The organism is Bacillus halotolerans, from assembly GCF_004006435.1.
Classification (GTDB): Bacteria; Bacillota; Bacilli; order Bacillales; family Bacillaceae; genus Bacillus; species Bacillus halotolerans.
This window is the reverse complement of the sequence record NZ_CP029364.1, coordinates 4,061,796-4,119,466: the sequence shown is the minus strand read 5'-3', so window position 1 is coordinate 4,119,466 and position 57,671 is coordinate 4,061,796. Positions and strand designations below refer to the sequence as shown.

Sequence of the window (57,671 nt, the reverse complement as noted above, 5' to 3'; positions counted from 1 at the left end):
ACGCAGCAGAAGCGCCAGCAGTTCCTTATCCATTTTCAAATAACGCCGCACTGTCTTATCAAATTGCAGCGGGTGTTTCGTTTTCCGCAGATACACCAATAATACGATAAAGGTCACAATTGTAGAAATAACGGTTGCGTAAGCAGAGCCGTAAATGCCCAGCTTCGGCAAGCCGAACATGCCGAGAATGAAGATCGGTAAAAGTGCTATATTGATGACTGTGCTTACTATCAATGTATAAAACGGTGTCTTAGAATCTCCTGTCCCCCGCAAGAATGTGGTATAAGCAAAATATAAAAACATAAACGGCATTGCGCAAAATAAGATACGCGCATAGCTGACACTGACATGAATTACATTTTCCGGCGTTCCCATGAGACGCAGAATATCTAAGGTGAATATACTGCCGATCACAGCTAACACAATTCCTAATAAAAAGGTGAATGTCAGCGTTGTTCCGACAACGGCCTTTAACCGTTCCTCATTTTTTGCCCCGTAGGCTTGCCCGATAAGAATGGAACTGCCGGAACCGATGCCGATCGTAAATGAAATGAGAAGAAAAAACAGCGGGAAAAAGGATGAGACAGCTGCAAGCGCATCTACGCCAAGCCATCTGCCCACAGCGACCATCCCAACTAATTGGCCTACTGATTGCAGCACATTGCTCAGAAGGAGCGGCACTAAAAATAGTGACATTGACCGCCAAACAGATGGATTGCTCTTCTTCTTAGATACGGGATTTTCTTGTAATGTTTCCATATGAATGACTCCTTTATTTAAACTCGTTTCACTAACGTGCTCCCGTTTCTTTTGAAATGAACACGACATGCAACATGTAACTATTCACCACAGTACTTATAAAACCCTTCCCGATTCTCCTATTTTTACACATTTTTCAATCTGCAAGAATAAACTAGCGCGATACAGCATAGTCTTTTGGTGAGATGAAAGAATAAAAAATAATTTATGCAAAAGTATTGTAATCTAAACGTAACTATTGTAACATTTGTAACATAAGAGAAAGAGATTTTAAAGGAGAGAGCCACATTGAAAAAATATCTTCTATTTCTAACCACTATTGCACTTATTCTGTCATTAAACACAAATGCATTTGCGAAAAACACATCCGGGGATTTATCACAAAAACAAGCATTGCAGCTGGCACTAACAGCAAGAGAGCATTTTTGGAATACAATGAGCGGGCACAATCCAAAAGTGAAAAAAGCAGTTTGCCCATCAGGCACATTCGAGCATCAAAATCTTCAGTACGTATACATGTGCAGTGACCTTGACACAAAAGAAAAAGCTGTGAATTACTTAACACCTATTTTCTCAAAAACAGCGATTGAAAAAGGCTTTAAAGACTATCATTTCGTTGTCTCAAAAGGAAAACTGGCTGTTCCGGTCGGTGACGGAGACAATCTCTTAAATTGGAAAAAATCAACCGTTAAACTCATTTCTAAAAAAGGCGGCACAGTCACATATGAATTTACCGTTCCTACTTTGGACGGATCACCTTCAGCAAAACGGAAAGTGACATTTGTAAAAGAGAATAAAAAGTGGAAAGTAAATCGCTTTGACGCAGTTATATAAGAAAAAAACGCCCGAGAAAAACGGGCGTTTTTTATGTTAAGCATAAAAAGGGCAACGGACGTATCGTCCATTGCCCTTTTGTTTTATTACGCTCTAGGAGAGATTCGAACTCCCGACCTGCAGTTTAGGAAACTGCTGCACTATCCGCTGTGCTACTAGAGCATTTTTAATATCTATATAGTAGCTCCGATTGTCACGATTTTCAAGCGATTTGATTTACAGCCCTCCAAATACCTTATAAGCAGCTCTTGTTGTATCTTCATCGATTCCAATATAACGCATTGTAATCGAAGGTGATGAATGATTAAGAATCCTCTGCAGCTCAGCGATATCTTTTGTCCGCTGGTAGAAATGATAGCCAAATGTTTTCCGGAGCGTATGGGTCCCTATTTCCTCAAGTCCGCACGCTTCGGCTGCCTCTCTTAAAATTCTGTATGCCTGAATGCGTGAAATTGGCTTTCTGGTTCGTACAGATTTAAAGAGGTATTCATTTTCTTTCATATCTTTCGTATACTCGTATATTTCTGCTTTCAAAGATTCTAAAATGAGAATCTTCCTTTTCTTTTTTGTTTTGCTTTCAGTCGCCCATAAATGGTCTTTATTTCTGACATCTTTCACTTGAAGCGGCAAAATATCAGAAATTCGGAGCGCGCTGTTAATGCCGAAAATAAACAAAAAATAATCACGCTTGTTTTTGCTGCGTAAATACTGTTTTACATCTTGAATTTTCTCTAAACTGCGGATCGGCTGTACAATATGCATCAAAAAACTCCTTAAAAACCGTTATGTAACGTTTTGAGGTCTATGTTACTATTATAGCGGAAAAACGTTGAATGTCAAAGTTCGGAGGCATTTATGTAACATAATATACATAGTGTTACATAAGCAGAAAAGATATCTCTTGAAACGCCCTGTCTTCTGAAATGACATTTACAGGCTCATATAAAGCTTTTTCACCTCATGAGACAAATCACTCTGACCCTTCCCGAAAAAGCCCTTAAAACGCAATATGACGCTTTGCTTTTCGAGATGCTCTCAAGAAAATATGCAAAAAAAGACACAATTTGAAATTGTGTCCTAGTCTTCATCCTTTACATCAATATCTTCTGGGATCGGTTCATTTAATATTTCCTGCACGAGCGCTTTGTAATTTTCCAGCTGTTCGAGATGCGTTTTGAACTGTCCCTTATAAATCAAAAATTGCTCACCGTCATGAACGGCCCTGATTTTACCTTCGAGCACCAAACTTTTAATATAATCCTCTGAAAGATTTGCATATTCTGCTGTTTCTTTAATCGTTAAATACATATAGCATTCCTTTCTTAATCCGTATGCTGTTTCTACTATAGCACATGACTCACCCCCATATAATCAATTTCACACAGAAAAAAGGCCGGATGATATAGATAATATACCATTTGTCACTTGTGAAACCGCTGTATTTTTTTTACGCTAAGATTGTAACATAACAGCTTAATAGGAGGGAGAACATGAAAAAAACGTGGAACGTCTGTTTAGCAGCCCTGCTTAGTGTTCTGTTAGTCGCTGGAAGTGCTCCATTTCACGCGGAAGCTAAAAAGCCGCCCAAAGGCTATGACGAGTACAAACAAGTAGATGTAGGCAAAGACGGAATGGTTGCGACTGCGCATCCTCTCGCTTCAGAGATCGGAGCTGACGTCCTGAAAAAAGGCGGAAATGCCATTGACGCGGCGGTTGCCATTCAGTTTGCGCTTAATGTCACAGAACCGATGATGTCAGGTATTGGCGGCGGCGGTTTTATGATGGTGTATGACGGAAAAACAAAAGATACGACGATCATTGACAGCCGTGAACGCGCTCCCGCAGGCGCAACTCCGGATATGTTTCTCGATGAAAACGGCAAAGCGATACCTTTCTCCGAACGTGTCACAAAAGGTACTGCCGTTGGTGTTCCGGGTACACTGAAAGGGCTGGAAAAAGCCTTGGATAAATGGGGAACCCGTTCGATGAAACAATTAATTTCCCCCTCTATAAAACTCGCTGATAAAGGCTTTCCGATTGATTCAGTGTTAGCAGATGCGATTTCTGATTATCAGGAAAAATTATCACGGACTGCCGCTAAGGATGTATTTCTGCCGAATGGCGAGCCGCTTAAAGAAGGCGATACGCTCATTCAAAAAGATCTGGCCAAAACCTTTAAGCTCATTCGTTCGAAAGGCATAGACGCCTTTTACGAAGGCAGATTTGCCAAAGCCCTTTCTGATACTGTTCAGGATTTTGGGGGATCAATGACCGAAAAAGATTTAGAAAATTATGACATTACAATTGACGAACCAATTTGGGGAGAATATCAAGGCTATCAAATCGCAACGACTCCTCCTCCAAGCTCTGGCGGCGTTTTCTTGCTGCAAATGCTAAACATTCTCGATGATTTTAACCTTTCACAATATGATATCCGCTCATGGGAAAAATACCATCTGCTCGCTGAAACCATGCATTTGTCTTACGCTGACCGTGCGGCTTATGCAGGCGATCCCGAATTTGTAAATGTTCCTCTCAAAGGTTTGCTTCACCCCGACTATATAAAAGAGCGCCAGCAATTAATCAGTTTAGATGAAGTCAACAAAAAACCAAAAGCCGGTGATCCTTGGAAATACGAAGAAGGAACCGCAAACTATAAGCAAGTCGAACAGCCGAATGATAAAGTAGACGGCCAAACGACACACTTTACCGTCGCGGACCGCTGGGGCAATGTTGTTTCCTATACAACAACAATTGAACAGCTGTTTGGCACAGGCATTATGGTTCCTGATTACGGCGTCATTTTAAACAATGAACTAACAGATTTTGATGCGGTTCCAGGCGGAGCCAACGAAGTTCAGCCGAACAAGCGGCCATTAAGCAGCATGACACCGACGATTTTGTTTAAAGATGACAAACCAGTTCTCACCGTCGGATCTCCTGGAGGGGCAACGATTATTTCTTCCGTGCTGCAAACCATCCTCTATAATATAGAATATGGAATGGAATTAAAAGCAGCGGTTGAAGAGCCGAGAATTTACACAAACAGTATGAGCTCCTACAGATACGAAGACGGAGTTCCAGAGAATGTACTCAGCAAATTAAAAGACATGGGCCATAAATTCGGCACAAGTCCAGTGGACATCGGAAACGTGCAAAGCATTTTTATCGACCGTGAAAACGGCACCTTCAAAGGAGTAGCCGATTCAAGCAGAAACGGCGCAGCGATCGGAATTAATTTAAAACATAAATAAAAAAGAAAAACTGTACTCATTTTTGCCGAGTACAGTTTTTTGCTGTGAACGATTAATCTTGCCTATGGTCCCCGCAAACTCCTTAACGGTCGGTACGAATACCTTTCAATATAACATCCAGACATGCGCCAGATAACAATTCGAAACACATAAAGGTTTGATCAGCTAATCAATTCATAGACCTTAAAGCTTCTTTGTTTTTTTGAAAACAGTCTCTCCAGCTTACAAAACAAAAATCTATCCCGCATCCCCTGCTATTGTTGAATCTTCTCTTCTTGATTAGACTGATTGGATAAATTTGGCCTCATTCAATTCTGCAATAAACCGCTGAAATGCACTGGTCATAAAAAAGTCTTTCCTGTAAATAAACACAATCGTCATATCCTGATATGATGCGGGAAGCTGGTGAACGTATACCCTTTGGCGATGGACAGAGCAGGCAATGGCCGACTTTGGCAGCAGCGCCGTTCCCAAACCAGCGGAAACACCTCTGATAACGGCTTCCAACGTGCCAAATTCTATAATTTTTTGCTGTTGAATACCGGCTTCCTCCAATAATCTTTTGACCCTATCGCGATGAGAGCAGCCGGTTCCAAAAAAGAGCATCGGCAGCCGTAGCATGTCCTTTATCGCCCCTTCCTCCGGTGAAATCAACACCAATTCCTCATGGGAAACAGGAATTTGTTTGATATCCATGTATTCAACAGGACCGTACACAAAAGCGCCATCCACCTTATGATCTAGAACTTGCTGAACCAAGCTGTGCGTATCACCTGTGTTCACTGATAAATCAACTTCAGGAAAACGTCTGAGGAATGAAGCTGCATGTTCAGGCAGGTGAGTGACCGCTGTTGTTTCCAATGCTCCAAGCCGCAACGGCCCTTTCGGATGCTGACTTAACTGCGCTGATTTCTCAGCTTCGTCTAATAATGATAAAACTTGATCTGCGTATTGTAATAGGTTTTCCCCCGCAGCCGTTAACGTCATTCCACGATTTGTCCGGTAAAATAACTTGATATTCAGATCTGTCTCAAGCTTATGGATTCTGGCTGTTACATTAGATTGAACATAATTCAGCTGCCGGGCTGCTTTTGTTATACTTCCTTCACGGGCAACAGCCCGGAATATCTTTAATTCTCCGCTTTCCACACGCTGTCACCTTCTTGCTATGATTAAAAGTGATACCGGCAATCATTTTTGTTCATTTTACTTGAAGAAAACCGCTGTGTAAAATATGTGAAGATCATAGATTACGAGGAATATAGGAGGCAGACGGCATGAAAGCGGTTATTCATAACGGAAAAAGCGGACTTCGGGGGTTAGCGTATCAGGACATCCCTTCTCAAAATCCCGGATACGGAGAAGTGAAAGTAAAGTTGAAAACGGCGGGATTAAATCACCGGGACCTGTTTCTCATGAAAAATAAAACTGAACAAGATCCTGAGTTTATTCTGGGCTCTGACGGTGCTGGTATTATTGAAGCGGTCGGTGAAGGTGTAGATCATCTGGCTGTTCAAACAGAAGTGGTGATTTTACCGACTTTGAATTGGGAAGTAACAGATGATGTACCTCCTGTTCCGGATATTTTGGGAGGCCCTTCAAACGGAACACTTGCTGAATATGTGATCATTCCTTCACAAAACGCAGTGAAAAAACCTTCTTATCTATCCTGGGAGGAAGCAGGCGTGTTGCCATTATCAGCTCTGACCGCATATCGAGCACTTTTTACAAAGGCCCAATTAAAAAAAGGCGAGCATATTTTGATACCCGGAATTGGAAGCGGCGTTGCAACCTACGCGCTAGTAATGGCTAAAGCAATTGGAGCAACTGTAAGCGTGACTTCTCGAAGCGAGGAAAAAAGAAAAAGAGCAATACAATTAGGCGCTGACCACGCTTTTGACAGTTACAGCAATTGGTCTGAACATCTTCAAGGACAAAAAGCTGATGTCATTCTCGATAGCATAGGGCCGACCCTCTTTTCAGAATACTTTGATCATGTTAAACCGAACGGCCGTATTGTCAGCTTTGGTGCAAGTTCGGGTGATAATCTCAGTTTTCCGCTGCGTTCTTTATTCTTTCCGCAAATCAATATATTGGGAACGTCAATGGGAAGCCGTGATGAATTCCGTGAAATGCTGCATTTTATGGAAAAACATAAACTTCGGCCCGTGCTTGACCGGACATATCCTATAGAACAAGCACATGAAGCATATACCAGAATGCAGGAAGGCAGCCAGTTTGGGAACATCGGGATCACAATAGATTAAAAAAGAAACCGGCTGACAAACAGTCCGGTTTCTTTTTTTATATAATCCCCTTTATTTACGGCAGAACTGAACTCCCCATCAAATATCGGTCAACTTCACGCGCCACTTCACGGCCTTCATTAATCGCCCATACGATTAAGCTTTGGCCTCTTCTTGCATCCCCTGCGGCGAAAACACCATCGATATTTGTTTTATAATCCCCATATGCTGCGCTGATTTTGTTGTTATTAGACTCAACACCAAATTGTTTTAAAAGCGGCTGTTCTGTGCCTTCAAAGCCGATAGCGATAAAGACGAGCTGAGCAGGCCATACTTTTTCAGTTCCAGGCAGTTCACGGAACTCGTATTTTCCATGCTCATTTTTCACTTTCTCCATTTGAATCGTATGGAGCTCTTTCAATTTGCCGTTTTTATCGGCAACCAATTTTTTTGTTTGGATCGAATATTCTCTCGGATCTCTTCCGAATTTTGCTTCTGCTTCTTCATATGCATATTCAAGCGTAAAGACGTGCGGCTGTTCAGGCCACATATTATCATTCGTGCGAGCCGGAGGAAGTTTCGGGTGTTTGCCGAATTGGTGCACGCTTTTGGCTTTTTGGCGCAAAGCGGTAGCCACACAGTCAGCTCCTGTGTCTCCGCCTCCGATCACGATAACGTCTTTCCCCTTCGCATCAATGAATCGCTTGTCTTTAAAGTTAGAATCTAAATAGCTTTTTGTAGCAAGCGTCAAGTAATCCATCGCGTAGTGAACACCTTTTGATTCGCGTCCCTCGATTAACAGATCCCGCTGTTTTTGAGCACCTGTGCAAAGGATCACGGAATCAAATTGCTCTTGCAGCTCATCAGCCGTTATATCAACGCCAATTTCCGTATTTGTAACAAAATCGATTCCTTCTTGCGTCAGCAACTTAATGCGGCGTTCGACAATTCCTTTTTCAAGTTTCATGTTTGGAATGCCGTAAGTTAAAAGTCCGCCCGCTCTGTCTGCGCGTTCAAATACAGTGACAGAATGTCCAGCTTGGTTCAACTGGTCAGCACTCGCCAGTCCGGCTGGGCCCGACCCAACGATGGCAACTTTTTTGCCTGTTCGTTTTTTCGGAATTCTAGGCTGAATCCAGCCATTCTCAAACCCTTTATCAATTATGGTCCGTTCAATATTCTTAATCGATACGGCCGGGTCGGAAATCGCTAGTGTACATGACCCTTCACAAGGAGCGGGACAAACCCGCCCTGTGAATTCAGGAAAGTTGTTTGTTTTTACAAGCCGTTCTAATGCTTCTTTCCATCTGCCTCGGTAGACAAGATCGTTCCATTCAGGAATTAAGTTGTAAATCGGACAGCCGGATGTAAATCCGTTAATGTCAGCACCGATCTGGCAAAACGGTGTACCGCAATCCATACACCGCGCCCCCTGCCGTTTCGACGCTTCTTCTGAAAAAGGAGCAGAATATTCCTTCCAGTCCTTTAAGCGAGTGAGAGGGTCTCGCTCAGCTGGTTTTTCTCGTTTGATTTCCATAAATCCAGTTGGTTTCCCCATGTTCCTCTCCCCTTCCTTACTGTACTACCGTTTGTTTTTGTCCCGCCGGCGCTTTTTTCTGCTTTGGTTTCGTATTGGCTTCAAACGCGTACATGACGGCTTCTTCCTCAGATAAGCCCGCAGCTTTTTGCTCTTCGATGCTCGCAAGCATTTGTTTATAGTTTTTCGGAATCACTTTAATGAATGTTTTCACGCTGTCTTCCCACTGTTCAAGCAGGTCTGCTGCTTTTTGGCTGTTTGTATACGCGGCATGCTTTTCAAGCATTGCTTTAACTTGTTGAATTTCTTTTTCAACTTCTAATGACTCTAACAAAATCATTTCAAGGTTGCATTTGCGTTTAAATGCCTTTACATCTTCGGCCAATACATACGCGATTCCGCCGGACATACCAGCCGCGAAGTTTTTGCCGACATCACCCAGTACGACAACACTTCCGCCTGTCATGTATTCACAGCCGTGATCACCGATGCCTTCAACAACAACATTCACACCGCTGTTCCGAACGGCAAAGCGTTCACCTGCACGGCCGTTAATATATGCTTCTCCGCTCGTCGCGCCATAGAATGCTACGTTGCCGATAATTACATTATCATGTGATTCGGAGTTGAATCCTTCCGGTGATTTGACAATAATTTTTCCGCCAGACAGACCTTTTCCGACATAGTCATTTGAATCTCCGTCTAAATAAAGCGTCATGCCTTTTGGAACGAACGCTCCAAAGCTTTGACCGGCTGAACCTGTGAATTGCAGCTTAATCGTATCTTCCGGAAGTCCTTCTTCTCCGTAACGTTTCGAAATTTCACTGCCTGTTACAGTGCCTGCTACACGGTTTGTGTTATTGATTTCGACTGAAATATCAGCTTCTTTTCCCGATTCAATGGCATCTTTTACAGCAGGAAGAATTGTTGTGATATCGAGCGATTGATCAATTTTATGGTTTTGCGGCGTTTGGAATGTCCGTATCCCTTCCGGCTGATAAAGAAGTGTGGACAAATCAAGCTGGCTCGCTTTCCAATGCGCCTTTGCCCGCTCACTCACGTTAAGTGCGTCAGTGCGGCCGATCATTTCATCGAACGTTTTAAAACCTAATGCAGCCATGTATTCACGGACTTCTTCAGCAATAAACAACATGTAGTTCACAATATGATCAGGATCTCCCATGAACTTTTTGCGAAGTTCAGGATTTTGAGTCGCTACCCCGACAGGACATGTATCCAAATGGCAGGCGCGCATCATAACACAGCCGAGAACAACTAACGGAGCAGTTGCGAAACCGAATTCTTCGGCGCCGAGCAATGCGGCCATGACGACGTCCCGGCCTGTCATAAGCTTTCCGTCTGTTTCTAATACAACACGATCACGGAGTCCGTTCAGCATTAAGGTTTGATGCGCTTCTGCAAGGCCAAGCTCCCACGGAAGCCCTGTATGTTTAATGCTTGTTTTAGGTGAAGCACCTGTACCCCCGTCGTAACCGCTGATAACGATGACATCTGCAGTTGCTTTAGCAACACCCGCAGCGATCGTACCGACACCCGCTTTTGAGACCAGCTTCACGCTGATTCTTGCCTCACGGTTCGCATTTTTTAAATCGTGAATCAGCTGGGCTAAATCCTCGATTGAATAAATGTCATGGTGCGGAGGCGGTGAAATCAATCCGACCCCTGGTGTTGATCCGCGGACATCGGCAACCCAAGGATACACTTTATTGCCTGGCAGCTGTCCACCTTCTCCCGGTTTTGCGCCTTGCGCCATTTTAATCTGCAGCTCATCGGCGTTGACTAAGTAATGGCTTTTCACACCGAATCGTCCGGATGCAATTTGTTTGATCGCGCTTCTTCTGTCATCGCCGTTTTCATCAGGCACAAAGCGTTTTGGATCTTCTCCGCCTTCACCGCTGTTGCTTTTTCCGCCCAAGCGGTTCATCGCAATCGCTAATGCTTCGTGGGCTTCCTTGCTTAATGATCCAAATGACATCGCACCTGTTTTAAACCGTTTGACAATCGATTCAGCAGATTCTACTTCCTCCACTTTTAGAGGCTTGCGGTTTTCGTCAAATGAGAACAAGTTTCGCAGGAATCCGATTCGTTCTTCATCTGCCGCTTTCGTATATTGTTTAAACAGATTGTAATCATTTCTGCGGCACGCCCATTGCAAGGTATGAATCGTTTTCGGGTTAAATGCGTGATGCTCTCCGCCGTTTCTCCATTGGAAGTCACTTCCCGGTTCAAGCGTTTTGCTGTAGTCATCCTTATAGGCTTCCTGGTGGCGGCGCTGTGCCTCTGCCGCAATGGTATTTAAGTCAATGCCGCCGAGCTGTGATGCTGTTCCCGTAAAATAAAGGTCAATCACGTCACGGCTGATTCCTACCGCTTCAAAGATTTGGGCGCCCCTGTAGCTCTGTACCGTAGAAATCCCCATCTTCGACATCACTTTTACGACACCCTCGGTAATGCTTTTTCCATACTTGCTGACTGCTTCTTCATAGCTGATATCCAAACGGCCTTCGTCAATTTCCTGTTTATAGGTCGCATATGCCAGATAAGGATTGACAGCATCGGCTCCATAGCCGATTAGAGCTGCAAAGTGATGAACTTCACGTGCTTCTCCCGATTCAACGATAATGCTGACTTTCGTGCGCAATCCTTTTCGGATTAAATGCTGGTGCAGTGCGCTGACTGCTAACAGCGGCGGAATTGGCGTTAACTGCTCATTCATTGCTCTATCGGACAAAATCAAAAGACTGACGCCTTGGCTGATTGCTTTCTCAGCTTGGGTGAACATGTCTTTTAACCCGCGTTCAAGATCTTCTGAAAACAGCACATTCATTTTTTGGCTTCTTAAATCAGGATGGACGATGGTTTTCAGCGCATAAAACTGCTCATTGGATAACACGGGTGTATACAGCTTGATTCGGCGGACGTTTCGTTCATTCGGATGAAGGAGATCGCCTTCTGCTCCGAGCCAAGTCATTGTTGAAGTCACGAGCTGCTCGCGAATCGCGTCAATCGGCGGGTTGGTCACCTGTGCAAACAATTGCTTAAAGTAGTTAAACAGCGATTGCGGGCGATCAGACAAAACAGCAAGCGGCGAATCGTTCCCCATTGAGCCGAGAGGATCTTTTCCTTCTTTAATAACAGGAATTAAATATTTTTGAATATCCTCATATGTGTATCCAAACGCTTTCTGACGCGTAAGAAGATCCGTGAACTGCTCTTCCTCTCTTGTTTCCGGATCAGGATTCACTTGCACAAGCTCTTCCTCAAGCCATTTTTGGTACGGATATTCAGTTGCGATTTGTGTTTTTACTTCTTCATCAGAAATGATGCGGCCTTCTTCCAGGTCAATTAAAAGCATTTTTCCTGGTTCAAGGCGGTTTTTATATAAAACGTTTTCCTGTTCAACCTCAATAACGCCGACCTCAGATGAGAAAATAATATAATCATCCTTTGTCACATAATAACGGGCCGGACGTAAACCATTTCGGTCGAGTATTGCGCCGATTTGTTTTCCGTCAGTAAATGAAATGGCCGTCGGACCATCCCAAGGCTCCATTAATGAGCTGTGATACTCATAAAACGCTCTTTTTTCTTTAGACATGTGCGTATTTTCTGTCCATGGCTCAGGAATCAGCATCATCGCCGTATGTGCCGGCTTGCGTCCAGCCATAACGAAAAACTCAAATGCGTTATCTAAAATGGAAGAGTCACTGCCGTCAGCATTCAGAATCGGAAGAATTTTATTGAGATCCTCACCAAAACTTTCAGACACAAATTGCTGTTCACGTGCTCTCATCCAGTTGATATTTCCTCGAAGGGTGTTAATCTCACCATTGTGAACCAAATAACGGTTTGGGTGTGCTCTTTCCCATGTAGGGAAGGTATTCGTGCTGAAGCGTGAATGAACTAGTGCAAAAGCGGATACGAATGCCTCATCTTGCAGATCGGAATAAAACGCATCAACCTGTTCAGGTGTTAAAAGGCCTTTATAAACAATAGTTTGGCTTGAAAGACTGGCAAAATAAAAATCTAGACCTTCCGTTACTCCCCAGTTTTCAGCCTGTTTACGAATGACATACAATTTTCGCTCAAAGGACAAATCATCCTTCAGGTCAGAACTTGCGCCAATGAATACTTGACGGACAAACGGACAGCTTTTTTGTGCTACTGTTCCGATTTTTCCGACATTTACAGGTGCAGTTCTCCATCCAAGCACAACTTGGCCTTCCTGCTCAATCAGTGCATCGATTTGCTTTTCGATTTTTTTTCTTTCATCTTCCTTCTGCGAGAAAAAGACCATTCCTACCCCGTAACGTCCTTTTTCCGGCAGATTGATGTCTTTGCACTCTTTCTTAAAGAAAGCATCAGGGATTTGAACCAGTAAGCCGGCACCGTCTCCCGTATCCGGATCACTGCCTTGACCTCCTCTGTGGTCGAGCTGGCAAAGCATCTGCAGCCCCTGTTTGACGATGTCATGTGTCGCCTTGCCTTTTAAGTGCGCATATAGGCCGATTCCGCATGCATCATGTTCAAATTCAGGACGGTAGAGACCTTGAGCTTTTGGCATTTGATTGTAAGTCATAATTCCTCTCCCCCGATCAGTTTCCGATAATACCGGTCATAAAATCTAACAACTCTAATATTATTGTAGGTTTTCAAAACGATATAAACAATATATAATTTAGATCAAAAGAATCTCAAAATGAGATAGATGGATGTGAGACTTACATGGAGCTGCGCCAACTGCGTTATTTTATGGAGGTTGCTGAACGGGAACACGTTTCAGAAGCCGCTGATTATCTGCATGTGGCCCAATCAGCAATCAGCAGACAAATTGCAAACCTTGAAGAAGAATTAAATGTTACTTTATTTGAGCGTGAAGGGAGAAATATCAAACTCACTCCGATTGGAAAAGAATTTTTAATTCATGTCAAAACAGCGATGAAAGCCATCGATTATGCAAAAGAACAAATTGATGAGTACCTTGACCCGCATCGCGGAACCGTAAAAATCGGCTTTCCTACAAGCCTCGCCAGTCAGCTACTGCCGACTGTCGTTTCGGCATTTAAAGAAGAATATCCGCACGTAGAGTTTTTGCTGCGCCAAGGCTCTTATAAGTTTCTGATTGAAGCTGTCAGAAACCGCGATATCGATTTAGCGTTATTAGGCCCGGTGCCGACGAATTTTCCAGACATAGCAGGAAATATTTTATTCACGGAAAAAATTTACGCGCTTGTACCTTTAAATCATCCGCTCGCCAAACAAAAAACGGTGCATTTAATCGATTTGCGTAACGATCAATTTGTGTTGTTTCCGGAAGGATTTGTGCTCAGAAAAATGGCGATTGACTCTTGCAAACAAGCCGGGTTTGCCCCTCTTGTCTCTACAGAGGGTGAGGATTTGGACGCTATCAAAGGATTGGTGTCCGCAGGTATGGGTGTCACCCTTCTGCCGGAGAGCACTTTTGCTGAAACGACACCCCGATTTACTGTGAAGATTCCAATTGAGTTTCCTCAAGTGAAACGGACTGTCGGAATTATTAAGCCGAAAAATAGAGAGCTTGCACCGTCAGCTCAGGATTTTTATGAGTTTGTCATTCAGTTTTTCTCGAAATTGGAACAGTATCAATAAAAAAGAACCCGAGCTTCTCTGGAGAAGTTCGGGTTTTTTGTTCCCGTGTATTTCTTCTATTAATATACAGGCAAAGATAAATCCACATGGCATACAAACGCTTCTGGATCAATCACAGCTTTGTTTTTCATGCCTTTATTTTTTTCGGGTGTCTCAAGCTGCGAGGAAGAATAATTGACGATCCCGAGGCCGATGTCTTCACCATGAGAATCAGTCAGGCGGACAACAGCGCCGCTTTTAAATTTTCCTTTAATCTCCCTTACACCATCTGGGTATATATGCGATTGACCGTCAGCTATTTGGCCGGAACAGTCATCTGATAAAACAATTTCACCTTCTGGTCCGGAATTAAAAGCGATCCACTGCTCTTTTTGATTCAACGGAAGCGTTCCCTCAGCTTCAAAATAGGTGCCTTCCGCCTCTCCATGAACAGCTTGATATAATATATCTGCAGCGTCTGCCTGGCCAAGAAATCCTTTTATGCCGGATGCCATCACAATTTTAAACGCATCCAGTTTGGACCGCATGCCTCCGGTGCCGACCTCGCTGTCTGTATCGCCTGCACACGCTTCAATTTCCGGTGTAATCTCACTGACTCGCTGCACCCTTTTCGCTTTTGGATTATTTCGCGGATTGCCGTCATATAAACCGTCGATATCCGATAAAATCACAAGCAAATCCGCATCGATTAATCCGGCGACTTTGGCCGCGAGTGTATCATTATCGCCAAACTTAAGCCGATTGACGGTCACTGTGTCATTTTCGTTAATTATCGGGATAATACCGCGTTCGAGCAGTACATTCATTGTGTTCCGAACATTGTGATATCGGTATTCATCAGAAAAGTCGCTTCTTGTAATTAAAATTTGGGAAGCCACATAACCGTGCGCCAAAAACAGCTTTGAATAAGCCTCCATCAGCAACCCTTGACCGATTGAAGCAGACGCTTGTTTTTCAGGCAGATTATCTGGTCGCTGAAGAAACCCGAGCTTGCGATATCCTGCAGCTACTGCGCCGGAAGAAACCAGGATGACTTCATATCCGGCGTCTTTTAGTTTGGCGACCTGGTCCACTAAAGCTTCCAGTTTGCGAATGCTGATTTCCCCATGAAGACTTGTTAATGAACTGCTGCCGATCTTCACGACAACTCTTTTCATTTCTGTTTCAGACGTCACTTTATCACTCCTGTTTTATAGCGGTGCCGCTGTTTTTTCGATATCATCGCTGATTTCCTTTGAACGCTTAGCCGCATGTTTAATGGCTTGAGAAATGGCTTCTCCTCCGCCGCTCTTCTTCAAGGCCTGCAATCCGGCAGCAGTCGTTCCATTTGGCGAGGTGATATTATCTCTCAGCACCTCGGGCTGTTCTCCTGTCTCCATCAGCATTTTTGCAGCACCCAAGAGTGTCTGTGCACCGATGCTTCGTGATAAATGTTTATCAAGGCCCGCTTCCTCGCCTGTCTTTTCGATGAATTCCATTAAATAATAAAAATACGCAGGGCCGCTGCCGGCAATTCCCGTAAAAATATCCATTTGATTTTCCTGGATTGTATACACTTCACCCATACAGCCGAGCAAAGCCGCCGTCAGTTTTTCTAAATCATCTGTCACATGCCTGCCAAGTGCGATGGCAGTTGCAGAAGCGCCGATCATACTTGATGTGTTAGGCATTACTCTGACAACCGGCTGTTGATTATGCAATGATTGTTCAATATAAGAGGTGGTTATGCCGGCTAGCACCGACAAAATTAATTGATGGGGTTGGATGCGTGTTTTTAATGATGACAGAGCGCTTTCGGCATCTTTTGGCTTCATCGCCAAAATGAGCACATCCATGTCTTCAATACATAAGTGATCCGGCGCCACGCCTTTGATTCCATATTGAAGTTCAAGCTCAGCTAATCGCTCTGTATTGCTGCGGTTTGTAACGCAGATGTTATGTTTTGGGATTTTATTGGCACGAACGATACCTGATATCATTCCTTCCGCCATAGATCCGGCTCCGATAAAAGCTACTTTTTTTTGATCAAAGATCGGTAACATCTCCTTTGTTCGCTTTTTTGTTCGTATTTTCACACGTTTAAAATGTTACCACGTGAGGAAATGATGTCAAGTTTGAAGGTCACTATTGATTTGTATTGTTTCATTTCGACAAATATGTATAATGAAAAACAGAAAACACCCGATACTCGTGACTATGCCGGGTGTTTTCTATGTTAAAAATTATCTGACAGTGCTTTTTCAATCAGTTTCTTGCAGCGATCCAGCTCTACTTTCAGCTGTTTTTTATACAGCTTGGCTGCCTCGTAATCTTTAAATTGATAGAGGACCACTTCTTGGAGCTTAGCCCCTTCTTTCTTTACTTTGATTTGTTTTAATATCCCATCATCAAGAAGCTCATGCAAAGACCGGTAAACCTCTGTATGGTTTGGTTTAAAACCAATCTCTTTAAATTCTGATCGAAGCACTTCCAGAAGCTTTAACCCGTAAAGTCTTTTCTGCTCAGTCATGGTAATCATATAAAGCTTCAAAAACGCGCGCTGCTTGACTAAAAATCCAGTGGAACTTCTTTTTTCTTCTTTCATCGGTCTGCACCCCTTCTCTGTAAACTGAGAACACCATGTACTAAATATTCAATTTTTTCCTGTTGTTCTCCTTCTTCTATTAATAACATGATAATCAAGTTATTTTGTGTTTGGTGTTTGTATGGCTGGTGGGAATAGAAAAAGATAAAATGAACATTTGGTACATAGTTTGTTTGGTTCATTATAACTTGTTTTCACTATGATCTTCAATTTAAAACTATTGTCCGGTTTACATTTTCTTCAATATATGTCCATTGAATTGAAAACAGCCTTTGATAACGTATCGATAAAGGAGATGATAAAATGACAAAGCAAACAGCGCGCCCTGCCAAAGAAGAACGTTACGCCAACTTGATTCCCATGAAAGAATTGCAATTCGAAAAGGATCGTCTTTTCCCCTTCCCGATTTATGAAAAGCTTCGGGAATCGTCTCCTGTTCGCTATGACAAACAGCGTGATTGCTGGGATGTTTTTAAGTATGATGACGTTCAATTCGTCCTGAAAAATCCCAAACTTTTTTCATCCAAACGCGGCATACAGGCAGAAAGCATTTTAACAATGGACCCTCCGAAACATACCAAATTACGTGCACTCGTCAACAAATCGTTTACTCCAAAGGCAGTGAAACAAATCGAAACCCGCATAAAAGACGTTACAGCATTCCTCTTACAGGAGGCGCGGCAAAAAGACACAATCGATATGATAGATGATATAGCAGGCCCCCTTCCTGTTATTATCATTGCTGAAATGCTTGGAGCACCGATTGAAGACCGGCACATCATCAAAACATACTCCGACGTGCTCGTTGCCGGAGCGAAGGACAGTTCAGACAAATCTGTCGCTGACATGGTTCAAAAACGCCGGGACGGCCACGCTTTCTTAAGTAACTATTTTAGAGACATTCTATTAAAACGACGAGCCCAGCCAAAAGAAGATTTGATTACGATGCTTTTGCAGTCAGAAGTCGATGGAGAATATCTAACAGAAGAGCAGCTGCTCGGTTTTTGCATTCTACTTCTTGTCGCGGGAAACGAAACGACTACTAATTTGATCGCGAATGCTGTTCGCTATATCACGGAAGACACAGCCATGCAACAACAGATAAGACAGAATACAGACTATGTGCCTAATATAATAGAAGAAACACTCCGCTATTATCCGCCTGTTCAAGCCATCGGACGAGTTGCAGCAGAAGATATAGCGCTTGGCAGAGCATTTATAAAGAAAGGATCTTCCGTTATCAGCTGGGTCGCGTCAGCCAATCGGGATGATGCTAAATTTTCTGAACCTGATCGTTTTATCATTAACCGCCCCTCCTACCCCCATCTCAGCTTTGGGTTCGGAATTCACTTTTGCCTCGGCGCACCATTGGCCAGGCTCGAAGCAAAAATCGCTCTTTCCTCCCTCTTGTCTATGTCAGCTTATATTAAAAAAGCTGATGATGAACAGAAACTCGAAGCGGTACCAAGTCCTTTCGTGTTTGGTGTTAAACATTTACCTGTGCGGATTGAATTCAAATAAAAAAGCCTGTCGCTAGACAGGCTTTCGTTTTACGGATTTGTTGACCACAATCCTGCAGATTTAATGAAAATACGCGGATCTAATTTCAATTGAGCTACCATATATTCAGCAAGATCCTCAGGCTGCATAACCTTTTCAGGATTACCGTCTGTCAGGTTCAGTTCAATCGACATATCACTTGCGACAGTGCTCGGCGTTAACGCGCTGACTCTGATATTATGCTTTCTCACTTCTTGCATGAGAGATTCTGTTAACCCAAGAACGGCAAATTTGGATGCGCTGTAAGCGCTTGTGACAGCTGCTCCTCTTTGGCCGGCTGTAGAAGAAATATTAATAATGTCACCAGCTTTGCGTTCAATCATTTCAGGAAGCACCGCACGAGTAACATGGTATACACCCATTAGGTTCACTTGAATGATATTTTCCCACTCATCAGCGGATAGATCTAAGAATCCGCCAAATTTGCTGATTCCCGCATTGTTAATGAGAATATCAATCTCGCCAAGCTCCTCTTTAATAGAAGCCACAGCTTGATCAACATGCGCCGCATCCTTTACATCCGCAGCGGCAAACGCAGCTTTCACACCAAGTGCTTTTACTTCTTCTGCGACTTTCTCAACATTGGCGGCAGTTCGTCCGATTAAACCGATATTTACGCCTTCTTTCGCAAGCGCAAGAGCTGTCGCGCGTCCAATCCCTCTGCCTCCGCCTGTGATAAGAGCAGTTTTATTTTGTAAACTTTGCAATTGAAGCACCCTTTCTTTGTTTACATATGTACGATAACACATTATAAGCACAAGAAAACCAATACGCAAATCATATGAACTGACCAGATAACATTTCACCTGATTATAATAGGCGAAATAGGGTATGACATTAGAAAAGGGGTGAACATATGGTTATCGTTTATATCAGTATCGCAGTAATAGCCATTTCAATCATTTACTTAGGGATAAATGTGATTCAAAACAAGAAGAAAATAGATCCCGCCATGAAGGAACTCACTGCAGTTACGCAATCCATGCAAAAACAAGTTGAAATGGTAAAAACGGAAGCACAGCAGCTGTCTCAAAAACAAAAAATGATTCAGTACGATGTTGAAATGAAAAAAACCGCGTTGCAGCAGACTGCTGCTGAAGTGAAAGAAGCCCCTCAAGCAGTTAAAGAGGTGTGGCACGCAGGACATTTGAATAGAGGTTAAATATGAATGATATCCCGTTGTAACGTTTAAAATGGACAATGGGATATCATTTTTAGGGAGGTTCACCCATGATTGGAAACCGCAGCGGTTTAGCAGCATTTGCAGAGAAATTAAATACTCTTCCGGTATCAAGACCGCTTTCGAAAACGGATTTGCTCACTTCCCCATTTCGCATACACCAAGAAAACGCGCTTGAAATGTACTATTCACCTCATAATGAATATATCAATCAAGATGCTTCAGTTGTGATTTCAGGCATAACGCCGGGTTTTTCACAGATGAAAACAGCTTATGAAACAGCCGCAGAAAGCTTGCGCAAAGGCCGATCTCTAGAACAGATAGCTTTAGACACCAAAAAAGCGGCAGGACTTTCTGGAACTATGAGAGATAACCTGATTACGATGCTGGATCAATGCGGGCTGCCGCAGGTTTTAGGCATTCAAAGCGCCGCACAGCTTTTCGGCGACTTGCGCCATATGCTTCACACCACTTCTGTTATCAAATACCCTGTTTTCATTCAACAGAAAAACTATACAGGACATCGTCCGGCTATCCCCCGTTCATCTATGCTAAGCACTTATGCATATAAGCATTTTCCCGCTGAACTTGAAAAGCTATCGAGCCCTGCTCTTCTTATCCCGCTAGGCAAAGCAGCCGAAACAGTCTGTGAAACACTGATCAGGGAAAACAGCAAATGGCGGCTGACCTGCCTACACGGCTTCCCTCACCCATCGGGCGCGAACGGCCATCGAACGAAACAATTTAATAAAAACAAAGAGGAATTAGAAAAACAAATCCGCTCCTTTGCTTCATCAAATTCGATTTCGTTATAGAAAAGAGGAAATAAAAGAGATATGATAAACCTACATACACCATAAGGGAGGGATTCGGTGTTTCCTGAATTAGAAACCGTCAGGCTTATTCTAAGAGAGTTGACAGAGAAAGATGCGGAAGCCATTTTTACTTGTTTTTCAAACCATGGCGTCACACGCTACTACGGACTTGATCCCTTTGAAAGTATAGATCAAGCAAAAACAATGATTCATCAGTTTGCCGACAATTATCAAGAAAAGCGGGGAATACGGTGGGGAATTGAAAGAAAAGACACCAAAGAACTGAACTCATCGGTACGACTGGCTTTCATGCTTTGGCCCCAAGCATAAACGTGCAGAAATCGGTTATGAAATCAGCCCGGCGAATTGGCGAAACGGCTATGCGTCAGAAGCCATTTTAGAAATTGTGTCTTTCGGCTTTGATATCCTTGAACTAACGAGAATCGGTGCAGTTGTTTTTATGGAAAATGAAGCGTCAAATCGTTTGCTGTTAAAAATGGGATTTGAAAAAGAAGGCGTATTAAGACAATATATGTACCAAAGCGGTGTCCCTTATGATACAAATGTTTATTCTATGATAAAATCATGAAAATCAGAGAATGAGCAGAGATTATAGCTGCTCTTCCCTAAGTCTCTCGTCTGTTTTCACTCCGCAGGGTATATTGCAGAAACAAGATAAACTGAATGCTATCCAACGAATTTAGTTAGCGTGCCAGCAACTGGCTGCGCGCTCACACTTCCTGTCACACACCGCTTTGCCCCAAACCCGCCACTCGATCATGTGCTTTTGAAACATCATCCATGAGAGTTTAAAAAGCGATATAAGTGCAGAAGCGATCGCCCAAACTATTTATTGAGCGGACTCCTAATGATAAAGTCCCGTCCAGACAATCATCTGCGCGGCACTCTGTAACTGAAACCATTGCTGAAAAAAAATCATAAAAAGCGCCCTGTTTCAGGGCGCTTTTCATCAGGATGCATATTGAGGGGAAGTCTCTTTCTGTACTTCTTTTTCTTCAGGTAGCTTAATACATTTCGTCATGACTGCACTCGCAAGATAAAGCACCGCAAAAATCCAGACAACGCCTTGTGCACCAATGAGTCCGATGAACATCCAAGCTAAAGCAGGTCCGACAAATGCCGATAAGCCGGCTGCGAGGTTCAAAACGGACATGGCGGCTCCTTTGTCTTTTCCGGCAACTGTCGGCACGATCGCACCAATCGGCACGTAGCCTGCCAGCAAGCCGCCCCAGATAAAGCCGATGATGCTCACAACCGCCATATTCCCGCCTGAAAAAACAGGCGCATAGTATAATAAAACAGTGAAAATGCCGCAGCCGACTCCTCCAAACCAAATGACGGTGTTTTTCCATCCAAATTTATCACCGACAATTCCAAAAATGAGGTTAAATACAATGTTGCCCAGAAAAATCGTTCCCCAAATCTGCAGCCACACATTAGTTGAAATGCCGTGCTGAGCCATGTGCATCGGCAAAAACACAGGGAAACCATATGTGCCGATGCTGTTGATGATTCTAATCATTCCTCCTGTCAGCACCCGCGGATTGGTAACAAGAATGGTAACCCCTTTTAAAAGCTCCTCCGCCGTTTCTGATCTTTTTCTTTTCTTTTTTTCAAACCGGTCTTTATTAATAAACAACGCGAAGACTGCACCGAGGCATACCCAGAAAATAGAACTCCACAGCGTATTTAAATAACCAAACGTTTTAATTGCATAACTTGAATACCAAGCACCGAAAACAAACATGCCCAGACAATACGCAATCCAAAACCAGCCGACAGCTGTGCTGAGCCTGTTCTGCGGTGTTCTGTAGATGACCCATGTCAAGAAGGAATAAGCAAAAAGCGGGTATCCTAAGCCTTTAATAAAGTAAGTCACATACATGACAGGCAGATTTAGCTGTTCAAATCCGAAGACGATAAAAGCCGCTGTACCGATCACATAAAACAACAACCCCATAAACATCGTCCGCTTTACGCCAAATGCTTCCAGACACACACCCGAAAACCATGAAGCGATGGCCAGTGAAATGCCGTATATACTAAAAATCGAAGCGGATTGCTGAACGGTGAGCCCATTTTCAATCAGAAAAGGACTGAGCCATCCTTGTTCAAGACCGTCTCCCATCATAAACAGCACAACCCCTAAAAACCCCCATGCCAGCCGCTTTGGTATACCAATTTTATCTAACATATCTGTATCCTCCTTAGATGCTTATCTCAATTACCGTATTACCTCATTAAAGTAATAAAATGTATAATTCCTCAATTGGCGGCAAATTCCGCCTTATACTAATACCTTGTTTCCCGATGACGGCTCTAACCCTGAAAAGAAGCGTTGGACCTGCTTCCACTCCTCGTATAAAGTCATTTCTATCCGGCAATCCTGCGGTTCTATCACCCGAACACTTCCAGACATTTCTTCGGTCAATCTATAGGCCTCATTGCAAACCACAGCAGCACCAACGACTGATGCATGACTGTACCCTTCTTTGACATAGATTTTTTTCTGAAGAAGATTGGCAATATATTGTGTAAATGCTCTGCTTTGGAATCCGCCTCCGCATCCCCACACATAGTCACGATCAAACGGAGTGATCTCTGTTAAAATGTCAAAGTTCCATTTGATTGAACATGCAATCTCCTGTAAGGCCGCGCGTACAAAATGCGCTCTGCTTAAATGGGCTGAAAGCGGTACATCAAAGAGAAAGCCGCCTTTCGTCAGGGCGTTTTTTTCTGCCGATAAATACGAACCGAGGGAAGATACACATGCATGATCTTCCTTAGCAAGAGCAGCAATCTCTTCTTCCATCACATCGTACTGTTCATTCGGATAGAAAATATCCTTTAGTTTTTGAAAATTCAGACCCGTTACCCCGGGATTTGTCTCCGCAAGCCACTGTCCTTGATCTGTGTGGCAGTTCAGCCAGGCTTTATTTTGTCTGTCCTCATGAATTTCACCAATAATTTTGGTAATCGGTGTTGTCGTACCTGATACTATGACTGCGTCTCCCAGAGCAGCACCAGTGCTTTTGACAGCAAGCTGTGTATCTCCCCCACCCGCTATAACCTTCGCATGATGTGATAGTCCCAATTCTGCCGCATACTCATCTGTTATCGATCCAATGACTGTTCCCGCTCTTACTAGAGGCGGAAGAATAGATGGCGAGAAACCGAATATATTGCACATCTCTTCTGACCATGTATTTTGTTTTACATCAAACAGCAGCGTTTCCGTCGCCTGTGACGGTTCATATGTCAATACTCCGCTCAACTGATACGTCACCCAATCACTGATGCTTGTGAAGCTTGCAGTTTTTTCCCATAAGGAGGGCTGGCGGTGCTTTAAACCATAAAGCTTGAGCGCTGAAAAAAGCGCAGTCGGCAGACGGCCTGTTCGGCTGTATACTTCTTCCCGATTCGGTATGTTTTCCTCCCACTCCCTGCCCCGATTGTCAATGTTGGGCAGACCGAGGAAAGACTCACCATTTTGATCAAACAGCACGATCCCCTGTCTTTGACTTGTTGAAGTGAGACCAATAATTTCAATATGATGAGAACGAGAAATCGCACGTTTAGCCAGATTCATGATTTGATTCCACAGCGCCTGTGGAGAAAAATAGCGGCTGTCCGGGTAAAGCGGCTCGGTCGTATATACAATGTCCTCCCGTTCAACCGTTTGAACGCTTCCCGACACACTTACGACCGCAACTCTTGCATTGCCAGTGCCAATGTCAAATACGAGATAACCTTTTTGTTTCGTCATCCTGATGCCCTCCTTTTTACACCTCTGCTTTAAGATCGTTTTTGTTATATAAAGTCGGAATATTGAGAGTTTTTTCATCCCTCCACTTTTTAAGCGCTTCGTTCAGAATGGTAACGTGATGATCCTCTACTTCAAATGTTGCTCCTGCTAAATGCGGTGTTGCCAGAACATTAGGCAATGAAATAAATTCATAATCCGATTGCTCTGGCGGCTCATGATAAAAAACGTCTAATATCGCACCCCTGATTTTACTTTCTTTCAGTACAGATAAAAGATCCTCTCGGTTTACCACGACAGCTCTTGATGTATTCACGAAAATGGCGCTCTCTTTCATCAAGTCAAAATACGGCCGATCAATGAGGCCAAGCGTATCATCTGTACGCGGCAGATGAACAGAAACGATATCACTATCTGAAAATACCTTCTCCAGAGATACTTTTTCATATTGCGGATAATCGTGCTGTACGTATGGATCGTAATACAAAACCTTGCAGTCAAACGCAGTCAGCAGTTTTGCAATTCTTTGCCCAACCGCTCCGAATCCGACCATACCCACGGTTTTTCCTGTTATTTCATTACCTTTGAATTTGGCATATGCCTGCAAATAATCGCTGTTCCATTTTCCATCCTTTAGCCATTGATTAGAGGTATTCGTGTGCCGGAGAAATGAAATCACATTTCCAATAAACATTTCAGCAACAGCTTGTACGTTGCGCCCAGGTGTATAGAAAACCGGAATGTCTCTGTTTGACGCTGCTGCCACATCAACATTGGAAGGCATTCCCCTGCATACTCCTACAAATGAAAGTTCCGGCATTGATGCAAACACGTTTTCTGTCACCTGATCAAGCTCAGTAATCAAACCCGTCGCATTTGATCCTTTTAATAGCTGAATCAATTCATCTTCCCTGTATGCCCGGCCGTTTTCTTTCCAAGACTGATAAACAACGGAACCGAACAATTCTTCAAGCTCTTTTCGTCCTTCTTCGTTGTACGGTGCTGTAATCAAAACCGTCATGATGCAAAACATCCTTTTCATCGTTATTTTTCACACAAAAAAATCTCTCTCCAAAGATGGAAAGAGATTCATGTATAGGCGCACTCTGCCACAGACAGAAGCCGGTATAAACCTTACTTTCCTATCTTTCAAGCTGACGCTTGCTGGAATTGGCACAATAATGTTGCCGAGGTTTCATAGGGCCAGTCCCTCCACCTCTCTTGATAGAAAATGTTTTGTATGTAATTTTCAGAATTGAGAATACGTTAATCATAAAGAAGACCCAGATTGATGTCAATGTCTTTTTTTCAGAATTGACGTTATCATTCGAAATGTTATAATTCTTACAATATATCTAACTAGGGAGAGGAACTGGGCTATGAAATCGTTCGCCACTCAACAAAACGGCATTTTTAAATCCGTTTGCTCACTGGACTGCCCGGACCAGTGCGGATTGCTGGTACATAAAAAAGACGGGAAAATTGTGAAAGTGCAGGGTGATCCTGATCACCCCGTGACAGCCGGAAATATATGCAACAAAGTACGAAATATGGCTGAGCGCCTCTATGATGAAAAGCGGCTGACGACTCCGCTGAAACGAACAGGTGTGAAGGGCGAGGCAGAGTTTAAACCAATTTCTTGGGAAGAAGCGATTGACACCATCACATCCCGCTGGAAACAGCTGATTGATGAAGAAGGAGCTGAAAGCATACTGCCTTACAGCTTTTACGGCAATATGGGAAAATTAACGGCTGAAGGAATGGACCGCCGCTTTTTTTACCGCTTGGGCTCAAGCCAGCTTGAGCGCACGATTTGCAGCAAAGCCGGATCAGAGGGCTATAAATATACCATGGGTGTGAGTGCTGGAATCGATCCTGAAGAAACGATACATACGAAACTGTTTATCTTTTGGGGAATTAACGCAGTCAGCACAAACATGCATCAAATTACAATCGCTCAAAAAGCACGGAAAAAAGGCGCAAAAATTATTGTGATTGATGTGCATAAAAATCAGACAGGGCGTCTCGCAGACTGGTTTATTCCTATAAAACCCGGTACCGACAGCGCGCTTGCCCTTGGCATCATGCACATTTTATTTAAAGAAAACCTCCACGATGAAGCGTTTCTTTCAGCATATACAGTCGGCTATGAAGAACTGTGCGAGCATGTGAAACAGTATCATCCAGAAAAGGTATCCCTGATCACTGGTATCAGTATCGACGATATCTATCAGCTGGCAAAAATGTATGGTGAAACCTCCCCTTCCTTTATCAGAATCGGAAACGGCCTTCAGCATCACGACAACGGCGGAATGATTGTTAGAACGATTGCCTGTCTACCGGCGATTACCGGTCAATGGATGCATACAGGAGGCGGAGCCATCAAACATAACAGCGGGATTTTAGAATATAACACCACCGCGCTTCAGCGTCCTGATTTACTGAAAGGCCGCACACCGAGATCGTTTAATATGAATCAGCTGGGCAGAGTTCTTCTGGAAACAGACCCTCCTGTTCGCTCCCTCTTTATTTATGGGACGAATCCAGCCGTTGTGACGCCAGAAGCGAACAAAGTCAGACAAGGCCTCCTGCGGGATGACTTGTTCACCGTGGTTCATGATTTGTTTTTAACAGAAACGGCCAAATATGCGGACATTGTACTGCCCGCTGCATCTGCTTTTGAAAATACTGATTTTTACACCTCATACTGGCACCATTACATTCAGCTTCAGCAGCCGGTTATTGAGAAATACGGAGAAAGCAAGTCTAATACCGAGGTATTCCGGTTATTGGCTGAGGCAATGGGATTTACGGATCAGGAGCTCAAAGATTCAGATGAAGACTTAATCCGCCAGGCACTTCACCATCCGGATAATCCTTATTTAGCGGAGATTAGTTATGAATCACTCACTGAACGTTCATTTATGAAGGCGAAGCGTGAAAAGCCGCTGTTTCCGGGTACATTGCCGACTCCGAGCGGAAAAATAGAATTATATTCAGAAAAAATGAAACAAGCCGGTTTCCCGCAGTTACCGACACATACGCCGCTTGCGCCGGATCATGAATTCCCGTTTATGTATGTTCCCGGGCCGAATCATAATTTCTTAAACTCAACGTTTTCCAATAATGCAAAGCACGTCAAACTTGAAAAGACACCGAAACTCTTTATCAACACGATAGATGCCGAAAAACACGGCATCACTGATGGTGAAGCCGTACGGATTTGGAACAGCCGAGGTGAGTGTGAACTAACCGCCGCAGTCGGAGAACAAGTGCTTCCAGGTGTTGTCGTCAGTCAAGGATTATGGGCAGATGAACCAGGCAAAAATCAGCTTGTTAACGCCCTAACCCCCGACCGCTTGGCTGATATGGGCGGAGGCGCCACTTTTTTCTCAGGCCGAGTGCAGATTGAAAAAGCATAGAAACCGTCCAGAGCTTGCTCTGGCGGTTTTTTGTGTGCACAGTCAACAAAAATGAAACCAATGGTATAGATTGACCGTATAACATGACGATTACATAATGGAGGCATACACATGGACGTTTTTTTAGGAATCGGTATTGCATTGGCTGGATATTTTATCGGAGAAGGATTAAAGCATATTAACAACCCAAAAGCTAACGAAAAAAATGACATCATGCTGATTAAAGAACGAGATATTTACTTTTACATCGGGCATTTTTTAGGAATAACCCAATCGGAGGCGAAACTCTTAGCAAAGGATCTCACAGACCTCCCTCATATTGATATTAACGGAAAAAGATATGTGCAAAAACATATCTTAAGAGAATGGGTATTAACATTAGGAGAGAAACAACAAGCGAAAGATTAATGCCAATTTTTACAGGAGAGCGGTTCTTTTAGGCACCGCTCTTTCCTAATCAACTGTCCTCCAGCCTGTAGTGATTCTCTGCAGTATAGATCGGCCTCACTAAAATTTCGCTCCTTGGGTAGTGATAAACCGGTCAAACCATAATTCAAAATTCATATCACCGCGAGTTCCAAAGCTATGATGATGACATCCAAATTGATATTAGAGATAGCGCTCTCAAAATATTATTGATATTCCACCCATACAGCTCCGTTATCAGCGGACCGTACGCAATTTTGTACCCAACGGACGCCTTCTACTCCCGCTTCAATTCCTGGATACCACGTTTGATTCAAGTCTTTCCCCCGCTCCATTGCTGCAGCAAAACGGGAATACAGATTGGACCATGCTTCAAATAACCCCTCCGGATGTCCGCCTCCAATGCGGTCATCTTCTAATGCTTCCTGATAAAGATACTCCATTCCGCGTTCTAAAATTTGTGCCGGTTTTCCTTGTATTTCGAAACGAAGCTGGTTAGGCTGCTCATCCCACCATTCAATGCTCGCTTTAGAGCCGATTACACGTATTTTCTGGCCATGCATAGATCCTGCATTTACACAAGAGGACCAGACTGTGCCGACCGCCCCGTTATCATATTCCATGATCGTATAAGCATTATCCTCTAAAGGCGCTCTGCTTTTGACAAAGCTCTGGCGAGTACATAATAGTTTTTTTATTTTCATACCCGGCAGCATCACTTCAGACAAAAATAATGGATGAGTCCCTAAATCCCCCAATACGTAGCTTGGACCAGCAAATTTTGGATCTACACGCCATTTCGTACTTAGGTTATGACATTCAACAGGATCGGAGTGAAATCCGTGTGCAAATTGCATATTGATAATTCGAATGTCACCCAATTCTCCGTTTGCGATCATCTGACGCGCCTGTTCAATCATTTGATGTCCGGAATAGCCATATGTAATGCCGACAACTCTGTTTTTTTTCTTTGCTAGATCCTCTAGTTCATTTGCTTCTTCGAGTCTAAAACAGAGAGGCTTTTCACATACAACATGTAAACCGGCATTCAGAGCAGCCTTGCAAATTTCATAATGCGTGTTATTTGGTGTCGCGATGGAAACAGCTTCAATACCGTCTTCACGTTTTGCTTCTTCTTCAAACATTTTCCGGTAATCCGAATAGCAGCGATCCGGAGAAATGTGCAGATTTACACCGAACTCTTTTCCCCGTTCCGGAATAATATCAAATGCACCTGCTACCAGCTGAAAGTGATGATCACGCAATGCAGCTGAGCGATGAATATACCCAATCTGACTGCCTCGTCCTCCTCCTACCATTGCCCAGCGAATGGGTCTTTCAAGCTTTTTTTCCCCATTAATCATTTACATTCCCCCTTTAATAGCCAATACTTTTCAAATAAGCAATACTTTGACTGACATCTCTTAAACTAGTATCGGAATTTCTCGGATCACGTTCTTGCTCAATCGTAATGTACCCATGATAATTAATTTCTTTCAGCAATTTGTGAATGGAATCATAATTAATAATTCCTTGGCCGATCGGGCACATTACTCCTCTTGCACAAGCATCAAAAAAGCGGATATGCTCGCCCATCACCTGCTGGTATACTCTTAAATCAATATCTTTAAAATGGATATAGTCTAAACGGTCGGCACAATCTCGAAGCCATTGCTCCGGGTCCATCTTTGAATAATACAAATGTCCTGTATCAAGACAAAGACCCGCGACTTCATATGGAATATCCTTTAATAACTGCTGTATTTCATCCTCAAATTCAATATAACCTCCCGCATGTGGATGGATCACGGCACGCACACCATATTGTTTCCAAGCCCGCTCTGCGAGTATCCGAATGTGAGACATCATACGACTCCAATCCGTTTCGGATAAACGTATGGCTTGATCGGGATGCCCCGCCTTGTAATCTCTTTCATCGTGTCCCCAGTCAATCAAGACCAAATAAGGCGGTGTAAAGTGCTGGCTATCTTCATGAAAGGAGGATGGGAGTTTTGTAATAAGAGAACAAATATCGTCTACTTGCCGCAACAAGTGATTCAAATGAGACTCAGTTACTAAATCATCAAAAATCGTTCCGGCAATGATTGTCAAATCGTTTTTAGAAAGCTCTGACTGCACTTGTTCTATGTCCAATGGAATATAGCCGTACGGCCCTAATTCAATCCCTTTGTAACCGGCTTGCGATGCTTCCCGTAACACTCTCTCCCATGGCGGAAGATACGGATTTTTCGGATTATCTACGCCCCAGCAGCAAGGCGCACCAGCAATGTGAATACTCATCCAAAACACCTCTGATTTTTATTATGTCATCGAATAAAGCGCTTTCTAAAAAAGATAATAAATAATGTTTTTATAGACATACAGCCATTAATCTACCCCTTTTCTTACTAGATTAGTTGATCTCTTTAAAACTGTCAGACAGAAAAATAAAGCGCTTTATCATTAATACAATAGAGATCTGATACGTTAAAAATCAGATTCTATTGCCAAAAATCGAAAGCGCTTTATATTTTGTGAACTGATTGTATAATATTCAGTATATTTTGTAAATATGTTTCGAACTTTTATTTTCAAAAAATAATCAACAGTACACAAACATATATTCACATCGACCCGCTTTATTATGAGATTTGAGTCTTTTTTGTAGCACATATAAACAGCAAAACAGCGGATTCAATATCTGCTGCTCACTTTAATTGTTTATATTGACTCTTTTTAAATAACATCACAGTTTCAACGATGATAAGTTGTTGATTTTCGAATAATTAACTTTGGCAAAACTAAAATCTTTTGTTTTTCAACGGCTTTTCCTTCTATTTCTTCAATCAGCAAATCCACGGCCTGAGAACACATCTGTTGAACTGGTACTTCTACCGTTGTTAAAGGAGGATCACTGCTCTTCGATAACAGGGTATTATCGAAGCCAGAGATAGAGAGTTCATCTGGTACTGAGACATGATTTTCGCGCGCCCCGAGAAGCGCAGCAATTGCTAATACATCATTGCAGCAAATGATAGCTGTGGGCGGATTAGGAGAATGTAATAATGAAGCGGAAACACATTGAGCAGATTCCGCGGTGGATTCACTTACAGCAATCAGGTCATCAGGAACACCAAGCCCAGAGTCCTGTAAGGCCTGTTTATAACCGCGAATGCGTTCCCGGCTGCTAGAATTGTCTTCGGCAATAACTGCAATCCTGGAGTGGCCAAGCGCAATGAAATGGGAGGCCAGTTCATATCCTCCCAAAAAATTATCAACGGTAACTGTTGTAAGAGATGAGTACGGCTGAGAATCAGAAAGTAGGATAACAGGGACATTATCGTTAATTAATTCTTGAACCACTTCTTTATTTTTAAAGCCGGCGGCTAAAATAAAACCATCTACACTTTTCTGCCTTAGTAAAGACACATACCTCGCTTCCTTCTCTGTGTTTAAATCAGTACTGCAGATGACGACATTAAATCCATATTCATGTGCTCGATCCTCAACTCTGCGCGCCATCTCAGCAATCAAAGGATTCGCAATATCCGGTAAAAGAAATCCTATCGTTGATGTCCGTTTCCCTGTCAAAGCTGATGCCAGCACACTCGGTTTATAATTTAATTCTTCCATGGCACTCAGGACTTTTTGTTTTGATTTTATCCCAACCGATTGATGATTGATGACTTTAGAAACTGTTGAAATGGATACTCCTGCTTTTTCTGCCACATCATAGATCGTTGTTTTCATTCGTTATGAACCTTCTTTCTTCATGCGAGTTACCAGCTTATTAGAAAGCGCTTTATCATTATTGTATAGATAACTGCGATTAATTCAATAAGACGAACTATGATATTCCTTTTCCATAAAAACAAAAAGCAGGATTGGTAACCCGCTTTTGATAAATTTATTTATTTTCAGATTTTTTCTTATAATCTGTTTTTCTCAACCCATCTATTATTCAGGAAACTGAACATGCCCGGGAACTGTGTACGCCCCAGATGATCCGTTTGCAGGAAGCTTTGGAATCGTGTCTTTTACAACTTTTCCTCGAATGTCAGTGATTCTGACTTTAAGAGAGCCCGTTCCTAAATTGGTGCTGAGGAAATGATTATAGTCCGTTTTCTCCATGTTGATCCACTTTCCGTCTTTGTAGTATTCCATTTTCATAACGGGATACTTGTGATTTCTAACTTGGATTGCCGCCCACCACTGGCTGCTGCCTTCTTTAATCCGGTATGTGAAATTTCCAGTGATTGGCGCTTTGATCACGCGCCATTTGATCTTGATTTTTCCATCTTTCATAGCACCGATTTTGCTGAAGGCATTGGGTGAAAGATCAAGGGCTCCTCGGGCACCCTCAGGATATAGATCGGTAACATAGACGATCGTCTTCCCCTTTGGCCCTTCCACTTCAAGATAAGAGCCGGCAAGAACTGCTTTCACACCGCCGTAATTAAGATCCTTTGGGTTAATTGCCGTAATTTCCATGTCAGATGGGATGGGGTCAAGAAGGAATGCCCCTCCTGAATAGCCTGACCCGGTATAGGTTGCATAGCCTTCGTGCAAATCGTTATAGGCTGCCGAAGCCTGCGGGCAAAAACAAAGAATCATCAACATAACCACGCTAATAATAGCACTGATCTTCTTTTTCATAGACATCCTCCTAATCCATATCGAATGAGAATCATTATCATTGTAATACTCATTCGATATGGATTGAAAGAGGACATAGATTCATAGATTGATTTATGTCTAATTCACTATTCTATATATATCGAAGGGTGCGTTTTATACGACTATCCAATACTTATGTTCAGATGCACATATGAGCCAAAATTCTTGTTTCATTAATATGGATACAATATGGATAGCTATAGTGAGGATCTGAAGTATATCAGCTCAAAAAATTCCCATCCCCGCTTGAAATCGCAAGCGGGAGAATTTCACTTTACCTTTTGCAACTTGGTCAGAGCAGTAAGTATAATACCTAAAATGAGCACAATCGGAAACCAGATAATAATGTAATGAAAATGTGGATCTGCAAAAGCTACAATAACAGCCCCCACACAATATAATATGATGGCCAGCGCCCTTAACACAGCATCTCTTAAGAATGTTTTATTCTGTTTAGAGAAAAACAACCGGCCGGAAAGATCCTCTAAAAGAGAAGCCAATGTTCCGGTCAAAACTGTAGAAGAAATGCCTGCAATCCCCAGTTGTTTAGCTGCTATTGTTTGTATCCCCATGGCAATACTCAAAAGGATAATAAGGATGTACACCGGAACGAAAGCAGCAGATATTGAAAGACAAGCAAAAACAAATAAAATGAACGCTTCAATTGCCAGAGCTTTTGTTACAGCGGATGGCCAAAATGTTTTCTCTGCCTTTCCAACAATGATCGTGGAAACAATCACTCCCACGATAAAGCCGATTAGCGCAGTTAAAGAATGAAAAACAGTGACTTGAAGAGATTTTCCGATTGCTAATCCCAATAAAACGATATTTCCCGTCATATTAGCAGTGAAGACGTGTCCTAGGCTTAAATAACCGATCACATCCACGATTCCCGCTGTTAAACAAAGAAGAGAAAGCAAAGTGTTTCGATATGCTGCAGCAGTCAATGGTGTATCAATCCTTTCGTGTGGTTCCAACTGTAACTCTTTTATTTGCATCAAAAAACATATAAAATCCCGGTTTTGATCAGGAATATAGACTCTATTCTTACTGTTGTCCAACTGTAATAATAATCCATATGTAAATTATTTAAATTTGAAAGGAAGCTGAGTGGCTTTGAAACGATTTTCTTTATTATTTGCCGTATTAAGTTTATTATTGCTTCTCTTGCCTGAAAAAGCTTTAGGCGCCGTCGATTTTCCAAATACCTCGACGAATGGCATTTTAGGATTTGCCGGAAATGCAAAAAATGAAAAAGGAGTCTCTAAAGCCAGCACAACCGGCGGAAAAAACGGCCAGATCGTTTATATCCAAAGTCTAAATGATTTAAAAACCCATCTGAGCGGATCAACACCTAAAATTTTAGTGCTTCAAAATGATTTAATCGCTTCTTCAAAAACAACGGTAACGATTGGTTCAAATAAAACACTTGTAGGTTCTTACGCTAAAAAAACGCTGAAAAATATTTATTTAACAACATCTTCTTCATCCGGAAACGTCATCTTTCAAAATCTGACCTTTGAACACAGCCCGCAGATTAATGGAAATAACGATATACAGCTTTATCTAGATTCAGGCATCAACTATTGGATCGACCATGTTACATTTTCAGGACACAGCTATAGTGCTGGCGGAAGTGACCTGGACAAGCTGTTGTATATCGGTAAATCAGCTGATTATATCACCATCAGCAACTCAAAATTCGCAAATCATAAGTACGGTTTAATTTTAGGATATCCGGATGATTCCCAGCACCAATATGATGGCTATCCGCACATGACCATCGCCAACAACTATTTTGAGAATTTGTATGTAAGAGGCCCGGGGCTGATGAGATATGGCTATTTCCATGTCAAAAACAATTACAGCAACAATTTTAACCAAGCAATTACCATCGCGACAAAAGCAAAAATATACTCTGAATACAATTATTTTGGAAAAGGCAGCGAAAAAGGCGGAATCCTTGATGACAAGGGCACCGGATACTTTAAGGATACAGGAAGCTACCCATCCTTGAACAGGCAATCCTCTCCGTTGACAACGTGGAATCCAGGCTCTAATTACAGCTACCGGGTTCAAACTCCGCAGTACACAAAAGAATTTGTCACAAAATATGCCGGATCACAAAGTACAACATTGGTTTTTGGCTACTGACACAAAGAGGGCTTGCATCATAACGCCAAGCCTCTCTTTATGGCTATGTATTGTTCGTCTGGCTTGTGTCTAAACTTGCTTGTCAAACATATCATTCCTGCACAAGATGAACATGCTTACGGACCAAATATTTTTTTGCCAAAATGTATACTCCATTTTCATTGAATGAACACACGGACCTCTGAATTGCTTTTCTTATTATACAACTAGGTCAATATGGTTTCATCTCAAACAAAAAGAATCCATTTCTAAAATGGATTCTTTTATTTTACTGTACATTCTATCATCTATAAACCAGGCCGCCATCAGTTAAAATAGCTTGACCGGTGATATAATCTGAATCATCTGAAGCTAGAAATGAGACTAAATTGGCCACATCTTCAGGTGTTTGATATCTTTTAAGTGCAATGTCTGAAGAGAATTTCTCAAAAGCTTCTCCTGGTTTTAAATCATCGCTATGTTTAACCATTTCTTCATCAATACGATCCCACATTTTTGTTTTTGCAACACCAGGACAATATGCGTTAACTGTTATTTTATATTTGGCTAACTCTTTAGCAGCTGAATGTGTAAAAGATTTCACTGCGTGCTTCGTTGCGGAATATGTGCCAAGCATTTCAAATGATTCGTGACCTGCTATACTGCATGCGTTAATGATTTTGCCTTTTGTTTCTTGCTTAATGAACTGATCAGCAGCTGCTTGAGTACCAAACACAACGCCATTGACATTAACCTTGAACAATTGATTCAGTTGTTCTTCTGTTATTTCTAAAAATGGCGAAACTGCCTCAATGCCTGCATTGTTTACAAACACATCCAAACGGCCAAATGTATCTGCCGCTGCTTTAACTAAATTGAATTGATCATCACGCTTGGATACATCCCCTTTTACCCCGATAACATGATAGCCTTTTTCTTTGAAGTCTGATACAGTTGCATGCAGCAGTTCTTCGTTAATATCATGCAGAACGACACTAAAACCATCCTTGCACAATCTCTCTGCTATCCCTCTCCCTAATCCGCCTGCGGAACCAGTAACTATTGCTACCTTGGTCATAAATATTCCCCTTTCGCAATGAGGTATAGTGACGATATATTTATTTTAACAAATCAGTGTTTATCCACATAATGTAAACTGCTGTCTCAAAAGAAAGCTTGTGTTATATTAATTAATTCAAGTTGAAATCATCATGTGTAAAGTAATAAAGTTCTTCACTTCAGGATTGATCCCTTAATTGAGATGATCTATAGGACATGTGTAACCAAGCCCTCATTATTGTTAAAGATATGGACACCGGGCTCTTATCCATTTTCTTTAGTATTCATGTGCTGTAATACATTGTATTGGATTTCATTAGACCGGTACCCAATGTTTCATTGCTACGGTCTTACCCATAGATGTAGTTTTCCTTGATTACAATACCTTTGAATTTCGTAAAAGCATAGTGTGTAAATGCCTTTGAGTTTAATTGGTCTTGATTCCAAAGCATGCGTGATGAAGCGTTCTTTAACTGATGAAGAAGATCATCGACCTGGTCAACTTTTTCATCAGTTAACATTCTATTTTCTTAGCAAGCTTAGTAATCATATGTATTGCCGATGCTGCCGTCCTCTTGTTTCCTTTGTAATTCTTTAAGCTGCAAGCTTTTTCTGGCTCCTACTTGGTTTAAATTCTTCAACTGAGATATCATTATTTATAATTGAGATGTATCGTTTAACAAATAGAGTTATCCTAATTTACTTCCTTTTTTATCAGATTCTTAATTTTTAATTTATATTTATGTGGTTTTAAAGAGGAGAAAGTCCCCTCTTTTACACTTGTATTTCTTCATAACATAATCTGTCACATAACTCATAGTTACCGCCAGTTTGATACATGCAACGTTGATAGCATCGTTGTGGATCATAAGAGATTGTTTGGTATTGAGGCACATGATAATTCAGATAGTAAGGTGTTTGTGTATACCAAACTGGATATTGTCTAAACACATCGAACCCTCCATTCGCTCATCTAGTTTACTGTATTGTATTTACCTCACAGCCAAATGTCATTTGTCCATACGAAATTAGGCATTCTTTAAAAGAACCCCCCCTTTATTAGAGCAATTGTTCTTTTCAACACATTTAGTTATTTTTTTATTCTTTAACAATTTATCAATTCACTATCACTCCAATCATTTTCAACTTTGACTCATATGAGCAATAAACTTCTCCTCAACCGTTTCTTAAAAACATGTCAGCAAAATTGGTTTGGAAATCACTGTCGTTAGTGAGTTTCACCTTCCCTTTCCTCCTTTTAAATCTAGATAAAAGTCTTTTTTATTTAATCTTAATCTCTTTCCTAATTATGTTAAAATAGATTCAAAAAAGAAATTGTGGTGTATTTATGCTTGACTCAACTTTTCTCTTGCCATTCATGTTTGTACTTTATTTTTGTTTTATTCTTTATAGAATTATTAAGCGATTTATATTTAAGAAAGAACGAATGGCCAATGATAAGCATCTTGTTATTGTTTGTTTAATCGTTTACTTCTTTGAACTGATAAGCGTTACAATATTCCAATTGATTTAACAATCATAAAGCATTCACTAGCGCGAGAAAGATGTTTATTGGAAGATCGCAAGTGAAAGGATATAATCAACATAACTAATCATTTTAAGGTGATACGAAAATGGACAGTATAATGAAATCTCATTTTGAAAATCTAGAAGCAAAGGACAAAAGCCTGCAATTAGAAGCCTTTCAGAATATTATTAACGCCACAAATGAAAAAGTAGACTGGGCTTATGAAGTATGGGATCAATTAATAGGATGGCTGACCGATCCGGATAACCACAGGCGAGCGAGAGCTGCACAGTTTCTTGCTGGTTTAGCAATCAGTGATCCGGATAAACGGATGCTGCACGACTTTCCAGCGTTATGGGAAGTGACCAGGGATTCAAAATTTGTAACTGCTCGGCATAGTTTGCAAGCAATCTGGAAGGTTGGTTTAGCTGGGCCAGAACAAAAAGAACTGGTGCTTACTCATATTATTGATCGCTTTAAAAATGGAATAAACGAAAAACATTATACATTGATTCGCTACGATATGATTGTAGGATTAAAAAAATTATACGATGAAGATAAAGATGAGCATATTAGGGAAATAGCAATGGACTTGATTGAGATCGAGAAAGATAGCAAATATCGAAAGAAATATTTGTCAGTCTGGAAATAACCACTTTTATGCAATGCTCTGCAAACGTTAAAACAGCACTACATCTTCGTGTGAGTGCTGTTTTTTATGCTAAACTTGCCGCCCTCGCCCATCATGCTGCTTTTATACAGCAACAAGCTGCATTGATTGTGTAAGTGATGTTCATGCCCTTGCGCGTGGTAAAGAGAACATCTGTGTTTATTGATTTTTTTCAGGCATCTCAGCATTTGAATATAGCGCTGTTTATGGCAGTACCATTATTAAAATATAATAATTGTAGAGCTTTCTATTAAGCGATCATATGCGGGGGATGCCAACCTTTATAACCAATTGAATTTTTTAATTGTTGCTTTTGGAGGATCAGATTCTTTAAGAGTGTTGAACCACACCTTCATTTTTTTACCTTCCACAAGGTCTTCTTTGTTTTCAATTTGACTTAATTCCAATATCACAACATGATTTTTATATTTTCTTATAAGTCTATCTTGAGACAATTCAAAGTCCTCTTTTTCAGGAGCATGTTTGCCCTCAAGAAAAACGGCTGACTTTTCATCCTTAAAAAGGATAAAACCAACAAGGTTCTGCATCTTTGGCGTTTTTATTTTATTTTCTTCCTTATCATTGCAGCCCGAAATAAAAGCAAAGAACGCTAAGACCGATATCCCGATTTTATGCATTTATCTCTCCTTTTTTGGTGTATGTTTTATAACAGTGAAAAAAGGCAAATCATTTTAGAGGTAACTTATAATAACGCGACACAAGAGTACTGGACCCGGAAAGACAGTACAAGTTTATAGATTTGAAGAACACATTTACCACAGGTAAACTCTCTTCAATTCAGTTTTGCCTTTCCGTTACACATCATTCCCTAGTGCCCGCACATAAAAAAAGATTGAATATTTAGTACATGGTACAATAAGATAAAAAAACCTATTTCGTTAACCAATAGATTAATTTACTGACATCGCATTGTGCCTATTGTGAAAAACTTGTAAACTTTTTGGGTAGCCATAAAATAAGGAGCGATTTTTTGTCTAAAAACTTAGCATTTTTTCTTTTCATCTTATGTATCATCATTTCGAAAGTCATGAAAAATATTGATGTAATAAGCACTGCAGCATCCTTTTGCTCTTTAGTTCTCGTTTTCATTTATTTTAAAGATAAGTTTAAAAAGCTAAAACCAAAAGCAAGGAGCATTCTGTTTTCATGCTTTTTAGTATTAACAGGGATTATAACTTTTATCATTTTAGAAGGACAGGTATTCATTAAAAACCACGATTTTTTTAACGGTGGGTAGATCATAGCAGTGATTATTTTGTTTGCAGTCCCTTTGATATCTGGTACTGTTTGCTTTAGATTGCTTTACGAGCATTTGAAAGAAATGTAAGCATTTTATGTACAGGTAAGGAACTAAACTCGCATGTTTTATTTTTACTTTGAATAAAAACATGCCTTTATCATGACATGTACTTATCAATCAGATGTTTCTGAAAGCAGACCTATATTTTGGACGTTCATCCCTAAACTTGCCATTGCAGATTTATCTTTTATACCATGGTTTCTCTTGTAATCTTATTTTATCTGTATGTTTTTCCCTACCGGTCTTCCACTCCACCTTAACAACTACATCATGTCCAATTACTTCATCTTCAGGCATAAAATCAAACGTAGCAATGTTGTCTTCCATTTGTCCTCCGCCTGGCATTTCTTCACCTGTGTACTCTGATAAATCATAATCTTCTCTGTCATCGTACTTTTTACCATCTATATACAATATGATTCTTTCAACAATGGTTCTTTTCGCTTCTTTCTTGTTCCCCTGCCAGTATAAATTCAAGAAGTAATTAGGGCCAATCGATGTTTTATCTGATTTTTCAATGGTAGAAACCCACAATCCGTTCCTGCTGCTTCCCTCATATTTTACTTTGTCTCCTGATATCATTGCGAAGAACGTTACTAAACAAATCAATAATAGAGCTGTAATGATTAGTGATTTTTTGATTTTATTTTTGCTTCTCATGTTTCCCCTCGCTTTCTTCATTTTATTAGTAGAATAAATGGGCAAAATGTTACTTGAAAAAGAATATAAAAAAAGCTGCTCATAAAGCAGCCCAATCATTGTCTTTTCAGTTTTGCAGCCATATAAGACTTTCTTCATTGTTCTCAGCTTTGTGATTCGCAGCGCGTCTATATCTGCCTTTAGACCGATCAGGTGTTGATTACCTGCCTGTTAACCCAAATGGAAACAAGTTTACTTACAAGTATTTTAACTCCTATGTAGGTCACTACATTGTCTAATTCACCTCTTCTAACTGAATGTAAAGGTTTGTTTTAATTGGCGTCCTTCTTTTCCTTTTTGTGTCCAAATAATAACAACCTCTAATTCAGATGCCTTTTCAGCCACCATAAAATGGTTAAACTTCAGCGGTGCACCATCGTTTAAACTTTTGGCTAAGCTTATTAAATCCTCCTTCTGTCTCACACAGTTTTCGGGACAGCCAAAAAGTGAAAACCTCGTGGTTGAATCAGGATCATTTCTATACAATTTTACATCCACTGTGGCTGCGGCTTCCCCTATGTTTTTGATCTCCATTGAATATACGTTATATTCCCCCTTTTTTGGACTCGCTAATTCCTTTGCATTTTTTGCTTCAGCTATTTCGACTGACCATTGTTCTATTTTTTGTTTAATTGGCAACTCTGTAAATGTCAGGGCTTGAGTCTTTGTTTGAACAAAAGTCAATGCAAATAATAAAACACATAAGGAAAGTAAATGCTTCTTCACTTCGTATCTCCTTCTTTCTTTTTCATTAGCTTCCCCAATATAAGTGTCCGGTATGACGCATAATAAAAAGCCCTCATATAGAGAGCTTTAATTACAAATGCAATACTATTAATATGTTCATAGACAGAAGTAAAATTTTCAAGAAGATTAGTCGAAAACAATTACTTGTTATTGTCCACTTGATGAAAGTGGGCTGCTTAACCATTGCATTCAATATCATTTTAATAAGATAATCACGCTTCATGAATTGATTTTTCAGAGTCATAATTTCTATCCATTGAACGGAAATGCTCTTCTAGTTCCTCAAGTGTTCGTCCCTTAGTTTCCGGCATGAATTTGTACACAAAACCGATTGCCAAGATACCCAAAGCAACAAATATAAAGAAAGTAAAGGATAAGCCTGCAGAGCTAAGCATGATTGGAAAAGCAAAACCAATGATAAAGTTTAAAATCCAGAGGAAAAATACACTGATGCCAGAACCAAGCCCTCTTACTCTTTGCGGGAATATTTCTGCAATGACCAGCCATGTTACTGGTCCGACACAGCCCTGCATAAAGGCTAGAAATAAAACGGTCAAAGATAGCACGATATACGGGAGTGCTGCTGATCCATCAAGCACGATTGAGAATATGGCAATGAATAAAAGCGCTGTGGTCGTTCCTGATAAACCAATCATCAATATCGGGCGCCGGTTCACCCTGCCAACCAGCCAAATGCCGATGATAACGGCAATGACTGATATCAATCCATTCCCAATATTAGCGATTAAAGCTGCCTTTGTACCAAAACCGGATTCTTGCAGGATTTGAGTGCCGTAATACATAATCGAATTGACGCCTGTGATTTGATTAACGATGGCAACACCGATCCCAATCCATAAAAGACGGCGCAGCCATGGTGTAGAGAACTCTTTGATCGATGCCTTCTCTACATTTGAATCTTTGACTGCCGCTGCTTGTATTTCTTTAAATTCTGCTTCTGCCCTTTTCTCGTCACGTATGAGTTTAAGGACGCGCAGCGCCTCGCTTTTTTTACCTTTAGAAGTTAGCCACCTCGGGCTCTCCGGAACCATGAGCATACTTGCAAATAATATGAGAGCCGGTATGGCACAAAGGACAAGCATGTATCTCCAAACATGCCCTGTATCAGCCATTGCAACACCAAGAATCGCATTAAAAACGTAGGCTAAAAATTGCCCGCCGACGATCATCAGTTCATTTTGCGTTACCATACGCCCTCTTTTCTCATACGGCGCCATTTCTGCTAAAAAGGCCGGTACCATTGATGATGCCCCACCGACAGCCAGTCCCAGCAAAAACCGAAAGATAACCATCGTTAAAACATTCGGCGCAATTGCTGTTCCGAGTGATGCCAGAAAGAATAAAAAGGAAAGATTAAGGATCATTTTACGTCTGCCATAGCGGTCAGCCAATTTGCCGCACAGCAATGCACCAAACGCTGCTCCTAATAGAAGCATGCTTGTAACCAGCCCTTCTGTGACCGGTGTTAAGTTAAGTTGATCAGATCTTGCCATAAAAGGCAAGGCTCCATTTATAACTCCGGTGTCATATCCAAAGAGAAGCCCGCCAAATGTTGCTGAAATCATTATCAACTGCAAAAACGACCTAGGATTTCGTTGTTCTTTCATACCCTTTCCCCACCTTTATGAAGAATGCTTTATACATTTTTTCATTCTTGTCAACCGAGTGTGCTGGATTCACCCTTTCTCTTTTAAAGAGCAATACTCGTTTCAGCCAGGTTTTTTATTTCCCGAGACCTTATCAATCTGAAAATTAGCAATACTCAATGCAGCGAATGAGGCTTTTACAAAAACAACCTAATTGAAATCGCTTTCATTTTTTCACAAGAAACATATCCACTTTTTTGTTATGTTCTAGTTATATTTTTGTTACATCCTTGTTAGGTTTGATATTATCATAATTTTAAAAGCGTTTTCAGTCAATAAAAAACTTCTGAAGTTTTTTAGCAATCATAGGATTTTCCCAGATAAAACGCCTAACACCAGGATTACATACTAATCCCCTTATGCTCCGAATGATTTCAGGAAATCCAGCTGAACATGTTCTATTTTCATTATGTTATGGTTATGTTTTTGAAACCTTTTTGTGATATTTGAATACTGATCAAAAGCTAGTACTCTAATATAAACGTGTTAAGAAAAATTACATTCACAATAAATAGCGATATCATTATAATGAATGTTGGTTGATTGAGATAGAAACAGAAGAAGGGGAAATGGAATTGAAGAAAGTAATGTTAGGCTTTAGTCTATTAGCTTTGAGTTTTTCTTTGGCAGCCTGCGGATTAAATGATACTGCTGAAAAAAGCCATTCAGATCTTAAACAGCCAGTTGCCAAGAATTCTAATTCTGAAGCAAAAAAAGGCTTGGTGGATGCTGTATTAGAAAGGCCTGTTGACGGAGATACGATCAAAGTTAGCTATAACGGCAATATTGACACGGTTCGCTACTTGCTCATTGATACTCCAGAGACTAAAAAGCCACATTCATGTGTTCAGCCATATGGCGAGGATGCATCTAAACGAAACAAAGAATTGGTTAGCGGCGGCAAGCTGCAATTAGAATTTGATAAAGGAGAGCGCAGAGATAAATTCGGAAGGCTGTTAGCTTACGTTTATGTCGATGGCAAGTCTGTTCAAGAAACACTGTTAAAAGAAGGATTAGCCAGAGTAGCATATGTTTATGAGCCAAATACGAAATACATAGACCAGTTTAGAAAAGATGAACAGGAAGCACAAACGAAAAAACGTTCTATTTGGAGTAAAAACGGTTATGTGAATGCCAGAGGATTTAAAGGCTGTGTTAAGCAGCACTCAACTGAAAAACACAAGTAAAAAAAAGATATAGTTCGTGATAGACACCCTTTTGAATGAATATAATGCAATAAATCAAAAAAGAGGGTGCCTCACAAAAATGAATTCTCTACTAAAGAACGAAGACATGATTGCGATTATTAGAAATGGTCTTAGCACATCACAATACCCAAAGAACATAATTGTTGTTGGCGCTGGGTTGGCCGGGCTTGTTTCTGCATCTTTACTGAAGAATGCGGGACATAAAGTGACGATTCTGGAAGCGAGTGATAGAGTCGGGGGCAGAGTTTGCACGTTGCGATCTCCCTTCAGTGCCGGGCTGTATTTCAATGTTGGACCAATGCGCATTCCGGATATCCATACTCTAACCTTGGAATATATAAAAAGATTCAGCCTGCCAACTAGTGTATTTTTGAACAGAACTCCAATGGACATCATTTACGCTAATGGCATTCAAACACGTCTTCATCATTTTGAAAGCAATCCGGGTATCTTAAGATACCCAGTTGCAGCAAATGAACAAGGAAAAACGGCCGAAGAGCTGATGCTTTCTGTATTGCAGCCTATCCTCAATTTTATTTATGTAGATCCTGCGAGAAATTGGCGGATTGTTGAAACACAATACCGGAACCATTCGTTAGGCTCTTACTTGAATACTTATTTTTCATACGGTGCAATCGATATGATCGGCGTACTTTTGGATATGGAAGCATATATGGGGATGTCCCTTGTTGAAGTGTTACGGGAATCCATCTTTTATACGTCGCCAACTCGCTTCTATGAAATAACAGGCGGCATGGATCGGCTTCCTCAAGCATTTCTTCCTCAATTAAAAGAACATATTGTCTTCCATCATAAAATGGTGAAAATATCTCAAAACCAAAACAATGTTACGGTTAACTGCATTCATCAACAGACAGCAAAACATTTGGCAGTGACAGGCGATCTCGCTATCATAACCATTCCATTTTCAACATTGCGTTTTGTACAAGTTGAACCATATGATTCATTTTCCTATTATAAACGGCGGGCCATTCGTGAACTCAACTATATTGCCGCAACAAAAATCGGAATAGAGTTTAAGAGCCGTTTTTGGGAAAAAGCTGGGCAGCGCGGCGGCAAATCGATAACTGATCTTCCGATTAGATTTTCGTATTATCCCAGCATTGACATTGGATCGAATGGACATGCTGTCGTTGTAGCGAGTTACACATGGGCGGATGAGGCACTGATATGGGACAGTCTTTCAGAGGGAGAGCGCCTCCGCTATACGTTAATGAATTTATCGGAAATCTATGGTGATGTTGTATGGTCAGAGTTTGTGACCGGCGCTTCTTTTAGCTGGACCCAAAATCCATATTCAGCCGGGGGTTTCACAGCTTTCGAACCAGGACAGGAATTACAGCTGTATCCATACATCCCTGCCCCTGAAGGGAAAATACATTTCGCTGGAGAACACGCCTCACTTACTCACGGATGGATGCAAGGAGCAATTGAATCCGGAATACGAACGGCGTATGAAGTGAATCGTATAACTTAAATCCTACGTTTTTTATATTCGTTTTAGTGACTCCTATAGATAGATTTGATATTGCTTTTTAATGACGAACATTGATTTTGTTGAATATTATAGAAATAGCAATTAGATCGTGTAGCTTATCAAAAACACCCCATCACATTTAATGTGAGGGGTTATTTGTGCGTAGACAATACTTCAGATTTGATCGTAAATCCAGAGTTTGGACTGATACCAAATCAGGATTTGAATTAAAACTTAAAAGGTTGATTTACTGCTTGAATTTCCTCCCGGATTGAAGGTTGCGTTGTAATGAATTGACATGTTTCCAAGTTATGAGTGAGTCTTGGTTGTATCAAATTTTTTGCCTTTTCGGAATAAAGCATTCCCAATGCTACTCCACTGGGCACTATATGCGCCGCCGCTATTGAGCGTCATACTTGTGTTCCCATAATCCTTCCATTCATATTCATAGCTAGGGAGCCGATTTGAGCTGTAGTTTTGTCATCAAATGCCTTTGTTGATGATTAGTCGTTAATTGTTTTTTCGTTGATCCCCTGACAAAAAAATACACTCTTTACGAACCACACTTATAATTAGTTTTTTCGAAAGCTCTTCAAGGCTGTATTTAGATCCTTTGTGTGAGTGTAAATTTTCTTATACACATCAAATAGTGTTTTATATTTTTGAACATTTTGTTCCTTTGGATAAAATGTAGCAGCCTCACGAATGAACTGCTCTGCACACTCTTCAAGAGATTCAAACCACCTACTTCCAAAGGCAGCTAGCATAGCAGCACCCATGGCGGGGCCTTGTTCATTTGCCAACTTTATCACCCTCGCATTGAAAATATCAGCTTGCATTTGAAGCCACGTTTCATTTTTAGCTCCTCCACCAATAGAAACAACGGTATGCACTGATTTTCCCGCTTCTCGAAATAGCTCAATTGATTCATGTAAAGAGAATGTAATGCCTTCCATAACCGCCCTCAAAAAATGCTCTCTTTTATGTGCTCCATCCATTCCAATTAAGCTTCCCCGAATAGAAGAATCAGCATGTGGCGTTCTTTCACCTACCAAATAAGGAGTGTATAGTAGTCCATTTGCTCCTATTGGAATAGATTCCACCCCCTGCAATAATTGCTCAAACGATTCGTTTGGGGCAAACGTTCTTTTGAACCAGTCCAAGCTGTACCCTGCAGCGAGCGTGACTCCCATCGTATAAAAAGAATCCTTTTTTCCATGATTAAAAAAGTGCACTTTCCCTTTAAAGTCTCTTTCTTCGCCTTCTTCGTATGAAAGTATGACCCCTGACGTTCCAATACTGCATAATGTTTTTCCGGAAGAAAGAATGCCGGCTCCAATCGCACCACAAGCATTATCTGCTCCCCCAGCGTACACTTTTGTTTTTTCCGACAGCCCTGTCTCAGCCGCAACGTTCGGAAGCAGCGATCCTACACAACCATGAGATTCAACAAGCGGAGGACAAATATCTGCAGAAATACCAAATCGATTGCAAATATCATCGCTCCACTCCTTGCGAGTAATATGTAAAAGTAACGTTCCTGCTGCATCGGAGTATTCGGTGTGAATGGCACCGGTCATACGAAATCTCACATAGTCTTTCGGAAGCAAAAAAACAGCTGTTTTTTTAAAAAGTTCAGGCTCATGTTCCTTCACCCATAAGATTTTAGGTAATGTAAACCCTTCTAAAGCACGGTTTTTTGTGATGTTAAGCAGATTATCACCGAATTTCTCGGTCATCCTAATACATTGAGGCGTGGTTCTGGTGTCATTCCAAAGAATCGCATGACGTAACACCTGCCGATCCTGGTCAAGCAGTACTAACCCATGCATTTGTCCTGAATAACTTATCCCGTCAATATCCTTGGCTTGAACGTTGGATATGGAAACCAATTCAGCCAATGCATCAATTGTTTGCTGCACCCAGTCTTCAGGATTTTGCTCACTATACCCTGCCTTCTCTTGAATGAGCGGATAACTTTTGGACGTTTCTGCACAAACCTTGCCGTTTTGATTAACTAAAATCGTTTTAACAGCACTCGTTCCAAGATCTATTCCAATGACATACTTCATTTTTTCACCTCTTACCCTTATAAAAAAACCATTCACTCTAAATAAATCCCAATTATAGAAATTACCCGTCATGAACAATAAGCAAAAGGTAAGGAATCATGACGGGTAGTCTCAGGTATTAGCTATCATGCTATACCTTTTTATAGCGGTTCTCTTTATCTGTTATACTTCTAAAATGTATTGGTTCAATATAGCTTTTAATCGCTCCTGTCTTCCTGATTCGTTTTTGATTGCTGTATTATTTAGCGCATATTGCTCAAGAGTATGGAAATTAGCTCTTCCTTCTGTAATTTCAAGACCTATTCCTTCAGTAAAGCTGCGATAACGATGTTGAATCACATCATCAAACACACGATCTTCGATTAATTTATGGGCTACTCTCAATCCTCTTGCAAATGCATCCATCCCCGCAACATGGGAATATATTAAATCATCAGGCTCAAAAGAAGACCTTCTGACCTTCGCATCGAAGTTTAATCCACCGCTCCCAAGGCCGCCATTTTGCAGGATTTCGTACATTGCTAATGTCGTAGAATATAAATCCGTCGGAAATTCATCTGTATCCCAGCCTAAAAGAGGATCACCCTGATTCGCGTCAACAGAGCCAAGAAGACCATGTACTCTTGCCATCCGTAATTCATGTTCAAATGTATGCCCTGCTAATGTGGCATGATTGGCTTCGAGATTTAATTTAAAATGATTGTCTAAGCCATATTGCTTTAAGAAGGCAATGGTTGTTGCTGCATCTGTATCATATTGATGAGTGGTCGGCTCTTTTGGTTTTGGCTCAATCAAAAACTGCCCTGTATATCCGATTTCCTTCGCATAATCCACTGCCATATGCATGAATCTCGCCAAATTATCAAGCTCCAATTTTAAATCGGTATTTAACAATGTTTCATATCCTTCACGGCCGCCCCAAAATACATAGTTCTCGGCGCCAAGCTCTTTTGCTGTTTCTAACCCTTTTTTTACTTGTGCTGCAGCATACGCAAACACATCTGCATTGCAGGAAGTCGCCGCACCATGGACGAAACGGGGATTCGTAAACATGTTTGCAGTATTCCATAATAGCTTAACGTTGCTATTTCTCATATACTCTTTAATCATGCCCACGATGATATCTAAATTGTGATTTGTCTCTTTTAACGTACTTCCTTCTGGTGCAACATCTCGGTCATGAAAAGCAAAGAATGGTGCATCTAGTTTTTCAAACATCTCAAATGCTGCTTCTACTCTCGCCTTCGCCAGATCCATTCCTTTATAGTGATCCCATGGCCTTTGCATCGTAGCTGCCCCAAAAACGTCTGTTCCATCAGCGGTAAATGTATGCCAATAGGCAATAGAAAACCGCAAGTGCTCTTTCATCGTTTTTCCGCCGATTACTTCTTGGGAATTATAATATTTAAATGCTAAAGGATTAGTGGAATCTTTCCCTTCGTAAACCACTTTGTTTACGCTTTCAAAATAGTTGACTGAACTAGAATGAGATTGAGCCATGTTATTTCCCCCTTAAAAATCATTTCAAATACAGTGCAATTTATTTCATATTGTAAGTAAGTTGTCTATTAGTTTGTTGTTCGAACAAACTAACTTATTTTAATCTTATATAACCTCATCAGTATTTTCAATATTTTTTTTGTTTTTTATGAACACATTAGATATAGTAAAGGTAAGATTAGCTATGTACTATGTCTCATACTGAAAACAATACATTTCAACTTAATTTAAAGATTATACAAATGGAGTGGATTAAGTGGTTATCGCTGATCAAACCTTTGTCAAAAAAGTAAATCAAAAGTTATTATTAAAAGAAATTCTTAAAAATTCACCTATTTCAAGAGCAAAATTATCTGAAAAGACTGGATTAAATAAATCAACTGTTTCATCACAGGTAAACACGTTAATGAAAGAAAATCTTGTTTTTGAAATAGGTCAGGGACAATCAAGTGGCGGAAGAAGACCTGTCATGCTTGTTTTTAATAAAAAGGCAGGATACTCCGTAGGAATAGATGTTGGTGTGGATTATATTAATGGCATTTTAACAGATCTTGAAGGAACGATCGTTCTTGATCAACATCATCATTTGGAATCGAATTCTCCAGAAAAAACCAAAGACATTTTAATTGATATGATTCATCACTTGATTACGCATATGCCACAATCTCCATACGGGCTTACTGGTATAGGCATATGCGTGCCTGGACTAGTTGATAAAAATCAAAAAATTGTTTTCACTCCGAACTCCAACTGGAGAGATATTGACTTAAAATCTTTCATACAAGAGAAGTTCAATGTGCCCGTTTTTATAGAAAATGAGGCGAATGCTGGGGCATATGGAGAAAAAGTATTCGGTGCTGCAAAAAATCACGATAACATTATTTATGCAAGTGTCAGTACAGGGATAGGGATCGGTGTTATTATCAACAATGATTTATATAGAGGGGTAAGCGGATTCTCTGGAGAAATGGGACATATGACAATAGACTTTAATGGCCCTAAATGCAGTTGCGGAAACCGAGGCTGCTGGGAATTGTATGCTTCAGAGAAGGCTTTATTAAAATCTCTTCAGACTAAAGAGAAAAAAGTGTCCTATCAAGATATTATAGACCTTGCCCACCGGAATGATATCGGAACTTTAAATGCATTACAGACTTTTGGATTCTATTTAGGAATAGGCCTTACCAATATTCTAAATACATTCAATCCTCAAGCCATCATTTTAAGAAACAGCATAATTGAATCGCATCCTATGGTTTTAAATTCAATTAGAAGTGAAGTGTCGTCCAGGGTTTATTCCCAATTAGGCAATAGCTATGAATTATTACCGTCTTTCTTAGGAAAAAATGCACCGGCATTAGGAATGTCCTCCATTGTTATTGATCATTTTCTGGATATGGTTACAATGTAATTTATTATTAAAATGTACAGATCTCTATGTCCTGCGCTCATCTTTAAAGATGAGCTTTTTGTTTGTTATATTGATGTTGAATAGGAGTATTTCTGAAGGATATGAAAAAAGGAGTTCTAAAATAGAAGTCTCCTTTTTTCATGAAACAATTATTTTTCTTTATAGCGAAAATATCTAAAGTCGGCCGGAATATGATTACCACTGGTATCTTGGCATTGCATCCCTACAAAGGCTCCCGTGAAAAATCCTCCTCCACGGATGTAATCATCTGATAATTTTTTCGATTCCAATGCAATGTCAATTTTGTGCCAATCTTCTTTGTTAAAAGAATAAAAATAATAATAATTTTCCTTTTCAATATTTACTTTTAAATATACATACTTTACTTCACGAGGAATAACAATTTTATTTTTTAATGGTTGTGAAAAAGAAAAGTTATCACATATTGTTAATTCAAGAATACGGCCAAGGTCTTCATCATGCGTGACTTGAAGAGCAGTCCAGTTCTCTGTATTGTAATAGTTCACCAATCCAGCGGCTTGTTGAAAATTCTCCGGATAAAACTCAACAGCCGTTTCTGCTTCAAAATGGAGACTTTGCCAACGCCTGGCTACAAATGCCTGAGTAAATGTCGAGGTTAATGATTCATGGCCGTATAATCGTAAATGATTTGGCACTTGAGTTAATGAACCTAATTCATTCGTAAACGGGATCCTTAAAGTTTGAAAATTTATATTTAACTTTGAGTCCTCAAATTCATCAACTTCCGGGTACGTTGCTTGAAACATTGTATTAGGTATAGAAGGCGCTTCTACCTCCAAGCTTCCTTCTTTTCCACCTACTACATAAGGCCAATCATCTTTCCAATCCAGTTTTTGAATAGCTGTTTCTCTACCTAAAGGGCAATATCCTCTCTGCTGAAAAATTGAATCATCGTCAGGATGAATAGGACGGCCCGTTAAATGAGCTAAATACCACTCATCTGTATGTGTTTGAACAATGGATGCATGACCGCATTTTTGCAATGGATTTCCAGGATCATGCCATGATGTTAAGATTGGATTATCGGGATGAACTTCATATGGACCCTCAATATTTGTAGAACGGGCAATTGTAGCAGCGTGTTCAAACCGTGTTCCTCCTTCTGCAGTCAATAAATAATAATAGTTCCCGATATGATAAAGGTGCGGAGCTTCTGTTAGTTTTCTATCGGTCCCTTTAAAAATAACTTTCGGTTTACCAATTAATTTTTTCTCCTCATCAGAATATTCCTGTATGACAATTCCTCCAAATGAATGCCGATCAATACGCTGATCCCATAACATATTTAATAAATATTTTTTTCCATCCGTATCATGAAACAAAGAAGCATCAAATCCTGAGCTATTTAATTTGATCGGATCCCCCCAATCACCATTAATCGTTTCACAAGTAACTAAATAATTATGACAATCTTTCCAAGCGCCATCTACTACCTTAACATCCGTATAGATCAGCCAAAACTTACCGTCACTATAACTTAAACATGGTGCCCAAACCCCGCCTGAATTAGGGTTTCCTTTCATATCTAATTGTGAAACTCTTTGTAATGGATGTGCGACTAAGTGCCAATTCACTAAATCTTTTGAATGGTGTATCTGGACACCTGGAAACCACTCGAATGTAGATACAGCGATATAATAATCCTCTCCTGCCCTACAAATACTTGGATCGGGATTGAATCCTTTAAGTACTGGATTGATAATCTTCATTTGAACTCCTCCTCAGCTATTTTCTTAATAGGCTTCTCTTATTTGGTGCCATTTTCATGCCTTGAATTCCTCAATATTATCCAAATAAATTTTATCTCTATTCTCTAATTCTCGTACCATTTTTTTGTATTTCTCTTCATCTAAGTTATAGAAATTAATATCAATCATGGCTAGAACCAGCAAGAACACGGGAATGATTGTTGCTGTAATTAAAATTCCCGTTAATGCCTCCGGGGTTTGTGTTTGATTTGCCACGTATCCAAACTTATCTAAAACCAACCCAGGAACAATCCCTCCCAGTGCCATACCGAATTTAAAGAAAAATCCGATAATAGCATAAATGAGCCCACCCATTCTTTTCCCAGTCCTATACTCTCCATATTCTATTGTTTCAGGAATGAGCGCCCACATATATCCCCCGGCAGTGAGACTTCCGGCAGCAGCAATTAATCGAAAGAAGAGTATTAGATATACATTACTTGGCGGAACAAATAGTAAAGCTAAGAGGCCGATAATATTCAGTAATAATGCATAGTTTAGTAGTTTTTTCTTCCCCAATAATTGATGAAGCCTTGGAATAAACGGTAAAATGACCAAAGCAGGCAAACTTCCAATCAAACCGTACCACTTCACTAAATCCTCTCTTCCCAAGTTATATGTCACATAATAGATGCCAACTGAATTACTTATTGAATTCACTCCAAAAATAATAATAAAGAAAATGCTTAATACAACAAGTGGACGATTCACATGAAATTGCTCAAATATATCCGATAATTTAATTTTCTCCTCAGACTTTTGAAGAGTGACACGCTCTTTTGTGCTTTTAAAACAAAAGATTAAAAGGCACCCACCTATCATTCCCAAAATACCCATGGTTAGCTGCCAGCCAAGAGATTCGTTGCCGGAAGTATCGCTTAAATAGGCAGCCAATAAGGGAACAAAAAATGCAACGACAAGTCCCCCAAGATTCGCAAATAACATACGAACAGATGTTATACTAACAACTTCTTGATTATTTCTAGTCATTGCAGAAGTTAACGCGCCATATGGAACGTTTATGGTTGTGTATGTAAGCGACAAACCAACATAGGTCATATAGGCATATATTAATTTCCCCATGTCTGAAAAATCTGGAGTTGTAAAACAGAGTAATGCAAGTACTACAAATGGGAAAGCTCCGAATAAAAGATACGGTCTAAAGCGTCCAAACCTGCTATTTGTTCTGTCTACTATTGTTCCAATAAAAGGATCAGCTAGAGCGTCGATGATTCTAACCACTAAGAACATGGTACCGGCTGTTGCTGCCGATAAACCAAATACATCTGTATAGAAGAACAAAAGATAAGTAGACACCGTTGCATAAATTAAATTACATGCAAAATCTCCAGAAGCATAGCCAACTTTTTCAGTCATGCTAATCTTCTTTAAATTTTCACTGACCATGATTTTTCCTCCCTTTTCGATCATTAAATAAGGAACAGTATGAAATGGTATAAAAATTTCTCAAACTCACCTCGGCCGGTAATCGTTTATAAAAGCGCTTTCAAAAAATCACAAAAAATATGAGTGCTTTAACTTCACAGATTATTCTTCATCGAACAAAATGATCTGATCAGCAAGCAGTAAATTCATCTTTTTTCGTTGCACTCCTATACTTGGGAAAGGATTAAAGATACACTCTTTTGTTATATATATTGTTTAGCTCCAATTAAATCGAGCCTTTTATTCCCCCTTTATATTTAGAAATAACCTTATCTTATGGAACTAATAAAGTCACCTTCATTAGTTTGTTGACTGGACAAACTAACTTGACTTAATATTATAAAATCCTATCAACTTTTTCAATGTTTTTTCAGAAAATTTAAATCAGCCTGCAGCAAGTATTGATTATTGCTTTTTTTAACAGTCAGTTTCTCAAATATCCTGATTATTCTCTTCAAAAAGATTTCATTCCTTCTAAGAACCCTGTAAAATTTTAAATTCATATAAACTTCAACTCTGAATAAAACAAAAAGCAGTCTATTCAGATCTGCTCCTTAGTGTTCTCTTCTTTTAACTTTTTGTTTAGCTTGAAACCAATTAAGACATTGATCATCGCAGCTGGAAAATATAAAAATCCTGCTCCCATTATTCCTAACGCAGTGCTTGAACCTACTATAAAAGCCTGCATTTCTGTATTTCTTGACTTCAAACTAAGTAATACTAGAATACCCGCTAAAACCCCTATAAATCGAGCAATGCCTGGAATAAAGAAATCGGTTAGGATTCCAAATATTTGTCCAATAATTGATAACACAATCCCCATAAAACTGGATAATACAACTAATGTTTTGATAGCTTTTCACCCCTTTTTAAATCCGTTTCCAATATTAAACCGCTTTTGATACAGGTCTACAAGTATAGCAGCCCGCTCTACAAACCCTCTCAGCTGCCATGCTTTTTGACTCACCATTCTCTTTCCGCTCTATTCCAATACAAATAAACACTCCTTACCCTGCGACAATGGCGATTAGCTTTATTCAAGAACTCTGCAAAGGCGGTGTATTCTTACATGAATGCCGGAGATGTGGAATAGAAAAGAGCATTTAACTTAATACTCTTTCAGAATTCTCACAGTCCGTTTCCAGAAACTTATATACTTTACTTTTCTTGTTTAAGCTCTTTCTTTTTATTCCTTTTGTAACCTGCATAAGAGCCGGCAAAAATAGCTATAAACATGGCAATCCAAATAAAAATGTTCAAGTCAACTCCCCCAATTTTAAATAAAACACTTCTTTTGCTTTTTCCTCTCCAATAAAAGCTCATACCGTGTTATGGTTTAAAAAAACTTTCAAGGAGTGGTTCTTTGCTTAAAGCTTCAAAAATTTTGATCTCATGTGCAGCTTTAATCCTATGCGTATATTCTTTATATCATCAAAGTGAATTCCTCTTGGTTTCTCTCCAAGTATTAGTTGCACTTCTCTTTGTTTTAATGGGAGTGGAGACACTTTCAAAGAAACAAACAAGGTCTGCGTATTTGTTGTTTGGATCAGCGGCTTTTATACTTGTTGTGAACGTTGTGAAATGCATGATTTAAATAGTAAATAAACTAATTCCGCAGGCATATGGAATCCCAGAACCAATAAATTAACGCAGCAACAATGCTCATTATGTAATAATTTAAGCTCCTGAACACTGTAAGAGCACTAGGCGGATAATCAACAAACCAGAACACGAACACAGCCAAAAAAGCTACTGCAGTATAAATTAAAAAATGGATCAAACTGAACTTTCTGGGATTTCTTCTTAGTAATAATTGTAAGGGAAAAGCAAAGATTAAGTAAGTGATAAAAGAGTAGAATGCAATGATGCCTATTGTGATTAAGGCGATCGCCATAAATCCCGAATAAACAAACATATACAAGCCAAAGACTAGACCATATGACAAACTCGAGAATACCAGAGTATAAACATAACTGTTTAACGTCTTTTGATTGAGGCTCAAATCAGCACCCCCTACCATGTATCAACCAGTTATCCAATTGTTCAAAATCTTCATCGATTTTCACGTCTTTTTAAAAATTAGACTCCGAATAACAAAGTTCCACCTATAAAAAAGAAGAAAGGGAATAGTAACAAAATTGAATTTAAAATGATTCCCCATATAGCCCACCGTTTATTTGTCTTGATTGAAACTAACGCGAGCATTATCCCTATAGGTGAGAGTAATAAAGGGAACAATACCGGCATTCCTTGCCACGGCATTGAAATAATCCCAGTCAAAAAATTAATTATTAATATAGCTGAGATAATTGGAAAAGCAAATGAAAAGATGACTGCAGCTTTTTTAAAATTCATATTAAAAGTAAATCTCCGTTCTCTTTAAAATCGTATTTTTATTAAAAAATATATTAAGACGTCATTGTCTCCGTGCTATTGCTTCAACAACGCTTTATTTAATTTTGAGAGATGCTTCAAACCTTGCCTCAGTTCACACTGAGCTTAATTCTTTTCTCATATCCCGAAAATAGGGTTTATCTTAATGGTTTTCTATTCGTTATTATCAAGGAAGTGAAGAAACTTAATGCCATTCTATTCTATGTATTGAGTAGACTTCAATTAAAATTTAAAAAAGATCGGCAGATGCACGAACATCTAACCGATCTGCAATAGATAGCTGATTCTCGTACTTCCACACTCAAACACTCTGTGTTCTCCCGGTTCCGTTACAGTTTCCTTCATTGTACTGTAGACGTTTCACTAGCTGGTGATGGCTTCACAACTATTGGCAGCTGTTAAAACCTCAGCGGTATACACTGTGCCAGATTTGATGGCAATTTTCTGATTAAGCCTCATATTCTTGTTCATTGGGATTAAGATTTGTTCGATGGAGGTTCAACATCATTGTATTAGGTTTACATCAATTACGTTATAAAAGGCATTAGAGGTATCCGCAACGTCCCACACCCCTAAAATGACATGATAACCACTGCGATCAGTTGGTACATAAATCTTGTGAGAAAGATTAGTATCTGCCTTTGAACCATCGTGATCTACTGTTCCAATTAATTCAAACTCATCTCTTGTTAATGGTTTGTTTGGATTCCAATCTTTCTTGGTTATATAATAGTGCCACTTTGATGTTGCGTGAGGAGCAGTATAGTGCCAAGTAAAGGTGTTTAGACCTCCATGCATGTTTTGTTTTACCCACTGATCTGCAGTCTGCCTGTCTAACCCAAAGTCAATTTGACCAAAGCCTCCATTTGCCGATGCAATTTTTCCATCTGGCGGACCTCCGGCTGGAAACCCTTTAGGTCCTTCTACCGATTGAGGATTATCAACTACAGAACCATACTTTTGTGTAGCTGCTGTCCAACCAATTATTTGTTTTTCTAATGATCCCATGTACGCTCTACTAGCAGGTTCTTTTATATACCCGTGTGCAGATACATCACCTGCAAATAAAGTAGCACCCACACTTAGAACAGCAGTTAGAACAGCGCCTTTGATAAAACCCTTCATTACCAACTCATTCCTCCCTTTGCTGTAAATTTTTTCTCTTTCCTACTATAATAATTCATTATATGTCAGGTAAACTCCTTCTTTATTTTTGATGGCGTTACACTTAAAGAACTTCATACTTCCAAGCTCTTTTGTTCTTCATATAGCTTTTTAATGTAATCACAGATGGCGAACTCTTTTTCAATCTTTGCTTTAACACATATCATCTGCATTATTATTCAACCCAGCGGTATATTCTTAATCCCCTAATAACTAACAAAAGGATTTATTCAATCTTCAGTGGTAGCTGAAATTCATGTGACTTTGAGATAAAGTCGTGACGTCTATAAGAATGTTGCGATGCCTTCTTTTCCTCAGAAAATTCTTGTCTAAAGTTTTGTTCTTTTTAACTAAACGGGCAGGTATAATTAAACTATAAAAAGAAAACAAAACATCATAAGGAGGATTTTTGTGTTTCAAACCTTAGACCATTTTTTAAAATCTTGGGAGTTCGAAGCCGACGCTACACAGAAACTACTAAATAGTCTAACTGATGAATCACTTAAACAAGAAATAACTTCACAAAATTGGACTTTAGGCCGTATTGCGTGGCATACTGTTGCTGCCATTCGCATCATTACCTCAAACACAGACTTAACGTTTCATGCCCCTGCTGAAGATTATCCTGTCCCTGCTT

At 40.4% G+C, this 57,671-nt stretch carries 47 protein-coding genes, 1 tRNA gene, 3 pseudogenes and 1 riboswitch (2 of these 52 cut by a window edge); of the genes and pseudogenes, 18 read left to right on the top strand and 33 right to left on the bottom strand.

Translation table 11 applies throughout. The annotated features are described in order from the left end of the window. A protein-coding gene (locus DIC78_RS21460) for an MATE family efflux transporter (RefSeq protein WP_127696897.1) crosses the window boundary here: on the bottom strand, positions 1-759 show its 5' portion. 633 nt of this gene lie to the left of the window's left edge; 759 of the gene's 1,392 nt are visible here — the first part of the coding sequence; the start codon lies at positions 757-759; its stop codon lies beyond the left edge, outside the window. A gap of 288 nt (positions 760-1,047) precedes the next feature. Between DIC78_RS21460 and DIC78_RS21455 the strand changes: the two genes are divergently transcribed. Next, positions 1,048-1,593, top strand: coding sequence for a DL-endopeptidase inhibitor IseA (locus tag DIC78_RS21455; RefSeq protein WP_127696896.1), 546 nt, complete (start codon positions 1,048-1,050; stop codon positions 1,591-1,593). Between the two features lie 89 nt (positions 1,594-1,682). Here the strand turns inward: DIC78_RS21455 and DIC78_RS21450 are convergent. The 3 genes from DIC78_RS21450 to DIC78_RS21440 all read right to left on the bottom strand — a co-directional run bounded on the left by DIC78_RS21450 (position 1,683) and on the right by DIC78_RS21440 (position 2,901). Continuing rightward, positions 1,683-1,755 (bottom strand) — tRNA-Arg (locus tag DIC78_RS21450). A gap of 54 nt (positions 1,756-1,809) precedes the next feature. Next, positions 1,810-2,355 carry a site-specific integrase gene (locus DIC78_RS21445; protein ID WP_044155674.1) on the bottom strand — a complete coding sequence of 182 codons (546 nt, stop codon included), beginning with the start codon at positions 2,353-2,355 and terminating at the stop codon, positions 1,810-1,812. Positions 2,356-2,670: 315 nt separating this feature from the next. Further along, positions 2,671-2,901 (bottom strand): excisionase family DNA-binding protein, encoded by a 231-nt coding sequence (locus tag DIC78_RS21440; RefSeq protein ID WP_024121629.1) that lies wholly within the window; start codon positions 2,899-2,901, stop codon positions 2,671-2,673. 182 nt (positions 2,902-3,083) lie between these two features. Here DIC78_RS21440 and ggt point away from each other — a divergent pair, with 182 nt between their 5' ends. Continuing rightward, positions 3,084-4,847: a gamma-glutamyltransferase gene (gene ggt / locus DIC78_RS21435; protein ID WP_127696895.1), complete on the top strand. Its 1,764-nt coding sequence runs from the start codon at positions 3,084-3,086 to the stop codon at positions 4,845-4,847. A gap of 279 nt (positions 4,848-5,126) precedes the next feature. Here ggt and yofA read toward each other — a convergent pair whose 3' ends face one another. Then, positions 5,127-5,996: a LysR family transcriptional regulator YofA gene (gene yofA, locus DIC78_RS21430; RefSeq protein ID WP_106021690.1), complete on the bottom strand. Its 870-nt coding sequence runs from the start codon at positions 5,994-5,996 to the stop codon at positions 5,127-5,129. Between the two features lie 128 nt (positions 5,997-6,124). Here yofA and DIC78_RS21425 point away from each other — a divergent pair, with 128 nt between their 5' ends. After that, complete coding sequence (locus DIC78_RS21425; RefSeq protein ID WP_106021691.1) at positions 6,125-7,114, top strand: zinc-binding dehydrogenase; 990 nt, start codon at positions 6,125-6,127, stop codon at positions 7,112-7,114. A gap of 55 nt (positions 7,115-7,169) precedes the next feature. Here the strand turns inward: DIC78_RS21425 and gltD are convergent, their stop codons facing one another. Next, entirely contained in the window at positions 7,170-8,651 is a 1,482-nt protein-coding gene (gene gltD, locus DIC78_RS21420; protein ID WP_127696894.1) for a glutamate synthase small subunit, read from the bottom strand. Positions 8,652-8,667: 16 nt separating this feature from the next. After that, positions 8,668-13,230, bottom strand: a complete 4,563-nt coding sequence (gltB, locus tag DIC78_RS21415; protein ID WP_127696893.1) for a glutamate synthase large subunit — start codon at positions 13,228-13,230, stop codon at positions 8,668-8,670. Between the two features lie 146 nt (positions 13,231-13,376). Here gltB and gltC point away from each other — a divergent pair, with 146 nt between their 5' ends. After that, positions 13,377-14,279 carry a glutamate biosynthesis transcriptional regulator GltC gene (gltC, locus tag DIC78_RS21410; RefSeq protein ID WP_024121635.1) on the top strand — a complete coding sequence of 301 codons (903 nt, stop codon included), beginning with the start codon at positions 13,377-13,379 and terminating at the stop codon, positions 14,277-14,279. A 59-nt stretch (positions 14,280-14,338) separates the two neighbouring features. Here gltC and proB read toward each other — a convergent pair whose 3' ends face one another. From proB to rtp, 3 genes are all read right to left on the bottom strand, one after another. Further along, complete coding sequence (gene proB, locus DIC78_RS21405) at positions 14,339-15,454, bottom strand: glutamate 5-kinase (RefSeq protein WP_101861446.1); 1,116 nt, start codon at positions 15,452-15,454, stop codon at positions 14,339-14,341. 15 nt (positions 15,455-15,469) lie between these two features. Next, positions 15,470-16,348, bottom strand: coding sequence for a pyrroline-5-carboxylate reductase (gene proC / locus DIC78_RS21400; RefSeq protein ID WP_127696951.1), 879 nt, complete (start codon positions 16,346-16,348; stop codon positions 15,470-15,472). Positions 16,349-16,494: 146 nt separating this feature from the next. Then, positions 16,495-16,863: a replication termination protein gene (gene rtp / locus DIC78_RS21395; RefSeq protein WP_010334473.1), complete on the bottom strand. Its 369-nt coding sequence runs from the start codon at positions 16,861-16,863 to the stop codon at positions 16,495-16,497. Positions 16,864-17,166: 303 nt separating this feature from the next. Here rtp and DIC78_RS21390 point away from each other — a divergent pair, with 303 nt between their 5' ends. Beyond that, the gene (locus DIC78_RS21390) at positions 17,167-18,384 is read left to right on the top strand and encodes a cytochrome P450 (RefSeq protein WP_127696892.1); all 1,218 of its coding nucleotides are present in this window, start codon (positions 17,167-17,169) and stop codon (positions 18,382-18,384) included. Between the two features lie 29 nt (positions 18,385-18,413). Here DIC78_RS21390 and DIC78_RS21385 read toward each other — a convergent pair whose 3' ends face one another. Beyond that, a complete protein-coding gene (locus DIC78_RS21385; protein ID WP_059293344.1) occupies positions 18,414-19,130 on the bottom strand; it encodes a 3-ketoacyl-ACP reductase in 717 nt (238 codons plus the stop codon). A gap of 149 nt (positions 19,131-19,279) precedes the next feature. On the opposite strand from DIC78_RS21385, the gene DIC78_RS21380 reads away from it, so the two are divergent. The 3 genes and pseudogenes from DIC78_RS21380 (at position 19,280) to DIC78_RS21370 (ending at position 21,007) form a co-directional block, all read left to right on the top strand. Then, on the top strand, positions 19,280-19,585 hold the full coding sequence (locus tag DIC78_RS21380; RefSeq protein ID WP_059336520.1) for a DUF948 domain-containing protein: 306 nt from the start codon (positions 19,280-19,282) through the stop codon (positions 19,583-19,585). Between the two features lie 68 nt (positions 19,586-19,653). Then, positions 19,654-20,432: pseudogene (locus DIC78_RS21375) on the top strand (hypothetical protein). Between the two features lie 43 nt (positions 20,433-20,475). Next, positions 20,476-21,007: pseudogene (locus DIC78_RS21370) on the top strand (GNAT family N-acetyltransferase). 381 nt (positions 21,008-21,388) lie between these two features. Here DIC78_RS21370 and DIC78_RS21365 read toward each other — a convergent pair. The 3 genes from DIC78_RS21365 to DIC78_RS21355 all read right to left on the bottom strand — a co-directional run bounded on the left by DIC78_RS21365 (position 21,389) and on the right by DIC78_RS21355 (position 25,244). Next, positions 21,389-22,633, bottom strand: a complete 1,245-nt coding sequence (locus tag DIC78_RS21365; protein ID WP_127696891.1) for an MFS transporter — start codon at positions 22,631-22,633, stop codon at positions 21,389-21,391. A gap of 93 nt (positions 22,634-22,726) precedes the next feature. Then, positions 22,727-24,205, bottom strand: coding sequence for an FGGY-family carbohydrate kinase (locus tag DIC78_RS21360; RefSeq protein ID WP_127696890.1), 1,479 nt, complete (start codon positions 24,203-24,205; stop codon positions 22,727-22,729). 16 nt (positions 24,206-24,221) lie between these two features. Next, positions 24,222-25,244, bottom strand: coding sequence for a 2-hydroxyacid dehydrogenase (locus DIC78_RS21355; RefSeq protein ID WP_127696889.1), 1,023 nt, complete (start codon positions 25,242-25,244; stop codon positions 24,222-24,224). A 97-nt stretch (positions 25,245-25,341) separates the two neighbouring features. Continuing rightward, positions 25,342-25,433: riboswitch (SAM riboswitch) on the bottom strand. A gap of 148 nt (positions 25,434-25,581) precedes the next feature. Here DIC78_RS21355 and DIC78_RS21350 point away from each other — a divergent pair. Beyond that, entirely contained in the window at positions 25,582-27,624 is a 2,043-nt protein-coding gene (locus DIC78_RS21350) for a molybdopterin oxidoreductase family protein (RefSeq protein WP_127696888.1), read from the top strand. Positions 27,625-27,735: 111 nt separating this feature from the next. Then, complete coding sequence (locus DIC78_RS21345; protein WP_105992013.1) at positions 27,736-28,032, top strand: hypothetical protein; 297 nt, start codon at positions 27,736-27,738, stop codon at positions 28,030-28,032. Between the two features lie 224 nt (positions 28,033-28,256). Here the strand turns inward: DIC78_RS21345 and DIC78_RS21335 are convergent, their stop codons facing one another. The 5 genes from DIC78_RS21335 to DIC78_RS21315 all read right to left on the bottom strand — a co-directional run bounded on the left by DIC78_RS21335 (position 28,257) and on the right by DIC78_RS21315 (position 33,674). After that, the gene (locus tag DIC78_RS21335; RefSeq protein ID WP_106021703.1) at positions 28,257-29,414 is read right to left on the bottom strand and encodes a Gfo/Idh/MocA family protein; all 1,158 of its coding nucleotides are present in this window, start codon (positions 29,412-29,414) and stop codon (positions 28,257-28,259) included. A gap of 13 nt (positions 29,415-29,427) precedes the next feature. Beyond that, positions 29,428-30,351: a sugar phosphate isomerase/epimerase family protein gene (locus DIC78_RS21330; protein WP_127696887.1), complete on the bottom strand. Its 924-nt coding sequence runs from the start codon at positions 30,349-30,351 to the stop codon at positions 29,428-29,430. A gap of 453 nt (positions 30,352-30,804) precedes the next feature. After that, positions 30,805-31,800 carry a LacI family DNA-binding transcriptional regulator gene (locus tag DIC78_RS21325; protein WP_127696886.1) on the bottom strand — a complete coding sequence of 332 codons (996 nt, stop codon included), beginning with the start codon at positions 31,798-31,800 and terminating at the stop codon, positions 30,805-30,807. A 207-nt stretch (positions 31,801-32,007) separates the two neighbouring features. Beyond that, a complete protein-coding gene (exlX, locus tag DIC78_RS21320; protein ID WP_127696885.1) occupies positions 32,008-32,706 on the bottom strand; it encodes an expansin ExlX in 699 nt (232 codons plus the stop codon). Between the two features lie 290 nt (positions 32,707-32,996). Further along, positions 32,997-33,674 carry a YoaK family protein gene (locus DIC78_RS21315; protein WP_106021707.1) on the bottom strand — a complete coding sequence of 226 codons (678 nt, stop codon included), beginning with the start codon at positions 33,672-33,674 and terminating at the stop codon, positions 32,997-32,999. Between the two features lie 169 nt (positions 33,675-33,843). Between DIC78_RS21315 and DIC78_RS21310 the strand changes: the two genes are divergently transcribed. Further along, a complete protein-coding gene (locus DIC78_RS21310) occupies positions 33,844-34,881 on the top strand; it encodes a polysaccharide lyase family 1 protein (protein ID WP_127696884.1) in 1,038 nt (345 codons plus the stop codon). A gap of 283 nt (positions 34,882-35,164) precedes the next feature. On the opposite strand, the gene DIC78_RS21305 is transcribed toward DIC78_RS21310, so the two are convergent. After that, complete coding sequence (locus DIC78_RS21305) at positions 35,165-35,938, bottom strand: acetoin reductase (protein ID WP_101861438.1); 774 nt, start codon at positions 35,936-35,938, stop codon at positions 35,165-35,167. Between the two features lie 1,615 nt (positions 35,939-37,553). Here DIC78_RS21305 and DIC78_RS21295 point away from each other — a divergent pair. Then, positions 37,554-38,099 carry a hypothetical protein gene (locus tag DIC78_RS21295; RefSeq protein ID WP_127696883.1) on the top strand — a complete coding sequence of 182 codons (546 nt, stop codon included), beginning with the start codon at positions 37,554-37,556 and terminating at the stop codon, positions 38,097-38,099. Positions 38,100-38,398: 299 nt separating this feature from the next. Here DIC78_RS21295 and DIC78_RS21290 read toward each other — a convergent pair whose 3' ends face one another. Beyond that, positions 38,399-38,755 carry a DUF3221 domain-containing protein gene (locus tag DIC78_RS21290; protein ID WP_106022529.1) on the bottom strand — a complete coding sequence of 119 codons (357 nt, stop codon included), beginning with the start codon at positions 38,753-38,755 and terminating at the stop codon, positions 38,399-38,401. A gap of 410 nt (positions 38,756-39,165) precedes the next feature. On the opposite strand from DIC78_RS21290, the gene DIC78_RS21965 reads away from it, so the two are divergent. Next, on the top strand, positions 39,166-39,375 hold the full coding sequence (locus DIC78_RS21965; protein WP_240671152.1) for a YoqO family protein: 210 nt from the start codon (positions 39,166-39,168) through the stop codon (positions 39,373-39,375). 243 nt (positions 39,376-39,618) lie between these two features. On the opposite strand, the gene DIC78_RS21280 is transcribed toward DIC78_RS21965, so the two are convergent. The 3 genes from DIC78_RS21280 to DIC78_RS21270 form a co-directional block, all read right to left on the bottom strand. Beyond that, positions 39,619-40,098, bottom strand: coding sequence for a DUF4944 domain-containing protein (locus DIC78_RS21280; RefSeq protein ID WP_127696950.1), 480 nt, complete (start codon positions 40,096-40,098; stop codon positions 39,619-39,621). Positions 40,099-40,386: 288 nt separating this feature from the next. Next, a complete protein-coding gene (locus DIC78_RS21275) occupies positions 40,387-40,863 on the bottom strand; it encodes a hypothetical protein (RefSeq protein ID WP_127696882.1) in 477 nt (158 codons plus the stop codon). 233 nt (positions 40,864-41,096) lie between these two features. Continuing rightward, the gene (locus tag DIC78_RS21270; RefSeq protein ID WP_127696881.1) at positions 41,097-42,512 is read right to left on the bottom strand and encodes a sugar porter family MFS transporter; all 1,416 of its coding nucleotides are present in this window, start codon (positions 42,510-42,512) and stop codon (positions 41,097-41,099) included. 614 nt (positions 42,513-43,126) lie between these two features. Here DIC78_RS21270 and DIC78_RS21265 point away from each other — a divergent pair. Both DIC78_RS21265 and DIC78_RS21260 read left to right on the top strand, forming a co-directional pair. After that, positions 43,127-43,738 (top strand): thermonuclease family protein, encoded by a 612-nt coding sequence (locus DIC78_RS21265; RefSeq protein ID WP_106022536.1) that lies wholly within the window; start codon positions 43,127-43,129, stop codon positions 43,736-43,738. A gap of 79 nt (positions 43,739-43,817) precedes the next feature. Then, positions 43,818-45,257, top strand: a complete 1,440-nt coding sequence (locus DIC78_RS21260; RefSeq protein WP_127696880.1) for a flavin monoamine oxidase family protein — start codon at positions 43,818-43,820, stop codon at positions 45,255-45,257. A gap of 312 nt (positions 45,258-45,569) precedes the next feature. On the opposite strand, the pseudogene DIC78_RS21255 reads toward DIC78_RS21260, so the two are convergent. From DIC78_RS21255 to xylA, 3 genes and pseudogenes are all read right to left on the bottom strand, one after another. Beyond that, a pseudogene (locus tag DIC78_RS21255) lies at positions 45,570-45,707 on the bottom strand (glycoside hydrolase family 11 protein); the annotation flags it as partial. A gap of 122 nt (positions 45,708-45,829) precedes the next feature. After that, positions 45,830-47,329 (bottom strand): xylulokinase, encoded by a 1,500-nt coding sequence (gene xylB, locus DIC78_RS21250; protein ID WP_127696879.1) that lies wholly within the window; start codon positions 47,327-47,329, stop codon positions 45,830-45,832. Between the two features lie 162 nt (positions 47,330-47,491). After that, positions 47,492-48,829, bottom strand: a complete 1,338-nt coding sequence (gene xylA / locus DIC78_RS21245; protein WP_101861431.1) for a xylose isomerase — start codon at positions 48,827-48,829, stop codon at positions 47,492-47,494. Between the two features lie 256 nt (positions 48,830-49,085). Here xylA and xylR point away from each other — a divergent pair, with 256 nt between their 5' ends. Next, on the top strand, positions 49,086-50,240 hold the full coding sequence (gene xylR, locus DIC78_RS21240) for a transcriptional repressor XylR (RefSeq protein WP_106022526.1): 1,155 nt from the start codon (positions 49,086-49,088) through the stop codon (positions 50,238-50,240). A 149-nt stretch (positions 50,241-50,389) separates the two neighbouring features. On the opposite strand, the gene xynB is transcribed toward xylR, so the two are convergent. From xynB to DIC78_RS21225, 3 genes are all read right to left on the bottom strand, one after another. Beyond that, positions 50,390-51,991 carry a xylan 1,4-beta-xylosidase gene (gene xynB, locus DIC78_RS21235; RefSeq protein WP_106022525.1) on the bottom strand — a complete coding sequence of 534 codons (1,602 nt, stop codon included), beginning with the start codon at positions 51,989-51,991 and terminating at the stop codon, positions 50,390-50,392. A 54-nt stretch (positions 51,992-52,045) separates the two neighbouring features. Then, the gene (locus DIC78_RS21230) at positions 52,046-53,437 is read right to left on the bottom strand and encodes an MFS transporter (RefSeq protein WP_127696878.1); all 1,392 of its coding nucleotides are present in this window, start codon (positions 53,435-53,437) and stop codon (positions 52,046-52,048) included. 580 nt (positions 53,438-54,017) lie between these two features. Continuing rightward, positions 54,018-54,299 carry a permease gene (locus DIC78_RS21225; protein ID WP_127696877.1) on the bottom strand — a complete coding sequence of 94 codons (282 nt, stop codon included), beginning with the start codon at positions 54,297-54,299 and terminating at the stop codon, positions 54,018-54,020. Between the two features lie 540 nt (positions 54,300-54,839). Between DIC78_RS21225 and DIC78_RS21960 the strand changes: the two genes are divergently transcribed. Further along, a complete protein-coding gene (locus DIC78_RS21960) occupies positions 54,840-55,070 on the top strand; it encodes a membrane protein (RefSeq protein ID WP_024121679.1) in 231 nt (76 codons plus the stop codon). A 12-nt stretch (positions 55,071-55,082) separates the two neighbouring features. On the opposite strand, the gene DIC78_RS21215 is transcribed toward DIC78_RS21960, so the two are convergent. From DIC78_RS21215 to DIC78_RS21205, 3 genes are all read right to left on the bottom strand, one after another. Then, positions 55,083-55,478 carry a UPF0715 family protein gene (locus DIC78_RS21215; RefSeq protein WP_024121680.1) on the bottom strand — a complete coding sequence of 132 codons (396 nt, stop codon included), beginning with the start codon at positions 55,476-55,478 and terminating at the stop codon, positions 55,083-55,085. 77 nt (positions 55,479-55,555) lie between these two features. Continuing rightward, positions 55,556-55,831: a hypothetical protein gene (locus tag DIC78_RS22080; protein WP_024121681.1), complete on the bottom strand. Its 276-nt coding sequence runs from the start codon at positions 55,829-55,831 to the stop codon at positions 55,556-55,558. Between the two features lie 543 nt (positions 55,832-56,374). Further along, on the bottom strand, positions 56,375-56,995 hold the full coding sequence (locus tag DIC78_RS21205) for a lytic polysaccharide monooxygenase auxiliary activity family 9 protein (protein ID WP_106022534.1): 621 nt from the start codon (positions 56,993-56,995) through the stop codon (positions 56,375-56,377). A gap of 450 nt (positions 56,996-57,445) precedes the next feature. Between DIC78_RS21205 and DIC78_RS21200 the strand changes: the two genes are divergently transcribed. Then, positions 57,446-57,671: the start of a DinB family protein gene (locus DIC78_RS21200; RefSeq protein ID WP_106022522.1), read on the top strand. 278 nt of this gene lie beyond the right edge of the window; only the first 226 of its 504 coding nucleotides appear in the window; its start codon is at positions 57,446-57,448; its stop codon lies off the right edge, out of view.

Excerpts from the sequence above, each read along its gene's own strand:
- DIC78_RS21305 (WP_101861438.1), bottom strand. The coding sequence starts at position 35,938 with ATGACCAAGGTAGCAATAGTTACTGGTTCCGCAGGCGGATTAGGGAGA.
- xylA (WP_101861431.1), bottom strand. The coding sequence starts at position 48,829 with ATGGCTCAATCTCATTCTAGTTCAGTCAACTATTTTGAAAGCGTAAAC.
- gltC (WP_024121635.1), top strand. The coding sequence starts at position 13,377 with ATGGAGCTGCGCCAACTGCGTTATTTTATGGAGGTTGCTGAACGGGAA.
- DIC78_RS21965 (WP_240671152.1), top strand. The coding sequence starts at position 39,166 with ATGAAAAATATTGATGTAATAAGCACTGCAGCATCCTTTTGCTCTTTA.
- DIC78_RS21380 (WP_059336520.1), top strand. The coding sequence starts at position 19,280 with ATGGTTATCGTTTATATCAGTATCGCAGTAATAGCCATTTCAATCATT.
- DIC78_RS21325 (WP_127696886.1), bottom strand. The coding sequence starts at position 31,800 with ATGAAAACAACGATCTATGATGTGGCAGAAAAAGCAGGAGTATCCATT.
- DIC78_RS21280 (WP_127696950.1), bottom strand. The coding sequence starts at position 40,098 with ATGAGAAGCAAAAATAAAATCAAAAAATCACTAATCATTACAGCTCTA.
- xylB (WP_127696879.1), bottom strand. The coding sequence starts at position 47,329 with ATGAAGTATGTCATTGGAATAGATCTTGGAACGAGTGCTGTTAAAACG.
- xynB (WP_106022525.1), bottom strand. The coding sequence starts at position 51,991 with ATGAAGATTATCAATCCAGTACTTAAAGGATTCAATCCCGATCCAAGT.
- DIC78_RS21205 (WP_106022534.1), bottom strand. The coding sequence starts at position 56,995 with ATGAAGGGTTTTATCAAAGGCGCTGTTCTAACTGCTGTTCTAAGTGTG.
- exlX (WP_127696885.1), bottom strand. The coding sequence starts at position 32,706 with ATGAAAAAGAAGATCAGTGCTATTATTAGCGTGGTTATGTTGATGATT.
- DIC78_RS21270 (WP_127696881.1), bottom strand. The coding sequence starts at position 42,512 with ATGAAAGAACAACGAAATCCTAGGTCGTTTTTGCAGTTGATAATGATT.
- DIC78_RS21225 (WP_127696877.1), bottom strand. The coding sequence starts at position 54,299 with ATGGGGATTGTGTTATCAATTATTGGACAAATATTTGGAATCCTAACC.
- gltD (WP_127696894.1), bottom strand. The coding sequence starts at position 8,651 with ATGGGGAAACCAACTGGATTTATGGAAATCAAACGAGAAAAACCAGCT.
- DIC78_RS21350 (WP_127696888.1), top strand. The coding sequence starts at position 25,582 with ATGAAATCGTTCGCCACTCAACAAAACGGCATTTTTAAATCCGTTTGC.
- DIC78_RS21345 (WP_105992013.1), top strand. The coding sequence starts at position 27,736 with ATGGACGTTTTTTTAGGAATCGGTATTGCATTGGCTGGATATTTTATC.
- DIC78_RS21360 (WP_127696890.1), bottom strand. The coding sequence starts at position 24,205 with ATGACGAAACAAAAAGGTTATCTCGTATTTGACATTGGCACTGGCAAT.
- DIC78_RS21425 (WP_106021691.1), top strand. The coding sequence starts at position 6,125 with ATGAAAGCGGTTATTCATAACGGAAAAAGCGGACTTCGGGGGTTAGCG.
- DIC78_RS21230 (WP_127696878.1), bottom strand. The coding sequence starts at position 53,437 with ATGGTCAGTGAAAATTTAAAGAAGATTAGCATGACTGAAAAAGTTGGC.
- ggt (WP_127696895.1), top strand. The coding sequence starts at position 3,084 with ATGAAAAAAACGTGGAACGTCTGTTTAGCAGCCCTGCTTAGTGTTCTG.
- DIC78_RS21330 (WP_127696887.1), bottom strand. The coding sequence starts at position 30,351 with ATGAGTATTCACATTGCTGGTGCGCCTTGCTGCTGGGGCGTAGATAAT.
- DIC78_RS21440 (WP_024121629.1), bottom strand. The coding sequence starts at position 2,901 with ATGTATTTAACGATTAAAGAAACAGCAGAATATGCAAATCTTTCAGAG.
- DIC78_RS21290 (WP_106022529.1), bottom strand. The coding sequence starts at position 38,755 with ATGCATAAAATCGGGATATCGGTCTTAGCGTTCTTTGCTTTTATTTCG.
- DIC78_RS21390 (WP_127696892.1), top strand. The coding sequence starts at position 17,167 with ATGACAAAGCAAACAGCGCGCCCTGCCAAAGAAGAACGTTACGCCAAC.
- DIC78_RS21260 (WP_127696880.1), top strand. The coding sequence starts at position 43,818 with ATGAATTCTCTACTAAAGAACGAAGACATGATTGCGATTATTAGAAAT.
- DIC78_RS21445 (WP_044155674.1), bottom strand. The coding sequence starts at position 2,355 with ATGCATATTGTACAGCCGATCCGCAGTTTAGAGAAAATTCAAGATGTA.
- DIC78_RS21295 (WP_127696883.1), top strand. The coding sequence starts at position 37,554 with ATGGACAGTATAATGAAATCTCATTTTGAAAATCTAGAAGCAAAGGAC.
- gltB (WP_127696893.1), bottom strand. The coding sequence starts at position 13,230 with ATGACTTACAATCAAATGCCAAAAGCTCAAGGTCTCTACCGTCCTGAA.
- DIC78_RS21335 (WP_106021703.1), bottom strand. The coding sequence starts at position 29,414 with ATGATTAATGGGGAAAAAAAGCTTGAAAGACCCATTCGCTGGGCAATG.
- DIC78_RS21365 (WP_127696891.1), bottom strand. The coding sequence starts at position 22,633 with ATGTTAGATAAAATTGGTATACCAAAGCGGCTGGCATGGGGGTTTTTA.
- DIC78_RS22080 (WP_024121681.1), bottom strand. The coding sequence starts at position 55,831 with ATGAATTTTAAAAAAGCTGCAGTCATCTTTTCATTTGCTTTTCCAATT.
- DIC78_RS21355 (WP_127696889.1), bottom strand. The coding sequence starts at position 25,244 with ATGAAAAGGATGTTTTGCATCATGACGGTTTTGATTACAGCACCGTAC.
- rtp (WP_010334473.1), bottom strand. The coding sequence starts at position 16,863 with ATGAAAGAAGAAAAAAGAAGTTCCACTGGATTTTTAGTCAAGCAGCGC.